44 protein-coding genes, 8 tRNA genes and 1 pseudogene (1 of these 53 only partly in view) are annotated in these 57,438 nt (G+C 60.1%); 37 read left to right on the top strand and 16 right to left on the bottom strand.

Annotated elements, in window-relative coordinates:
- The 4 genes from KGB07_RS04535 to antA form a co-directional block, all read right to left on the bottom strand.
- Nucleotides 1-1,156 carry the 5' portion of an ABC transporter substrate-binding protein gene (locus KGB07_RS04535; protein ID WP_046038156.1) on the bottom strand. 5 nt of this gene lie to the left of the window's left edge, so only the first 1,156 of its 1,161 coding nucleotides appear in the window; it begins with the start codon at nucleotides 1,154-1,156; its stop codon lies off the left edge, out of view.
- A 104-nt stretch (nucleotides 1,157-1,260) separates the two neighbouring features.
- Nucleotides 1,261-2,283 (bottom strand): anthranilate 1,2-dioxygenase electron transfer component AntC, encoded by a 1,023-nt coding sequence (gene antC, locus KGB07_RS04530; protein ID WP_046038157.1) that lies wholly within the window; start codon nucleotides 2,281-2,283, stop codon nucleotides 1,261-1,263.
- A gap of 19 nt (nucleotides 2,284-2,302) precedes the next feature.
- On the bottom strand, nucleotides 2,303-2,794 hold the full coding sequence (gene antB / locus KGB07_RS04525) for an anthranilate 1,2-dioxygenase small subunit (protein WP_046038158.1): 492 nt from the start codon (nucleotides 2,792-2,794) through the stop codon (nucleotides 2,303-2,305).
- A gap of 2 nt (nucleotides 2,795-2,796) precedes the next feature.
- Nucleotides 2,797-4,200, bottom strand: a complete 1,404-nt coding sequence (gene antA / locus KGB07_RS04520; RefSeq protein WP_223464723.1) for an anthranilate 1,2-dioxygenase large subunit — start codon at nucleotides 4,198-4,200, stop codon at nucleotides 2,797-2,799.
- A gap of 361 nt (nucleotides 4,201-4,561) precedes the next feature.
- Here antA and KGB07_RS04515 point away from each other — a divergent pair, with 361 nt between their 5' ends.
- The 3 genes from KGB07_RS04515 to KGB07_RS04505 all read left to right on the top strand — a co-directional run bounded on the left by KGB07_RS04515 (nucleotide 4,562) and on the right by KGB07_RS04505 (nucleotide 8,092).
- Nucleotides 4,562-5,812, top strand: a complete 1,251-nt coding sequence (locus KGB07_RS04515) for an OprD family porin (protein ID WP_046038159.1) — start codon at nucleotides 4,562-4,564, stop codon at nucleotides 5,810-5,812.
- 269 nt (nucleotides 5,813-6,081) lie between these two features.
- The gene (locus KGB07_RS04510; RefSeq protein WP_185754738.1) at nucleotides 6,082-7,095 is read left to right on the top strand and encodes an AraC family transcriptional regulator; all 1,014 of its coding nucleotides are present in this window, start codon (nucleotides 6,082-6,084) and stop codon (nucleotides 7,093-7,095) included.
- 1 nt (nucleotide 7,096) lies between these two features.
- Entirely contained in the window at nucleotides 7,097-8,092 is a 996-nt protein-coding gene (locus KGB07_RS04505; protein ID WP_046038160.1) for an AraC family transcriptional regulator, read from the top strand.
- A 388-nt stretch (nucleotides 8,093-8,480) separates the two neighbouring features.
- Here KGB07_RS04505 and KGB07_RS04500 read toward each other — a convergent pair whose 3' ends face one another.
- On the bottom strand, nucleotides 8,481-9,998 hold the full coding sequence (locus KGB07_RS04500) for an efflux transporter outer membrane subunit (RefSeq protein WP_223464721.1): 1,518 nt from the start codon (nucleotides 9,996-9,998) through the stop codon (nucleotides 8,481-8,483).
- Nucleotides 9,999-10,085: 87 nt separating this feature from the next.
- On the opposite strand from KGB07_RS04500, the gene KGB07_RS04495 reads away from it, so the two are divergent.
- The 3 genes from KGB07_RS04495 to KGB07_RS04485 all read left to right on the top strand — a co-directional run bounded on the left by KGB07_RS04495 (nucleotide 10,086) and on the right by KGB07_RS04485 (nucleotide 15,088).
- Nucleotides 10,086-10,706, top strand: coding sequence for a TetR/AcrR family transcriptional regulator (locus KGB07_RS04495; RefSeq protein ID WP_223464720.1), 621 nt, complete (start codon nucleotides 10,086-10,088; stop codon nucleotides 10,704-10,706).
- 177 nt (nucleotides 10,707-10,883) lie between these two features.
- A complete protein-coding gene (locus KGB07_RS04490; protein WP_223464718.1) occupies nucleotides 10,884-12,005 on the top strand; it encodes an efflux RND transporter periplasmic adaptor subunit in 1,122 nt (373 codons plus the stop codon).
- The gene (locus KGB07_RS04485) at nucleotides 12,002-15,088 is read left to right on the top strand and encodes an efflux RND transporter permease subunit (RefSeq protein ID WP_046038163.1); all 3,087 of its coding nucleotides are present in this window, start codon (nucleotides 12,002-12,004) and stop codon (nucleotides 15,086-15,088) included. Before KGB07_RS04490 ends, KGB07_RS04485 begins: the two co-directional genes overlap by 4 nt.
- A 270-nt stretch (nucleotides 15,089-15,358) precedes the next feature.
- Here the strand turns inward: KGB07_RS04485 and KGB07_RS04480 are convergent.
- The 3 genes and pseudogenes from KGB07_RS04480 to KGB07_RS04470 all read right to left on the bottom strand — a co-directional run.
- Nucleotides 15,359-15,505, bottom strand: a pseudogene (locus KGB07_RS04480) (integrase); the annotation flags it as partial.
- A gap of 911 nt (nucleotides 15,506-16,416) precedes the next feature.
- Nucleotides 16,417-17,700, bottom strand: coding sequence for a tyrosine-type recombinase/integrase (locus KGB07_RS04475; protein WP_046038164.1), 1,284 nt, complete (start codon nucleotides 17,698-17,700; stop codon nucleotides 16,417-16,419).
- Between the two features lie 173 nt (nucleotides 17,701-17,873).
- Nucleotides 17,874-17,949, bottom strand: a tRNA-Asn gene (locus tag KGB07_RS04470).
- Between the two features lie 227 nt (nucleotides 17,950-18,176).
- On the opposite strand from KGB07_RS04470, the gene KGB07_RS04465 reads away from it, so the two are divergent.
- Nucleotides 18,177-18,407, top strand: a complete 231-nt coding sequence (locus tag KGB07_RS04465; protein WP_008007186.1) for a hypothetical protein — start codon at nucleotides 18,177-18,179, stop codon at nucleotides 18,405-18,407.
- Here KGB07_RS04465 and KGB07_RS04460 read toward each other — a convergent pair.
- Together KGB07_RS04460 and KGB07_RS04455 are read right to left on the bottom strand one after the other, a co-directional pair.
- Complete coding sequence (locus tag KGB07_RS04460; RefSeq protein ID WP_046038165.1) at nucleotides 18,404-18,613, bottom strand: hypothetical protein; 210 nt, start codon at nucleotides 18,611-18,613, stop codon at nucleotides 18,404-18,406. The two genes, KGB07_RS04465 and KGB07_RS04460, sit on opposite strands and share 4 nt — an antisense overlap.
- A 136-nt stretch (nucleotides 18,614-18,749) precedes the next feature.
- Entirely contained in the window at nucleotides 18,750-19,946 is a 1,197-nt protein-coding gene (locus KGB07_RS04455) for an amino acid aminotransferase (protein ID WP_008050829.1), read from the bottom strand.
- A gap of 335 nt (nucleotides 19,947-20,281) precedes the next feature.
- Here KGB07_RS04455 and uvrB point away from each other — a divergent pair, with 335 nt between their 5' ends.
- Nucleotides 20,282-22,297 (top strand): excinuclease ABC subunit UvrB, encoded by a 2,016-nt coding sequence (gene uvrB / locus KGB07_RS04450; protein ID WP_223464716.1) that lies wholly within the window; start codon nucleotides 20,282-20,284, stop codon nucleotides 22,295-22,297.
- 133 nt (nucleotides 22,298-22,430) lie between these two features.
- Here the strand turns inward: uvrB and KGB07_RS04445 are convergent, their stop codons facing one another.
- A complete protein-coding gene (locus KGB07_RS04445) occupies nucleotides 22,431-23,921 on the bottom strand; it encodes an MDR family MFS transporter (RefSeq protein WP_223464778.1) in 1,491 nt (496 codons plus the stop codon).
- A gap of 49 nt (nucleotides 23,922-23,970) precedes the next feature.
- A complete protein-coding gene (locus tag KGB07_RS04440) occupies nucleotides 23,971-25,059 on the bottom strand; it encodes an HlyD family secretion protein (protein ID WP_046038168.1) in 1,089 nt (362 codons plus the stop codon).
- Between the two features lie 229 nt (nucleotides 25,060-25,288).
- Between KGB07_RS04440 and gltX the strand changes: the two genes are divergently transcribed.
- The 10 genes from gltX (at nucleotide 25,289) to KGB07_RS04390 (ending at nucleotide 31,276) form a co-directional block, all read left to right on the top strand.
- Nucleotides 25,289-26,770, top strand: a complete 1,482-nt coding sequence (gltX, locus tag KGB07_RS04435; protein ID WP_046038169.1) for a glutamate--tRNA ligase — start codon at nucleotides 25,289-25,291, stop codon at nucleotides 26,768-26,770.
- Between the two features lie 202 nt (nucleotides 26,771-26,972).
- Nucleotides 26,973-27,048: transfer RNA gene (locus KGB07_RS04430), tRNA-Ala, on the top strand.
- A gap of 79 nt (nucleotides 27,049-27,127) precedes the next feature.
- Nucleotides 27,128-27,203 (top strand) — tRNA-Glu (locus KGB07_RS04425).
- A gap of 53 nt (nucleotides 27,204-27,256) precedes the next feature.
- Nucleotides 27,257-27,332, top strand: a tRNA-Ala gene (locus KGB07_RS04420).
- A gap of 80 nt (nucleotides 27,333-27,412) precedes the next feature.
- Nucleotides 27,413-27,488: transfer RNA gene (locus KGB07_RS04415), tRNA-Glu, on the top strand.
- A gap of 185 nt (nucleotides 27,489-27,673) precedes the next feature.
- On the top strand, nucleotides 27,674-28,213 hold the full coding sequence (locus KGB07_RS04410) for a TetR/AcrR family transcriptional regulator (protein ID WP_008050839.1): 540 nt from the start codon (nucleotides 27,674-27,676) through the stop codon (nucleotides 28,211-28,213).
- 29 nt (nucleotides 28,214-28,242) lie between these two features.
- Entirely contained in the window at nucleotides 28,243-29,076 is an 834-nt protein-coding gene (locus KGB07_RS04405) for an alpha/beta fold hydrolase (protein ID WP_046038170.1), read from the top strand.
- A gap of 49 nt (nucleotides 29,077-29,125) precedes the next feature.
- A complete protein-coding gene (locus KGB07_RS04400; RefSeq protein ID WP_046038171.1) occupies nucleotides 29,126-29,563 on the top strand; it encodes an acyl-CoA thioesterase in 438 nt (145 codons plus the stop codon).
- Between the two features lie 174 nt (nucleotides 29,564-29,737).
- Nucleotides 29,738-30,697, top strand: a complete 960-nt coding sequence (locus tag KGB07_RS04395; RefSeq protein ID WP_223464714.1) for a tRNA dihydrouridine synthase — start codon at nucleotides 29,738-29,740, stop codon at nucleotides 30,695-30,697.
- Between the two features lie 132 nt (nucleotides 30,698-30,829).
- Nucleotides 30,830-31,276, top strand: a complete 447-nt coding sequence (locus KGB07_RS04390) for an Hsp20 family protein (protein WP_063429319.1) — start codon at nucleotides 30,830-30,832, stop codon at nucleotides 31,274-31,276.
- Nucleotides 31,277-31,390: 114 nt separating this feature from the next.
- On the opposite strand, the gene KGB07_RS04385 is transcribed toward KGB07_RS04390, so the two are convergent.
- From KGB07_RS04385 to KGB07_RS04370, 4 genes are all read right to left on the bottom strand, one after another.
- A complete protein-coding gene (locus KGB07_RS04385; RefSeq protein WP_223464712.1) occupies nucleotides 31,391-32,005 on the bottom strand; it encodes a hypothetical protein in 615 nt (204 codons plus the stop codon).
- Nucleotides 32,002-33,465, bottom strand: coding sequence for a PAAR domain-containing protein (locus KGB07_RS04380; protein ID WP_223464710.1), 1,464 nt, complete (start codon nucleotides 33,463-33,465; stop codon nucleotides 32,002-32,004). The genes KGB07_RS04385 and KGB07_RS04380 overlap by 4 nt, the downstream gene beginning before the upstream one ends.
- Nucleotides 33,466-33,760: 295 nt before the next feature.
- Nucleotides 33,761-37,039: a PAS domain S-box protein gene (locus tag KGB07_RS04375; protein ID WP_046038173.1), complete on the bottom strand. Its 3,279-nt coding sequence runs from the start codon at nucleotides 37,037-37,039 to the stop codon at nucleotides 33,761-33,763.
- Between the two features lie 65 nt (nucleotides 37,040-37,104).
- Entirely contained in the window at nucleotides 37,105-37,995 is an 891-nt protein-coding gene (locus tag KGB07_RS04370; protein WP_046038174.1) for a LysR family transcriptional regulator, read from the bottom strand.
- Between the two features lie 147 nt (nucleotides 37,996-38,142).
- Between KGB07_RS04370 and leuC the strand changes: the two genes are divergently transcribed.
- The 19 genes from leuC (at nucleotide 38,143) to KGB07_RS04275 (ending at nucleotide 57,162) form a co-directional block, all read left to right on the top strand.
- Complete coding sequence (gene leuC / locus KGB07_RS04365; RefSeq protein WP_046038175.1) at nucleotides 38,143-39,561, top strand: 3-isopropylmalate dehydratase large subunit; 1,419 nt, start codon at nucleotides 38,143-38,145, stop codon at nucleotides 39,559-39,561.
- Nucleotides 39,562-39,572: 11 nt separating this feature from the next.
- Nucleotides 39,573-40,217 carry a 3-isopropylmalate dehydratase small subunit gene (gene leuD, locus KGB07_RS04360; protein WP_103395076.1) on the top strand — a complete coding sequence of 215 codons (645 nt, stop codon included), beginning with the start codon at nucleotides 39,573-39,575 and terminating at the stop codon, nucleotides 40,215-40,217.
- 144 nt (nucleotides 40,218-40,361) lie between these two features.
- A complete protein-coding gene (locus tag KGB07_RS04355) occupies nucleotides 40,362-41,129 on the top strand; it encodes a class I SAM-dependent methyltransferase (protein WP_046038177.1) in 768 nt (255 codons plus the stop codon).
- A gap of 51 nt (nucleotides 41,130-41,180) precedes the next feature.
- Nucleotides 41,181-42,263 carry a 3-isopropylmalate dehydrogenase gene (leuB, locus tag KGB07_RS04350; RefSeq protein ID WP_223464708.1) on the top strand — a complete coding sequence of 361 codons (1,083 nt, stop codon included), beginning with the start codon at nucleotides 41,181-41,183 and terminating at the stop codon, nucleotides 42,261-42,263.
- A 66-nt stretch (nucleotides 42,264-42,329) separates the two neighbouring features.
- A complete protein-coding gene (asd, locus tag KGB07_RS04345; protein WP_223464706.1) occupies nucleotides 42,330-43,442 on the top strand; it encodes an aspartate-semialdehyde dehydrogenase in 1,113 nt (370 codons plus the stop codon).
- A gap of 185 nt (nucleotides 43,443-43,627) precedes the next feature.
- Nucleotides 43,628-44,638, top strand: coding sequence for an aspartate-semialdehyde dehydrogenase (locus tag KGB07_RS04340; protein ID WP_223464704.1), 1,011 nt, complete (start codon nucleotides 43,628-43,630; stop codon nucleotides 44,636-44,638).
- Between the two features lie 205 nt (nucleotides 44,639-44,843).
- The gene (locus KGB07_RS04335; protein WP_046038181.1) at nucleotides 44,844-47,453 is read left to right on the top strand and encodes a FimV/HubP family polar landmark protein; all 2,610 of its coding nucleotides are present in this window, start codon (nucleotides 44,844-44,846) and stop codon (nucleotides 47,451-47,453) included.
- Nucleotides 47,454-47,715: 262 nt separating this feature from the next.
- Nucleotides 47,716-48,540 carry a tRNA pseudouridine(38-40) synthase TruA gene (gene truA, locus KGB07_RS04330; protein WP_046038182.1) on the top strand — a complete coding sequence of 275 codons (825 nt, stop codon included), beginning with the start codon at nucleotides 47,716-47,718 and terminating at the stop codon, nucleotides 48,538-48,540.
- Nucleotides 48,541-48,603: 63 nt separating this feature from the next.
- On the top strand, nucleotides 48,604-49,230 hold the full coding sequence (locus tag KGB07_RS04325; protein WP_046038183.1) for a phosphoribosylanthranilate isomerase: 627 nt from the start codon (nucleotides 48,604-48,606) through the stop codon (nucleotides 49,228-49,230).
- A 217-nt stretch (nucleotides 49,231-49,447) separates the two neighbouring features.
- Entirely contained in the window at nucleotides 49,448-50,368 is a 921-nt protein-coding gene (accD, locus tag KGB07_RS04320; protein ID WP_046038184.1) for an acetyl-CoA carboxylase, carboxyltransferase subunit beta, read from the top strand.
- Complete coding sequence (gene folC / locus KGB07_RS04315; RefSeq protein ID WP_223464702.1) at nucleotides 50,365-51,672, top strand: bifunctional tetrahydrofolate synthase/dihydrofolate synthase; 1,308 nt, start codon at nucleotides 50,365-50,367, stop codon at nucleotides 51,670-51,672. The genes accD and folC overlap by 4 nt, the downstream gene beginning before the upstream one ends.
- Nucleotides 51,656-52,327, top strand: coding sequence for an SPOR domain-containing protein (locus KGB07_RS04310; RefSeq protein WP_223464700.1), 672 nt, complete (start codon nucleotides 51,656-51,658; stop codon nucleotides 52,325-52,327). Before folC ends, KGB07_RS04310 begins: the two co-directional genes overlap by 17 nt.
- A gap of 98 nt (nucleotides 52,328-52,425) precedes the next feature.
- The gene (locus KGB07_RS04305; RefSeq protein ID WP_007975669.1) at nucleotides 52,426-52,986 is read left to right on the top strand and encodes a CvpA family protein; all 561 of its coding nucleotides are present in this window, start codon (nucleotides 52,426-52,428) and stop codon (nucleotides 52,984-52,986) included.
- 41 nt (nucleotides 52,987-53,027) lie between these two features.
- Entirely contained in the window at nucleotides 53,028-54,533 is a 1,506-nt protein-coding gene (gene purF, locus KGB07_RS04300; protein WP_046038187.1) for an amidophosphoribosyltransferase, read from the top strand.
- A gap of 73 nt (nucleotides 54,534-54,606) precedes the next feature.
- Entirely contained in the window at nucleotides 54,607-55,818 is a 1,212-nt protein-coding gene (locus KGB07_RS04295) for an O-succinylhomoserine sulfhydrylase (RefSeq protein ID WP_046038188.1), read from the top strand.
- On the top strand, nucleotides 55,815-56,591 hold the full coding sequence (locus tag KGB07_RS04290; protein WP_046038189.1) for an SDR family oxidoreductase: 777 nt from the start codon (nucleotides 55,815-55,817) through the stop codon (nucleotides 56,589-56,591). The genes KGB07_RS04295 and KGB07_RS04290 overlap by 4 nt, the downstream gene beginning before the upstream one ends.
- A gap of 183 nt (nucleotides 56,592-56,774) precedes the next feature.
- Nucleotides 56,775-56,850 (top strand) — tRNA-Val (locus KGB07_RS04285).
- A 53-nt stretch (nucleotides 56,851-56,903) separates the two neighbouring features.
- Nucleotides 56,904-56,980: transfer RNA gene (locus KGB07_RS04280), tRNA-Asp, on the top strand.
- Between the two features lie 105 nt (nucleotides 56,981-57,085).
- Nucleotides 57,086-57,162 (top strand) — tRNA-Asp (locus KGB07_RS04275).
- Nucleotides 57,163-57,438: the final 276 nt, after the last annotated feature.

Genomic DNA, 57,438 nt, shown 5'->3' with positions numbered 1-57,438 from the left:
TCGAGCATTGAGCTGCGTAGCTGTCGACGTGGTGGGTCGCCAGGGTCTTGATCGGCACTTCGATCAGCTTGCCGTCGGCACCGGCCTGCACTTGCAGCAGGTACCAGTCGATCACCGGGTGCTGGTTTTGGGCGAAGCTGAAATCACCGCGAATGGAATCGAACTTGACGTTCTTCATGGCCGTGCGGAAGGCCGCCTGGTCTTTGAGATTGCCCTGGGAGGTTTTCAGGGCGGCGCCAATCAGCCGTGCCGTGTCGTAAGTCTGGGCGGCATACACCGTCGGGACGCGCTTGTATTTCTCGGTGAAGGCCCTGACGAAGGCCTGGTTGGCCGGGTTGTCCGATTGCGGGTTCCACAGGGTGACGATGTTGGTGCCCTTGGCCACTTCGCCGGTGGCGGCGAGCATGCGTTCATCCATGGAGAACACCGGTACCACCATCGGGATTTGCGCCGACAGGCCCGAGCCGCCGTATTGCTTGGCGAAGTTGATGCCGCCGCCGCCCGGGTGAAACTGGAAGATCGCATCCGGCGCCAGCGCACGTACGCGCGCCAGCTCCACCGAGAAATCCAGCTGGTTGAGCTTGGTGTAGATCTCGGTCACTTCGCCCTTGAAGGTGCGCTTGAAGCCGGCCAGTGCGTCACGGCCGCCCTGATAGTTGGGTGCCAGGATCACCATTTTCTTGTAGCCCAGCTCATTGGCGGCGATACCGGCCATTTCGTGCGGGGTGTCGTTCTGGTAGGAGCCGACAAAGTAGTTGGCCATGCACTTTTCACCGGCCAGGGTCGAGGGCGCGGTGTTGTTGCTGACGTAGAAACCGTCCTTGGTGGCGGTGTTGATCACGGCTGCCAGCACGTTGGAGAAAATCACCCCGGTGTACAGCGAGATACCGTCCAGGCTCATGCGGTCTGCGATCTGCTTGGCTTTGGCCGGTTGCAGGCCATCATCTTCCACGATGAGTTGCACCGGCACGCCGCCGAGCTTGCCGCCTTCCTGATCGATCGCCAGCTGAAAGCCATCTCGCGAGTCTTCGCCCAGGTAGCCGGCGGGGGTGGAGAGGGTGGTGATGAAGCCGATTCGGACAGGCTCCACGGCCTGGGCAGCCGTCGCTGCGTAGAGGGAGGTTGCCAGACATGCACGCAATACCAGGTTTTTCATGAGGCGGCCTATGAAGTAGGTCGTGCCAACGCACGGTAGATATCGATGAGGGCAGTGATTCAGTGTTCGGTCGGGCCGATTGATTGTTGTTATGGGTCGCTGTGTCAGCTGTTGCTCTCGGTGAACTTCTCCAGGTAAAGGCGGCTTTGATCCAGGCCGTGCTGCTGGCGCCAGTCCTTGATCGACTCGACCATCGGCGGCGGGCCGCACAGGTACAGGTCGAACGGCTGGTCACGCAGCTCGGCCAACTCCAGGTGATCGGCGATATAGCCGGTCTTGCCCGGCCAGTCGGGGTTGGGGGTGCTGACCACGGGCGTGAAACGGAACCCCGGGATCCTTGCGGCATAGGCCTCGATGCGCGAGACCTCGCACAGGTCCGCGGCCTCGCGCACGCCGTAGTAGAGGTGTACCGGGTGAGCGCAGCCATGCTGGTCGGCGATCTGCTCGAGCATGCCCAGGAATGCCGACAGCCCGGTGCCGCCAGCCACCATCACCAGCGGGCGGTCGATATGGCGCAAGTAGAAGGCTCCTAGCGGCGCTTCCATGTGAATCACATCACCGACCTGGCAGCGATCGCGCACGTAGTCGGTCATCACGCCGCTGGGCAGCAGGCGAATGAGGAACTGCAGGTTGCTGCTGCCCGGCGCGCAGGCAAAGGAATACGAGCGCCGATGCTCGGTGCCCGGGACTTGCAGGCGCGCGTACTGGCCCGGCAGATAGTCCAGCGCCGCGCCCGCTGCGCCCACTTCCACGTGCACGATGGCGGTGGTTGGGGAGACCTGTCGCACCTCGCTCACGGTGCCTTGCAGGCTGCTCGGGCCGCTACTGCCGCAGAGGCTCGAGTCGAAGTCGAAGTAGAAAGTGGCGTCCGACTGTACGCGCGTCTGGCAGGTCAGCACCTTGCGCTCAGCCAGGTCGCTGGCCGACAGCGCTTCATCGTCCACGTAGTCCTGGGTGTACTGCCCGGATTCACAGCGGCCCTGGCAGGTCGCGCAAACCCCTTCGCGGCAGTCCAACGGAATCTTGATCCCGCTGCGCAGGGCCGCGTCGAGCAGGATTTCATTGTTCTGCACGTTGCAGAAGAGAGTTTTACCGTCGGCGAAACTGAAGGCGACCTTGTACGTCATGAGCGTTAATCCGCAGGGTTCAGAGATGGTAGAAATCGAGCACGGAGTTGATCGTGTCGTTGAGCAGCACCACGTGTTTGCGGGCGATTTTCCAGCTCTCGCCGTCGGGGCGCAGACGGTACGTGGCGCGGCCGAAGAACTGCTCGGCGGTCTGCATGCGGTAGTACAGGGTGCTCCAGTTGACACGCACCTCCAGCTCATCGTCCTGCAGCGGCGCGATGCGCACGTTGCTGATCAGGTGGAGGGTGCGCGGCATCGGGATGGTCGACGCCGCCTTGCCGGTGCGAATGCGGAACACCCGGTCTTCCAGGCCGCCCCGGTTGGGGTAATAGATCAGCGACATGCCTTTTTTCGGGTCGGTGGTGTAGACGTGCTCCGAATCCCATTGCGGCAGGTGGAATTCGCTGTCGTCGCTGAACATGGCCAGATAGGTGTCCCAGTCCTGGGCATCACAGGCCTCGGCTTTGCGGTAAAGAAATTGCTCGACGCGATATTGCAGTTGGGAATTCATGTTCACACCTCACGCAGTTTCAACGGTTGTTGTTCGGCCGCCTTGCGCGCCAGGCCTTCGAGCAAAAAGCGCTGCCAGTTGGCGTGCTGGTTGACGTACAGGCCTTCATGGGTGAACTCGGTGCCGGTGAGTGCCGGAGTGATGCCAATGGTTTCGCTGTTGCGGGTGGCGCCTGCGACCCACTTGCCTTCGCCACGGGAAATGTCGCTCCAGCGTTCCAGGCGGGCCTGAAAGCCGCGCTGGGCTTCACGAAACTCCACCAGGTCATCGGGGGTGCCCATGCCGGACACGTTGAAGAAGTCTTCGAACTGGCGAATGCGGTTTTCCCGATCCGCATCCGACTCGCCGACCACGCCCAGGCAGTAGCTGTTGATTTCGGTCTTGTTCCAGGCCAGCGGGCGGATGATCCGCAACTGCGAGCTGATCTGGTCGAGGAAGAACATGCTCGGGTAGACGTTCAGGTTGCGCAGGCGGTGCATCATCCACTCGGCCTTGCCCTGGCCGTGTTCCTTGACCAGGCGCGGCATGATGGTGGCGTAGCCCGGGCGCACGGCAGGGTTGGGCATGTCGCTGAACAGCACGCTGTGGCCGTTGTGGAAGGCGAACCAGCCGTCGTCGGTTTCCTTGTCGCCGGCACCCAGCTTGCTGTAGTCCAGGGTGTCGCCCGCGCTTAAGCCTTTTTCGGCGTTGACCTGCTGGCGGTGCTGCACGGTGGCCACGTAGTTGTAGTGGACAGTGCTGACGTGATAACCGTCCAGGCCGTTCTCGTTCTGCAGTTTCCAGTTGCCTTCGTAGGTGTAGGCCGACTTGCCCGGTAGCACTTCGAGCTGACCGGTCGGCGACTGCGCCACCATCATGTCGAAGAACACCTTGGCGTCACCGAGGAAGTCTTCCAGGGTGTCGGTGCCCTCCACGTCGAGGCTGACGAACACAAAGCCGTTGTAGCTTTCGATACGGGCTTTTTTCAGACCGCGGGTGGCCTTGTCGAAACCTTCGGGGTATTCGCCCGGCGCCTTGACCTTCACCAGGCGGCCGTCGCTTTTGTAGCACCAGGCGTGGAAAGGGCAGGTGAAGGTCGACTGGTTGCCCTTGCCGACGCGGGTGAGTGTGGTGCCGCGGTGCTGGCAGGCGTTGATCAGGGCGTTGAGACGACCTTCCCCGTCGCGGGTGATGATCAGTGGCTGGCGCCCGGCCCGCATCGTCATGAAGTCGTGATTATTGGCTATCTCGCTTTCGTGGCAGGCGTAGATCCAGTTCTTCTCGAAAATCAGTTCCATTTCCAGGTCGAATAGTTCCGGGTCGGTAAACATATCGCGGGCAATGCGATAAACCCCGTCTTGCGGGCGGAAGTCCAGGCAACTTTCTATATAACTTTTCCACTGTTCGATGCTTCGTGCAGTTGTCATTTCCCAGTCCTCGGCCAATGGGCTAATTCATGGCTTCATTTAATGACGTGGTGGCTGGCAGGGTCTATCCGCTTATTAGTGGAAACCCATCCGGAAAATAAGCCCTGTTCCTCGGTTGTCGGTGAGTTATCCCCGTAAACACTGGCTTCTGTCGCGCTCGTCGGCTGAGCAAATGGCTATTTGTCGTTCAGTAACGGGATAGCCGCTGACGAACTTGTTGCGGCTTAATTTCAATCGAAGCACCACCAGAGTGTCTCGCCGCAGGTCGCTGGAAACTGCCATTTCTCATGGCCTTGGGTTCCGTACCAGAAGTGCCTTCTATTCATGTGTTGCTATATAAGCGGCAGGGGGAAGAAATAACATGTTGCATAAAGCGTGGTTAGTTCGGGGGGTTCAAGCAGTTGGCTTGTTGACGCCATTGTTGGTACAGGCAGATGTGGTCAATGACAGCAAGCTGACGCTGGGTACCCGCAACTTTTACATTGATCGGGATTACAAGGAGAACAACCCGCCCCATTCGCGAGTGGGCAGTTGGACCCAGGGTTTCGACCTGCGTTTCGCCTCCGGCTATACCGAAGGCCCGGTGCAGTTCGGCCTCGATGCGGAGGCGCAGTATGCCTATCGTCTGGACGGCGGTGGCGGGCGCGGCGATGACACCATCATCCCTTACAGCCAGAGCCGTCAGGAGCAGGCCGATGAATACGGCCGTGGCGGTGTGACGCTGAAAATGCGCTATTCGAAAACCGAGCTGAAAGTCGGTGAGTTGCGGCCGTTACTGCCAGTGGTGATCATTGACGATTCGCGCCAACTGGTCACGACCTATCGCGGTGCCTTGCTCGAGTCCAAGGAAGTCGACCGTCTGACCTTGACCGCCGGACGGCTGACGGAGATCGGGGCGCGTAATTCCTCCAACTACGAAAAGCTGTACCTGCAGACCGGCTCCGGCGTGCGCCACGGCAGCGACGGCCTTAACCTCGCTGGCGCCAGTTATGCCTTCACCCCTTCGTTGACCGGCACCTACTTCTACGCGCAACTGGAAGACATCTATCAGCAGCACTACCTGGGTATCACCCATCTGGCTGATCTGGGCGGCGGTTATGGGCTAAAGACCGACCTGCGTTACTTCAACAACAGCGAAGACGGCGATGCCCTCTACGGCGACATCGACAACCGTTCCTACGGTGCAATGACCTCGCTGAAAAAGGGCGGGCACCGCTTCGGCGTGGGGTACCAGCGCATGCTCGGTGACAGCAACTTTCCGACCCTGGGCGGTTATGTCCCGCAGCCGTTTCTGGTGAACTGGTCGCGGGTCGGGTTCATCAAGCCCAACGAAAAATCCTGGCAGGCCCGTTATGACTACGATTTCGCCGCCCTCGGCGTACCCGGCCTGAATTTCATGACCCGCTACTTCAAGGGTACGTCGGTGGACCGTGGCGACAACCTCAGCCAGGCGGCGGAGCAGGAGCGTGACCTGGTGCTGTCTTATGTGGTGCAAAGTGGCCCGCTCAAAGGCGTGGGGGTGGAGGCCGGCAACGTCGTTGCCAAATTCAGCCACGGCAATGACTGGGTGGAGAACCGCCTGATCACCACTTACACCTGGAAATTTTGGTAACGTCCTGCCCTCAAATCGAACGCGGTTGTGCGCTGAAGTGACGCCTTGGGTAGCGCATTGCCCATGGCGTTGACCATGGCCGGCACCGTTGCTGTGCGCGTCAACGCCGCTCAACGCCGCTCAACGCGTTCGATATCCAGATAGTTTCCGATTACTAGCCAAAAAATGCGGATATCGCCTGTTCGCACCGGCTGGGCATAGCCCTTGCAAACCCAATGTAAATACGCGCCGAAGAGCGTGTCGATGTCTATTGCCGTGGGTGTACTGAGATGACCGAACCAAATGTTGCCCAGTTTCGAGATATCCGCATAGATCGCTACGACCTGGCCGGTGCCCGTGCGTGGATGGCCGGTATTTGCGGGCCGCACGAACTGCAGACTAGCCAGCCAAACCGGATTCAGTTTCACCACAAGGCCAATGTGTTCAAATCGATGTCCACGACCTTGGGCAGGATGGAATACGGCACCGACGTGACCATCGGCGTCGAGGATGCCGAACACCTCAATTGCTACAGTCTCAGCCTGCCGATTCGCGGCGAGCAGGAGTTGGTCAAGGACGGTCGCCGGTTGTACTCCAGCCAGGACCAGGGCCTGATCGTGACCCCCCACGAAACCCAGGCGCTGACCATGGCCGGTGACTGCCACAAGATCTCCGTGGTGATCACCCGCATGGCCATGCGCCAGACCCTGGAAGGCATGCTGCAGCGCCCGCTGGAAATGCCGCTGAAATTCGAGCCGGTGATGGACGCGGTCAACGGTGCCTCTGCTTCCTGGTGGCGGCTGGCCCGTTACTACATCGATGAGCTGGAGCGCGGCCAGGGTCTGTTCAATCAAGTGTTCTTCACCCGCGATATCGAAAGCGCGCTGATCAAGGGTCTGATCCTTTCCCAGCCCAACAACTACAGTGCCGAACTGCGTGACCAACTGGGCGTCAAGTTGCCGTACTACCTGGTGCGCGCCAAGGACTTCATCGAAAGCAACGCCCGCGAAGACATGCACCTGGAAGACATCGAGGCGGCAGCAGGTGTGTCCCGCTTCAAACTGTTCGAAGGCTTTCGCAAGCACTTCGGCGTCTCGCCCATGGCTTACCTGAAAAAGTATCGCCTCGGCGCGGTGCGCCAGGAAATCCTAGAAGACGCCTCGGTGCGCAACATCTCGGTGATCGCGATGTGTTGGGGGTTCTCGCATCTGGGTCGGTTCGCCAGCGAGTACCGCAAGCTGTTCAACGAAACGCCCAGCGCCACTCTGCAACGCAGCGAAGCTCGTCGCAATCGGTCGCTTTGAGATGACGACCTTACAAGCCGCCACCGCCAACAGCGTGGGCCTGAACTTGTCGCTGATGTGCCGCGAGCCGGTCTTCACCAGCCGCTCGGCGCAGGAAACCCAGCGTTTGATGGGGCAAGCGCTGGTGGAACATGAGTTGGATTGGCCACGGGGCGGCGTCGATACGGCGCTCTATCGTGGCCAGGTTGCCAGCTGCGAACTCTATGCGCTGCGCTACGGTGGCCAGGTAGAAATCCGGCCGCAGCCTTTCGAAGATTTCGTGCTGGTACAGATGCCGCTGCGCGGCAGGGCCACCCTGGATTCCGACGGCATGGGCTATAGCGTCAGCCCTGGAGAAGTGGCGATTCTGTCCCCGCGTGAGCAGGCTCGAGTGGTGTGGGAGGAGGGCTGCGAGCAACTGATCCTCAAACTGCCTCGGGCATTGCTCGACGCCAGCCAGAGGGCGCTGGCCGACGACTTGCCATCGGGCTTCACGCTGGCACCGGTCAGCCGCCTGCAACGGCCACTGGCGATGCGCTGGTTTCGACTGGTCAGCGAGTTGCTGGAGCATTTGCCCGAGGGCGAAGCAAGCGCAACGCCTTCGCGCTGGTTGCAGCATCTGGAGCAAAGCCTGCCGCTGTTTCTGCTCAGCCATTGTGGCATTGCGCAACAAGAGTCGCTGTCGCCGCGGCAGCCCACCCGCCAACTGCAAAAAATCGACGCTTGTATGCGCGAACACCTTGTCCAGGGCATCACTCTGGCTGAACTGGCGGTTGCCGTTGGGGTGAGCATCCGCAGCTTGAACACCTTGTGCCAGCGCGAATACGGTCAAAGCCCGATGGACCGCTTGCGCGGATTACGGCTTGAAGCCGCCCGGGAGTTCATGCTGGCGAGGCCGAATTCCAGCGTGACTGAAGTGGCGCTGGAGTTCGGGTTCGGGCATGTGGGGCGGTTTGCCAATTACTATCGGCAGCGGTTTGGAGAGTTGCCGAAGCAGACGATGAAGTCTCAGGCATGAGCGGGTTCAGCTGAATCCCGGCCGGCAGCGCCAAAACGAAAAAACCCGCCGGAAGGCGTAATGCTGTTCACTTAAGGACGAACACTGTATCTGTGGCGAGGGAGCTGGCTCCCGCTGGGGCGCGAAGCGGCCCTAAAATGGGACTGCTGCGCAGTCCAGCGGGAGCAAGCTCCCTCGCCACAGGTTACTTATTGCTCGCTCTATCTCTTAAATGAACGGTATTGCGCCGGAAGGCGGGTTTTTGGTGGTCAGAGATTTTGAAACCCTTCTCTGAACATAATCTGGCACGACCTGGACTCGAACAGAAAAATAAGCATTTGTTCTACAATGAAATTACTCTGTTTTTTAGTATATATATCCCTACGATTATCCTAATCCAGCCCGTATTTTATTGGAGTTCTTTCGATATCCCTGGATCAGGAAAAACCATTCGAGTTTCCGCTCTTTTTGAGACAACGCGAGCATCTGAGTCATCTCGCTGCCAACCGCCGCCCAATGCTTTGAACGTGGCCACTGCAGCGCGAGCCGATTCAGTTTGTGCCTGGGCTCTGCCATCAGATGCCGCTAGGAGATGTTCATCGGCATCCAGCACTTCGATCAAGCTGACCACGCCTTTTTCATAGGCGGCAAACGATGTCGCTCTGGCTTTCGCATACGCCGACTCGCCCTGGGCGAGCTGGGTCGATTGTTGCTCGCGGTTGATCCGTGCCGAAACAGCGCTTTCCACATCTTCGCAGGCCCGCAGAACGGACTGGCGGTAAGCGGCCAAGGCTTCGGCTTCCTGGCCCTTTGCCAAATCAATCTGGGCGTTGATGCGGCCAAAATCGAACAGCCGCCAGCGTAATCCCAGTGCCGCCGAAGCCTGACTGGCGCCGTTGCTGAACAGGTTTGCGCTGGATACCGATGTAGCACTGCCGAGCAGCGCAGCCACAGACAGTTTGGGGTAGTACTCGGACATGGCTTCGCCGATGCGCGCGCTGGATGCCGCAAGACGGCGCTCCGCGACGATCAAGTCTGGACGCCGACGCAGCAGGTCGGCTGGAGCGCCCATGTCCGAGAGGCCTGGCACCTCAGGGATGGGCGCCAGCTTAGTCAACTGCGCGCTGTAAGTGCCGGGCGCCTTGCCCAACATGACATCCAGCGCATTCATTGCCGTGTCAATGCCTGCTTGCAGTACCGGCACGGTGGCCTGCGCTTGGTTCAGCGCGCCTTGGGTCTGGTTCAACTGCAGTTCAGCCGCCAGGCCTTTTGCGTAGAGATGTTCGATGGTGGTGAGCAGTTGTTGTCGTGTGTCTACTTGCTGCCGGGCAATTTCCAGACGTGCTTGCAGGCCACGGATGCTGATGTAAAGGTCGGCTGTTTGCGCGACCACTGCCAGGCGTGTGGCAATCGCTCCGGCTTGCGAGGCCTGATAATCGGCGAAGGCCGCTTCTTTACCTCGGCGCAGCCCGCCAAACACATCCAGCTCCCAACTGGCATTCAAATTCGCCTCATAGGCACTGCCGTAGCGATTATAGGAAGGGTCTGAATTCAGCACTTGGCCTAACGGAGTCTCCAATGACTGTCGGGCTCGGGCCGCTTGACCGTTGACGGTGGCCGACGGCAGGAGTGCTGCGTTAGCGGCCCCCAAACCGGCGCGAGCCTGATCGATCCTTGCGCTTGCCTGGGCTAAATCGAGGTTCTGTTCAAGTGCTCGATTTATCAGCTGACTGAGTATCGGGTCATTAAATGCGTTCCACCAAGCGGCGAGATCGGCATTTGCGGCGGCCACTTGTCGTGCCTTGGACGTTTGCGCCGAGAAATGCTCGGGCAATTCCACACGGGGTTTTGAGTAGTCGGGGCCCACTGCGCAACCTGCAACCATACCCAAACACAGTAAGACGGCGAAACGAGGAGGAGGGTACATGCGATACCTGCGAAAGGGTCGGTTTGTGACGATATTACAATTTGGTCACAAGTTGTCAACCACCTTTGGGATGAGTAAGCTGCTCGCATGAATCAGCCATCAGTTTCTTCGCCCAGCGCCCGTGGCCCAGCCGATCACGACATTCGAGACCAGATTGTCGCGGCGGCCAACGAACATTTCAGTCAATACGGTTATGGCAAAACAACGGTTTCTGACCTAGCCAAGGCCATCGGCTTTTCCAAGGCTTACATCTACAAATTCTTTGAATCCAAGCAGGCGATTGGTAACGCTATCTGTACCAATTGCCTGACTGAAATCGTTGCGGCAGTGGAGCAAGCCATCAATGTAGACGGCATCTCGCCGACTGAACGTTTTCGGCGCCTGGTCAAAACCTTAATCGCTACAGGTGTGAGCCTGTTCTTTAACGACCGTAAACTCTACGACATCGCAGCGTTCGCCGCGTCGGAGCGATGGCCCAGCTCACAAGTCTATGACGCTCAGATCAAGAGCTTCGTGTTGCAAATCGTGCGTGAGGGGCGAGAGCTCGGTGAGTTTGAACGCAAGACTCCGCTGGACGAGACGGTAGAGGCGATTCATCTCGCTCTGCGGCCCTTCATCAATCCTCTGCTATTGCAGTACAACCTCGATTTTGTTGAAGAAGCCCCTTCTCTCATCTCCAATCTTGTTCTGCGCAGCCTGATGCCTTAAACCTCTGCTGACGGATGCGCTGCGCATCCGTATCAGCGTGTGCGCCTGAAAAAACTAGATATCGAGCCTCTTTGCTTTGCTCTGATCAAGTGGGCGATGTTCATTCGTCTCGGTAGTGACTATTGACATAAATGGTCACTTGAATAAGCATGGTGCATCCGCTACCGAGAGGTCTTTATGATCCAGCGCCACCGCATGTCAGCCATTTTCATTGTCTTGTTGCCGTTTGCCCTAGCGGCCTGCAACGAGGCCACGCCTGCCGATCCTCGCCTTCAAGTGCCCTTGGTGCGCATCGGCGTGGTTCAACCCTCCGCGCCTGCGGCACGGGTATTCACCGGTATCGTCGCGGCCCGAGTTCAGAGCGATCTCGGTTTTCGGGTACCTGGGAAGGTCTTGGAGCGTTTGGTGGATGCTGGACAGAGTGTCAAGCGCGGGCAGCCACTTATGCGAATCGATGCCAACGACCTGACGCTGACCGCGCGGGCACAGCAGGAAGCGGTACTGGCCGCCATGGCCCGAGCTCGGCAGGCCTCCGATGACGAGCTTCGCTACCGTGATCTGGTGTCCGTCGGAGCGGTATCTGCTTCAGCTTACGCAGGGTTCAAAGCAGCTGCCGACTCGGCGAAAGCCCAACTCAACGCTGCCCAGGCCCAGGCTGATGTGGCGAAAAACGCGACCGGTTATTCGACGTTGCTGGCGGATGCTGACGGGGTGGTAGTGGATACCTTGGCGGAGCCGGGGCAGGTAGTTGGCGCAGGGCAGGTGGTGGTACGCGTTGCCCATTCAGGGCAGCGCGAGGCCGTGATCCAGTTACCCGAGACGCTACGTCCTGCGCTGGACTCGGCGGCGACGGTTGAGCTATACGGCCAGCACCAGACTGCAGGTAAAGCGCGTTTACGCCAGTTGTCCGACTCTGCCGACCGACAGACCCGAACGTTTGAAGCGCGTTATGTGCTGGAGGGGGCACTCTCCAACGCCACCCTGGGTTCGACAATCTCAGTGGTTATCGCTGACACGGATGTTGCTGATGCCAAGGAATTACAGGTGCCCATGGGGGCCCTCTACGACGCCGGTAAAGGCCCGGGGGTCTGGGTGGTGGGCGGGGAACCTGAGCAGGTGGCATGGCGCCCGATCAAGGTTCGCGGCCTGAATAATGAGGCCAGCGTGCGCGTGACGGGGGATCTGCAGGTGGGTGATCGTGTTGTCGCATTGGGTGCTCACTTGCTGAGCGAGGGAGAGAAGGTCAGGACTGAACTCGCCGATGCTCCGCAAAATTCAGTGGTTGAGGTAAGTCGATGAGCGGCTTCAATCTTTCGGCGCTGGCCGTACGCGAGCGCTCAATCACCCTGTTTTTGATCCTGCTGATTTCTGTGGGTGGGTTGTACGCCTTCTTCAAACTGGGGCGTGCGGAAGATCCCGCATTCACCATTAAACAAATGACGGTGGTCACCGCCTGGCCTGGGGCGACGGCCCAGGAGATGCAAGACCAGGTGGTAGAAAAGCTGGAAAAACGCATGCAGGAACTGCGTTGGTACGATCGGACCGAGACCTTTACCCGGCCCGGCTTGGCATTCACTACGGTGTACCTGCTCGACAGCACGCCCCCCTCAGCCGTCCAGGAGGAGTTTTACCAGGCGCGCAAGAAAATCCTGGATGAGCAGAAGGGGTTGCCGTCTGGGGTGATCGGCCCGATGGTCAATGATGAGTATTCCGATGTCACCTTCGCGCTCTATGCGCTCAAGGCCAAGGGCGAGCCCCAACGTCTGTTGGTGCGCGAAGCCGAGAGCTTGCGCCAGCGTCTGCTGCATGTGGCGGGTGTGAAGAAGGTCAACATCATCGGTGAACAGGCCGAGCGCGTTTTTGTCGAGCTGTCCTACGAGCGTCTGGCGACACTGGGCATTTCTGCACGAGACATCTTCAGTGCGTTGAACACGCAAAACATGATAACGCCGGCCGGTTCGGTAGAAGCGAAGGGGCCCCAGGTTTTCATCCGCCTGGATGGCGCGTTTGATGACCTGCAGAAGATTCGCAATACCCCGCTGACAGTGCAGGGCAGAACCCTCAAGTTGTCCGATGTGGCTGAGGTCAAGCGCGGTTATGAGGACCCCGCGACATTCCTGGTACGCAACAACGGCGAGCCGGCACTGTTGCTCGGCGTGGTCATGCGCGATGGCTGGAACGGCCTGGATTTGGGGAAGTCGCTGGACGCTGAGGCCACAGCGATCAACGAGCAGATGCCTTTGGGCATGAGCCTGACCAAGGTCACGGATCAGGCGGTGAATATTGGCGCCTCCGTCAACGAGTTCATGGTGAAGTTTTTTGCTGCCTTGGGCGTGGTGCTGCTGGTGTGTTTTCTCAGCATGGGCTGGCGTGTCGGCGTTGTGGTTGCCGCAGCGGTGCCGCTGACTCTGGCGGCCGTGTTCATTGTCATGGCGGCCACGGGCAAAGACTTCGATCGAATTACCCTGGGCTCGTTGATTCTGGCGCTGGGGCTGCTGGTGGACGATGCAATCATTGCCATTGAAATGATGGTGGTGAAGATGGAGGAGGGCTACGACCGAATCAAGGCCTCCGCTTATGCCTGGAGCCACACGGCCGCGCCGATGTTGTCGGGGACGTTGGTGACGGCGATCGGCTTTATGCCCAACGGTTTTGCCAAGTCGACCGCTGGTGAGTACACCGCGAACATGTTCTGGATCGTTGGCATTGCGCTGATCACTTCCTGGGTGGTGGCTGTGGTGTTTACCCCTTACCTGGGCGTCAAACTGCTGCCGCAGATCAAGGTGCCTGAAGGCGGGCATACGGCGATTTACGGTACACCGAACTACCAGCGTTTCAGGCGCCTGCTGGGCAGTGTGATCCGCCGCAAAGGCCTGGTGGCGACATCCGTCGTGGGCTTGTTTGTTGTTGCGATTCTGGGCATGGGCGTGGTCAACAAGCAGTTCTTCCCCACGTCCGACCGACCTGAGGTGCTGGTTGAGGTGCAGATGCCTTACGGCACCTCTATCGAACAGACTGATGTGGCGGCGGCCAAGGTCGAGGCGTGGTTGGCTCAGCAGCCGGAGGCCAAGATCGTCACTGCTTACATTGGCCAGGGCGCGCCGCGGTTCTACTTGGCGATGGCCCCTGAACTACCCGATCCATCCTTCGCAAAAATCGTCGTCCTGACCGCGAATCAGCAAGAGCGTGAGGCGCTCAAGCTCCGCCTCAGACAAGCGGCGGCCGATGGCTTGGCGCCTGAAGCCCGCGTGCGGGTGACGCAGTTGGTATTTGGTCCTTACTCACCGTATCCGGTGGCCTTTCGGGTGATGGGCGCCAACCCCGCAGTGTTGCGGGATATCGCCGCGCAGGTGCGTGAGGTCATGACCGCCAGCCCCATGATGAGGACCGTCAACACCGACTTGGGCGAGCGCGTGCCGGCACTTCATCTCACGCTGGATCAGGATCGCCTGCAAGCATTCGGCTTGACCTCGACCGATGTCGCGCAACAGCTGCAATTTCTGCTCACGGGGGTGCCTGTCACCGAGGTGCGTGAGGACATTCGTTCGGTTCAGGTGGTCGCTCGCTCCGCTGGTGAGACGCGTCTGGATCCATCGAAAATTGCCGCCTTCACGCTGACCGGCGTCCAAGGCCAGCGCGTTTCGCTGTCCCAGGTAGGGGCGGTGGATGTGCGCATGGAAGAGCCCATCCTGCGACGTCGTGATCGGACGCCGACCATCACCGTGCGCGGTGACGTGGCTGAAGGTCTTCAGCCTCCCGATGTCTCCAACGCCTTGATAACGCAGTTGCAACCCATCATCGAAAAGCTGCCGGCGGGCTACCGCATTGAGTTTGCCGGCGCGATCGAGGAGTCGGGTAAAGCAAACAAGGCATTGCTGCCGTTGTTCCCGATCATGATCGCGCTGATGTTGCTGACCATCGTCATTCAGGTGCGCTCGATGTCGGCAATGATGATGGTGTTCGCCACCGCGCCTTTGGGCCTGATTGGTGTGGTGCCAATTCTGCTGCTGTTCCAGCAGCCGTTCGGGATCAACGCCTTGGTGGGATTGATTGCCTTGTCAGGGATTCTGATGCGCAACACGCTGATCCTCATTGGCCAGATTCACTCTAATAAGCAAGCCGGTCTGTCGCCTTATGACGCAGTGGTCGAAGCCACTGTGCAGCGTGCACGGCCAGTGATTCTCACGGCGTTGGCGGCGATGCTGGCGTTCATTCCGCTGACCCATTCGGTGTTCTGGGGAGCGCTGGCGTACACCCTGATTGGCGGTACGTTTGCCGGCACAGTGCTGACCTTGGTGTTCCTGCCAGCGATGTACGCCCTCTGGTTCAAGATCAAGCCTGAGCCCGCGCATGAGCTTGCAGCGAACACTCATGTTGCTTGATACCTGCGTGCCTGGATCGTCTCAAAAAGGAAAATCGATATGAGCTCGTTGGCCCAGTTTACTCAACAGTTTGATCCCGCTGCGCCCTTCGTGGCTCCGGCCAACTGGCTCCAGGGAAGAACTGTGTTTGACGGGCTATCTGCAGCCCTGTCATTGCAGGCGGTGTTGTTTGAGGCATGGCCGGATTGTGGGCACGCCAGACCGTAGCGATTTTTACCTAGCGTGCAGTGAACTCAGCGCAACAGTTGTTTCTGCTATCCCACCTTCAGTGATTACCGCTTGCCACCGATCACTGTGCGCTTTGACCGTGCCGTAATGCCAGCCGCCAAACAGGTCTTTCAACGCCTATGGCCCGGCATAGCTCAATTGCCGGCCGTAGCCAAAATTCCGCCCATTCCTTCTACCGACCAATGCCATGATCAAATTACTCTCGAAGCCAAACCGTTGAAACTTTCCCTCACGTCATCCCGCCAAGAATGTTGAGTGTTATCAGGGATCAAGGCCCCTGCGACCTGTGAGGGTTGTCCACTAACGCGGGACTGGCGGCTCTTTACGACCGGGAGCATGGGCATCTCATGATCTGGCCTCCTGAACACCTCCGAAGAAGTGGGCGGGTGGAGGCTGTACTGGCTGACGAGACCAACGCCGCGAGATCCTGAGTCAGGTGAAGGCAGTGAGGCGATGACCAGGGCGCGCCTGACTGTCAGTCAGGTGCAGTCCATTCCCTGGGCTGCGGCACCATCATCTGCATCGCTGTTGCTGGTGACTTCGGTATTTGTCACGCCGATTGTCACGAGGGGGAATGCCGCAAAGCCTTGTACTAGGTGGGCTGCAGCAGCGGTAGGAGCGCCCGTCTCTTTCCGGGAGAAAGAGACGGGCGCAGGTTGGCGCAGTGAAATGGCCAAGCGAATAGGTTGCTGCAGAGCAGCTATGAAAGGGGATGAGTTGCCGCAGTGGGCACACTGGTAAAAGTAGGCATCCATCACATCGCTGTGACCGTGCGAGCCGCCGGACGCTAATCGCACTTTGGGAGAACCACCACGGTGTGGCGTAACCTTAAAGGTTCTGGCTACCTGGGTTGCTGTCAACGACAGCGCTTTGCCCGACCTTTTCTACGCCTGTGGAGAATTCGGGTCAAGGCTCGAATTGTTGGGAGTTCTGCGGCTGCGGATGAAATTATCCACCGATGGAAATCAGTGGTTTTCCGCAGACAATTGTGTGGGCTTTAGATTTTTTAAGTGAGGTCCATCCAAACAGGGCGGCTTTGCAGCCCCACTTGGATGGATCCGCGTGGACAAGCGGATCACTGAGATATGAAGACCGAGCGCTTACTCAGTTGCGCCACGTTTTGCTTTTAGGCGAGTGACGTTCGCACCCGTCTGATTGGCGAATTCGCGTGGGCTGACATGCTTCTGCTGATTAGCCTCAAGGTAGCGACTCCACCAGTTCATGATCAGCCTGCGCTCCTCGATGAACTCTGCCTTGTGGATGTAAGCGGCGCGGACGTTGTTGCGTTCCTTGTGGCTCATCTGCCGCTCGATGGCTGAGTCCGTCCACAAACCTGACTCGATCAGTGCGCTGCAGGCCATCGAACGAAACCCATGGCCACAGATCTCGGATTTGGTGTCGTACCCCATCTTCCGAAGCGCGCTGTTCACCGTGTTTTCGGACATTGGTTTCCAAGACTTGGTATCGCCTGCGAACACCAAGTCAAATTTGCCTGTGATTGCGTGGATCTGCTCGAGCAGGGCGATCGCTTGCGGCGATAAGGGTACAAGATGGATATCGCCTGCCATCTTCGTACCCCTTGTGGAAAAGGGTACGCCTTCCAACGCTGGTCGCGTGTCGGGTATTTCCCAGGCGCCACGTTTGAGGTCGAACTCGCTCCAGCGGGCGAAGCGCAGCTCGCTGGAGCGTACAAACACGTGCAGCGACAGCAAGACCGTCAGCCGGGTAAGTGCCCGGCCTTTATAGGTGTCGATCCGTTCCTGCAATTCAGGCAGGCGCGATAAGGATAAAGCGGGGCGGTGGACGACCCGCGAGGCTTTGATCGAGCCTTCGAGGTCGTAAGCAGGGTTTACGGTGATGAGCCGGAGGCGCTTTGCTTCGCGCATGATGCTCTGCAGGTAGTTTTGTACCCTTAAAGCAACGTCTATCGTTCCGCGCCTCTTGATCACTTCCAGGGGGCGCATAAGGTCGTGGGTGTCGAGGTCGACAATGGCGCGGGCGCCGATCAGCGGGAAGAGGTGAGTTTTGAGGCGACTCATCACTGTCTTGGAATAGTCCGGTGCCCACTTGGCTGACATTTCCGTGTGCCAGCCGAGGGCAACGCTTTCAAAGGTGCGGCCTTTGATCAGAGCGTCCGTCTTGGCTTGGTTCTTGGCTCCTATAGGGTCAATGCCATCCGCCAGCATTCGCTTGGACTCCAAGCGCTTGCGGCGCGCAGCCGCGAGGCCAACGATGGGGTAGTTGCCGAATGAGGTCAGTCCTTCCCGGCCATTGGGTTGGACTAGAAGGTAAAGGCCGTCGCCGTCGAAAAGCTTGTAGGCGCGGTCTGTGGGCTTGGCCGAACGGCAAGTGGAGTCGGAGAGTGGAGCAGTAGTGCGCGACATAAGGGCACTCCCTTTTATCGAGCTGACCTTCTACCCCAAACTCTATCCTTAAAACGGTTGGTATCCACCAGGATTCACGAGAATCCGACAGAACGCCAAAACGAAAAAACCCGCCAGAAGGCGGGTTTTTCGGGGGGGTCAGAGATTTTGAAAGCCTTCTCTGGAACCTTGTCTGGCTCCACGACCTGGACTCGAACCAGGGACCCAGTGATTAACAGTCACTTGCTCTACCAACTGAGCTATCGCGGAATGGCGCGTATCTTACTGATTCAAAAAGAGAAGTCAAGCATCGAATAACAATTTGAGCGAGTCATCGGGACGGGCGGTGGTTTAGCGGCGATTGGCGGTTACCAGAATCACCCCAGAGGTCTACCATGGCCGCCCGGAAGTGGTTACACGCGCTACCGTCCATTCGCCAAAAAGGTACGCGTCATGAATCATCCAGCCATCACCCATCAAAACCATGGGGTGCGTGCATGAGCATCGCCCAGATCAGCCTGCCCAAAGGTGTCGGCCCGCACGCCGAAAAACTGTTCGACGCCATTACTCAGGCCAGTACGGCTGACGAATTAAACCGCGCGGGCGGTAAGGCCGAAGGTTTTGTCCTGGGCCTGGAAAGCACTAAAGCGATCAAGAGCCAGGTCGCGGAATCGCTGTATGTCGCCTACGACGACGCTGCCAGCCAGCGTGCGACCGAACTGGCTTAACCGCCGAAGGTAATCGTGCCAAGCATCAGTTTGGCGTAGAGCGCCGTGGCCCCCAATTGCACCAGCCACAGGGCCAGGCCGCCGAGGAATACACCAGCAGCGACTTGCATTACCAGGTTGTTGCCACGTTTTGTCGGGGCGCGGGGGATGAAGTGATCCAGATCATCCAGGTCATCGCGGTCGGCGCGCAGGTCATCGTTTTTCATGTGGGTTCTCGCAGGAATTCCAGGGTGTATACAAGTCTGTGGAGTTTAGAGGGCAGAGCCACTGCTTTGAGATTAATCTGCAACAAATAAAAAACGGGAAGCCATATGGCTTCCCGTTTTTCATTTCAAGGCGTAATCAGATGACCTGGACGATAGCGTCCGTCACAACCTTGATGTTGCTCTGGTTCAGTGCGGCTACGCAGATGCGGCCGGTGTCCAGCGCGTAGATGCCGAACTCGTTGCGCAGACGGTGAACTTGCTCAACCGTCAGGCCGGAGTACGAGAACATGCCGCACTGACGACCGACGAAGCTGAAATCGCGCTGAGGCGCTTTTTGTGCCAGCAGGTCGACCATCTGGGTGCGCATGCCACGAATGCGCAGGCGCATTTCGGCCAGTTCGGCTTCCCACTGGGCGCGCAGTTCCGGGCTGTTCAGCACCGCAGCGACAACGCTGGCACCGTGGGTCGGCGGGTTGGAGTAGTTGGTGCGGATCACGCGTTTGACTTGCGACAACACACGCGCGCTTTCTTCTTTCGATTCGCTGACGATCGACAGGGCACCAACGCGCTCGCCGTACAGCGAGAACGACTTGGAGAACGAGCTGGAGGCGAAGAAAGTCAGGCCCGACTCAGCGAACAGACGCACGGCGGCGGCGTCTTCGTCGATGCCATCGCCAAAGCCCTGGTAGGCCATGTCGAGGAATGGCACGTGGCCTTTGGCTTTGACGACTTCCAGGACGTTTTTCCAGTCCGCCGGGCTCAGGTCCACGCCGGTCGGGTTGTGGCAGCAGGCGTGCAGCACAATGATCGAGCCGTTTGGCAGCGCGTTCAGGTCTTCCAGCATGCCGGTACGGTTCACGTCGTGGGTCGCGGCGTCGTAGTAACGGTAGTTCTGTACAGGGAAGCCGGCGGTTTCGAACAGGGCGCGGTGGTTTTCCCAGCTTGGGTCGCTGATCGCCACGACGGCGTTCGGCAGCAGTTGCTTGAGGAAGTCGGCACCGATCTTCAGTGCGCCAGTACCGCCAACGGCCTGGGTGGTGATGACGCGGCCAGCAGCAATCAGCGGCGAATCATTGCCGAACAGCAATTTCTGCACAGCCTGGTCGTAGGCGGCGATGCCGTCGATTGGCAGGTAGCCACGGGAAACGTGTTGAGCGGCGCGAATGGTTTCGGCTTCGACAACGGCGCGCAGGAGTGGAATTCGCCCCTCCTCGTTGCAGTAAACACCGACTCCCAGGTTGACTTTGTTGGTCCGGGTATCGGCGTTGAATGCTTCGTTGAGGCCCAGGATTGGATCGCGTGGTGCCATTTCGACAGCGGAGAACAGGCTCATTATTGCGGCGGCTCTGAATGGAGTGTGGAGGGACGTGTCGCGCTCCAGCCGAATGCACTAGAGCGGTGCACAAACGGGGAGCTAGTATAGAGGCCATCGGCGATGGCTGGCGACAGGCGAATCAGCATTTCGGGTAAGTTTTTCCGATTATTTCTCGACCGGTAGTCGATTGGCGTCGGCAAAGGTTTTGCGCGATGTAGGACGTTTGCCTTGAAAGCGCTGGCAATCGGCTCCACATTGAGCACAATCCAGTTTTTTCTTCGGGCGACATCGGTCGTTTGCGGTCTTTCTCGTTCGTGCCGTTTATACCGGCAAGAGTGAACCAGAGGTATTTCATGTCTGAATTCCAGCTAGTCACCCGTTTCGAGCCCGCCGGCGATCAGCCGGAAGCCATCCGCCTGATGGTCGAGGGCATCGAAGCCGGGCTGGCGCACCAGACGCTGCTCGGTGTGACCGGCTCGGGCAAGACCTTCAGCATCGCCAACGTGATCGCCCAGGTACAGCGCCCGACCCTGGTGCTGGCGCCGAACAAGACCCTGGCGGCGCAGTTGTACGGGGAGTTCAAGGCGTTCTTCCCGAACAACGCGGTGGAATACTTCGTTTCCTATTACGACTACTACCAGCCGGAAGCCTACGTGCCGTCCTCGGACACCTTCATTGAGAAGGATGCGTCGATCAACGACCACATCGAACAGATGCGTTTGTCGGCGACCAAGGCCTTGCTCGAGCGCAAGGACGCGATCATCGTCACCACAGTGTCCTGCATCTACGGTCTGGGCAGCCCGGAAACCTATTTGAAGATGGTGTTGCACGTGGATCGAGGCGACCGGCTCGATCAGCGTGAATTGCTGCGACGCCTGGCTGACCTGCAATACACCCGCAACGACATGGATTTTGCCCGTGCGACCTTCCGCGTGCGTGGCGATGTGATCGACATCCACCCGGCGGAATCCGATTTCGAGGCGATCCGCATCGAGCTGTTCGACGATGAAGTGGAAAGCCTGTCGGCGTTCGATCCGCTGACCGGCGAAGTCATTCGCAAACTGCCGCGCTTCACCTTCTACCCGAAGAGCCACTACGTGACGCCACGGGAAACCCTGATGGGTGCGGTCGAAGGCATCAAGGTCGAGTTGAAGGAGCGCCTGGAATATCTGCGCTCCAACAACAAACTGGTGGAAGCCCAGCGCCTGGAGCAGCGCACCCGTTTCGACCTGGAGATGATCCTCGAGCTGGGTTACTGCAACGGCATCGAAAACTACTCGCGCTATCTGTCCGGCCGCGAAGCCGGCGCGGCGCCACCAACCCTTTACGACTACCTGCCGGCCGATGCCTTGCTGGTGATCGACGAGTCCCACGTCAGCGTTCCGCAGGTTGGCGCCATGTACAAGGGCGACCGCTCGCGCAAGGAAACCCTGGTCGAATACGGTTTCCGCCTGCCTTCGGCCCTGGACAACCGGCCGATGCGTTTCGATGAGTGGGAAAGCATCAGCCCGCAGACGATTTTCGTCTCGGCGACCCCGGGCAACTATGAAGCCGAGCACGCCGGGCGCGTCATTGACATGGTGGTGCGCCCGACCGGGCTGGTGGACCCACAAATCGAGATCCGCCCGGCACTGACCCAGGTCGACGACTTGCTGTCGGAAATCAGCAAGCGCGTCGCTCTGGAAGAGCGGGTACTCGTCACCACGCTGACCAAGCGCATGGCCGAGGATTTGACCGATTACCTGGCCGACCACGGCGTGCGCGTGCGTTACCTGCACTCGGACATCGACACCGTGGAGCGGGTCGAGATCATCCGCGACCTGCGCCTCGGCACCTTCGATGTGCTGGTGGGCATCAACCTGTTGCGTGAAGGCCTGGACATGCCGGAAGTCTCGCTGGTGGCGATCCTCGATGCCGACAAGGAAGGCTTCCTGCGTTCCGAGCGCTCGCTGATCCAGACCATCGGCCGGGCGGCGCGTAACCTCAATGGTCGGGCGATTCTCTACGCCGACCGGATTACCGGTTCCATGGAGCGGGCCATTGGTGAAACCGAGCGCCGTCGCGACAAGCAGATCGCCTTCAACCTGGCCAATGGCATCACCCCCAAAGGCGTGTTCAAGGACGTTGCCGACATCATGGAAGGCGCCACTGTGCCCGGTTCGCGCAGCAAGAAGCGCAAGGGCATGGCCAAGGCTGCCGAGGAAAACGCCCGGTACGAAGCCGAACTGCGCTCACCGGGCGAGATCGCCAAGCGTATCAAAGCCCTGGAAGAGAAGATGTATCAGCTTGCTCGGGATCTTGAGTTCGAAGCGGCGGCGCAGATGCGCGACGAGATTACCAAGTTGCGCGAGCGGTTGATCACTGTTTGATTTGCGGTGACTGGAGCGGCCTCATCGCGAGCAGGCTCGCTCCTACAGTTGATCGAGTTGTCATGACCGGCGCGGTCCAATGTGGGAGCGATCCTGCTCGCGAAGGGGCCAGTCTTGGCACCACAATACTTGACTAGTGCGCCTCACCCGCCTTCAACCCCTGCGGCAATTTCTTGGTCAGCAACACCGCCACCATGCTGATCCCCAGCGCAATCCCGACAAAGTGAAACGCATCGTTATAGGCCATGATCGACGCCTGTTGGTGGGCGATCTCGCTGAGTTTGCCCAGTGCTGCCGTTTCATTGCCCAGCCGGTCGGCCAGCGAGGCGATCCGTTCAGCCACCTGCGGATTGCTCGGCACGATGGATTCACGCAGGTAGTCAAAGTAAACCTTGGTCCGCGCATCCAGCAGCGTGGCGAGCAGGGCGATGCCGATGGCGCCGCCGAGGTTGCGCAGGATGTTGAACAGGCTCGAGGCCGATCCCGCATCCTGGGGCAGGATGTAGGCGGTGGCGATCAGCGAGATGGTGACCATGATCAGCGGCTGCCCCAGGGCGCGGATGATCTGGATCTGATTGAACTGCGGCCCGGCAAAGTCCGGGTTCAGCACGCCCGAAGAGAAACTCGCCAACCCGAACAGCCCGAAGCCCAAGGTGCACAGCCATTTCGGCGAGACGAACTTCATCAACTTGGGCACCAGCGGGATCAGGAACAGCTGCGGCACGCCCATCCACATGATCACTTCACCGATCTGCAGGGCGTTGTAGTTCTGGATCTGCGCCAGGTACAGCGGCAACAGGTAGATCGAACCGTACAGCCCGACCCCCATCCCGACGCTGGAAATACTGGATAACCCGAAGTTGCGGTTGCCGAGGATGCCGAGATTGATCAGCGGATTGGGTTTGGAAAACTGCACGATCACAAAGGTGATCAGGCTGACCAGCGCGATGCTGCCCAGGGTCACGATCAGGTTCGACTCCAGCCAGTCCTTGCGATGGCCTTCCTCCAGAAACACCTGCAAGCAACCGAGCCCGACGCCGAGGGTGAGAATGCCGGCGTAGTCGGTGCTTTTCAGCAATTCCCAGTGTGCTTCTTTTTTCTCCAGGCCGTACATCAGGCCGGCGATCATGATCAGGCCGGGCGGGATGTTGATGTAGAAAATGTATTCCCAGCCCCAGTTCTCCGTCAGCCAGCCGCCGAGGGTAGGGCCGATGGACGGGGCGAAGGTGGCGGTCATGGCGAACATGGCCATGCCTTTGGCGCGGTGGTGTTCCGGGAGCTTGATCAAGGTCAGGGTGAACGCCAGCGGAATCAGCGCGCCACCGGTAAAGCCTTGCAGGGCGCGGAATACGATCATGCTTTCCAGGCTCCACGCCATGGAGCAGAGCAGGGACGCGGCCAGGAACCCGAGTGACACCCAAACCGCCAGGCGCCGGGCCGACAGCAACTGCACGAGCCAGGCGGTGAGGGGGATCATGATGATTTCCGCCACCAGGTATGAGGTGGAAATCCACGAGCCTTCTTCCAGCGTTGCAGATAGCGCGCCCTGGATATCCTTGAGCGAGGAGTTGGTGATCTGGATGTCCAGCACCGCCATGAACGCACCGAGCATCACGCTCATCACCGCAATCCAGTCCCGCCGGGTCGGTTCGCCGACCGGGCGGATCAGTTGATCACCGGCCATCGTCAGGGGCGTCTTTGTGGCTCACTTTGGGGATGACATCTTCAGGGGCGTCCTTGATGTTCACCTTGGCGGTGACCGACATGCCCGGGCGGATCTTGCCGCGTAGCGGATTGTCCGCGGCGAAGGTCAGTTTGACCGGAATCCGTTGGACGACTTTGGTGAAGTTGCCCGTGGCATTGTCCGGCGGCAACAGGCTGAACTGCGCCCCCGAGGCGGCGAACAGGCTGTCGACCCGGGCCTTGATCGGCGTGTCGCTGTAGGCGTCGAAGGTCAGCTCGGCTTCCTGGCCGGGCTGCATGTGGCCAATCTGGGTTTCCTTGAAGTTGGCCTGAATCCAGATGTCTTCGTCCGGCACGATCGACAACAGGTAGGCGCCGGCCTGCACGTATTGGCCTTCGCGGGCTGCACGCTGGCCGATCAGGCCGCTGATGGGCGCGTGGATTTCGCTGCGGGTCAGGTTCAGTTCGGCCTGGGCCAGGTCGGTTTTTGCGTTGGCGATCTGCGCGTCGAGGCGTTTGATCTCCGCAGTCAGCGCATTGACCTGCTGGCGCTGACCTTGCGCGTCGGCCTGGGCCTTGGCCACTTGCGAGCGGGCGATGTGGTTGTCGGCGGAGAGCGAGGTCACCCGTTCTTCCGAAATAAAGCCTGGTTTGCGCAAGGTTTCGGCGCGGGTCAGGTCGATCTGCGAGCGACCCAGGCTGGCCTGGCTGGACGCGACTTGCGCTTCGCTGGCGGCAATCAGGCTGGCCTGCTGGGTCAGTTTGCTCTGGGCTTGCAGGCGCTCGGCCTCGCGAGTGGCCAGGGCGGCATTGGCGCGGTCGACAGCGAGGCGGAAGTCGTCGCCTTCGAGTTTGACCAGCAACTGGCCTTTCTCGACATGCTGGTTGTCCTGCACTAGCACCTGGTCGATGCGCGCGCCCAATTGGCTCGACACGCGGGTGATCTCGCCCTGGACATAAGCATTGTCGGTGCTTTCATAAAAGCGCCCTTTGAACAGCCAATGGGCAAACAGGCCCCCGGCAATCAACAGGACAATCAGCAGGAACGAGAAGAGGCGACGCTTGAGTTGGGCAGGCATGGGCAAACTGTAGTCGAGAAATTGTAAGGGAAGTTATCAGCAGGCAAATCTGGCATACAGCCGATAAGCGGTAAATGCCGTCGGCTGATATTTGGCCTTTCACCTCCCGATACGGGCGTTACAGACGCAACCTTGGCTTAAATGCCCTGTTCGCTGGAGCCGGGCGGGTGTCGCCTGTTACCATTCGCGCCTTGTTTGAACTTCGCTTTTATTCTTTTCGAGACATGCCATGACCACCGTCCGCACTCGCATCGCGCCATCGCCTACCGGGGATCCCCACGTAGGTACCGCCTACATCGCCTTGTTCAACTATTGCTTTGCCAAGCAGCACGGCGGTGAGTTCATCCTGCGGATCGAAGACACCGACCAACTGCGTTCGACCCGCGAGTCCGAACAGCAGATTTTCGACGCCTTGCGCTGGCTGGGGATCGACTGGAGCGAAGGCCCGGATGTCGGCGGCCCGCACGGTCCTTACCGTCAGAGCGAGCGCGGCGATATTTATCAGAAGTATTGCCAGCAACTGGTCGAGATGGGCCATGCCTTCCCGTGCTTCTGCACCGCCGAAGAGCTGGACCAGATGCGCGCCGAGCAGATGGCCCGCGGTGAAACCCCGCGTTACGACGGCCGTGCGCTGCTGCTGTCCAAGGAAGAAGTCGACCGTCGCCTGGCGGCTGGTGAGCCCCATGTCATCCGGATGAAAGTACCGAGCGAAGGCGTCTGCGTGGTGCCGGACATGCTGCGCGGCGACGTTGAAATCCCGTGGGACCGCATGGATATGCAAGTCCTGATGAAGACCGACGGCCTGCCGACCTACTTCCTGGCCAACGTGGTCGACGACCACCTGATGGGCATCACCCACGTATTGCGTGGCGAAGAATGGCTGCCATCGGCACCGAAGCTGATCCTGCTGTACGAATACTTCGGCTGGGAACAACCGGAGCTGTGCTACATGCCGCTGCTGCGTAACCCGGACAAGAGCAAGCTGTCCAAGCGCAAGAACCCGACCTCGGTGACCTTCTACGAGCGCATGGGCTTCATGCCCGAAGCGATGCTCAACTACCTGGGCCGCATGGGCTGGTCGATGCCGGACGAGCGCGAGAAGTTCTCGCTGCAGGAAATGGTCGACAACTTCGATCTCAAGCGCGTGTCCCTGGGCGGGCCGATCTTCGACATCGAGAAGCTGTCGTGGCTCAACGGCCAGTGGCTGCGCGACCTGCCGGTGGAAGAGTTCGCCACGCGGGTGCAGAAGTGGGCGTTCAATTCCGAATACATGATGAAGATCGCGCCGCACGTGCAGGGCCGGGTCGAAACCTTCAGCCAGGTGGCACCCCTGGCCGGGTTCTTCTTTGCCGGTGGCGTGAACCCCGATGCCAAGCTGTTCGAATCCAAGAAACTCTCGGGCGATCAGGTTCGTCAGTTGATGCAGTTGATCCTGTGGAAGCTCGAAAGCCTGCGTCAGTGGGAGAAGGACAGCATCACCGCGACCATTCAGGCGGTGGTCGAATCCCTGGAGCTGAAGCTGCGTGATGCCATGCCGCTGATGTTCGCTGCGATCACCGGCCAGGCCAGCTCGGTGTCGGTGCTCGATGCGATGGAAATCCTCGGGCCGGACCTGACCCGTTTCCGTCTGCGCCAGGCCATTGACCTGCTGGGCGGCGTGTCGAAGAAAGAAAACAAGGAGTGGGAAAAGCTGTTGGGCGCTATCGCCTGAGCACGCCTGACTCTGCGGTAGCCGTCGGAGGCCGGGATCTTTTGTTCCTGTCCTCCGGCGTTTTCCCCCGAACTTATGGGGCGAGGGCGGTAAGTGGTTGTTATGTCGGCAAAAAATTTTAAATTTTTTGAAAAATAAGTTTGACAGGCTTTCGATACGCCCTTAAGATTCGCCCCGTCCTCAGCGATGACATCAACGATGAGGGGCTATAGCTCAGCTGGGAGAGCGCTTGCATGGCATGCAAGAGGTCGACGGTTCGATCCCGTCTAGCTCCACCAATTTACACTTCAAGGCTTGGCCACACCGGTCTTGAAGCGATCAGCACTCAGCGTTGATCAGTTGTATAGAAGGGTTTGCGTCCCCTTCGTCTAGTGGCCTAGGACACCGCCCTTTCACGGCGGTAACAGGGGTTCGAGTCCCCTAGGGGACGCCAGTTTTACAGAAGCGATGTTGCAAGATGTCGCTCCGCCGCGAGGCGAAAAATCCGGGGCTATAGCTCAGCTGGGAGAGCGCCTGCATGGCATGCAGGAGGTCAGCGGTTCGATCCCGCTTAGCTCCACCAATTTTACAGTTCAAGGTCTGGCCACACCGGCCTTGAATCGATCAGCACTCAGCACTGATCAGTTGTATAGAAGGGTTTGTGTCCCCTTCGTCTAGTGGCCTAGGACACCGCCCTTTCACGGCGGTAACAGGGGTTCGAGTCCCCTAGGGGACGCCACGATTACCCGCTCTGCGGGATTTTATAAGGGTCATTCAATTATTGAATGGCCCTTTTGTTTGTCTGGCGTTTGGCCAAATTCCCCCATTTCCAAAAAAACTGTTCTTCAGACCAGCGGTCACCCCCATGACTTGCTAAAATTTATTATGAGAATAATATTTCAATCGTAATATTCGGAGGCAACGATGAACGATAAAAAAGCTCAAACCCGCGAACGCATCCTCAAGGCTGCCAGCGCAGCGCTGATTCAGCGCGGCCCGGCCGAGCCAAGTGTGGGCGAAGTGATGGGGGCGGCAGGCCTGACGGTCGGCGGCTTCTACGCCCACTTCGAAAGCAAGGACGCGATGATGCTCGAGGCGTTCAGGCAATTGCTCGGTCACCGCCGTGACCTGATTGCCGACATGGATGCGCAGTTGACCGGCGAAGAGCGCCGCGCGCTGGTGGCAGCGTTTTATCTGTCGCGCAAGCACCGTGATTCCTCCGAATCAGCCTGTCCGATCCCGGCATCGGTCGGCGAACTTGGGCGGCTGCCGGAAGCGTTTCGTGTCGCGCTCAATGAGCATGTGGAATTGATGGTCGCGCAGTTGGCGGCCAGCCCTGAGGAAACCGAAAAAGCCCTGGCCGACATGGCCTTGATGGTGGGTGGGCTGGCTCTGGCGCGGGCGCTGGGGCCGGGAGAGTTGTCCGATCGATTGCTGCGCGCCGCCAAATCGGCAGTGCGTTGACCTGAAGGCTGCGGCCTGAGGAGAATGCGATGAGCGCGTTAAAGTGGGTTCGTGGCGTTAATGGCACCTTGGGCTGGTTTGCCCCGAAACTGGTCGCAAGCAAAATGCGACAGGCGTTCATGACGCCACGGGATCTGCCGCTGCGTGACTGGGAGCTGCCGCTGTTGGCGAAGTCCGAGCGGATCACCCTGCGATTCGGCCTCTCGGCCTTGCGCTGGGGCCAGGGCCCGGCAGTATTGCTGATGCATGGTTGGGAAGGACGGCCGACGCAGTTTGCCAGCCTCATCACCGCACTGGTCGATGCCGGTTACTCGGTCGTGGCCCTGGATGGTCCGGCCCACGGTCGCTCACCGGGCAGTGAGGCGAATGTGGTGCTGTTCGCCCGCGCCATGCTTGAAGCAGCCGCCGAACTGCCACCCCTGCAAGCGGTCATCGGTCACTCCATGGGCGGCGCCAGTGCGATGCTCGCGGTCCAGTTGGGCTTGCGCACCGAAACCCTGGTCTCCATTGCCGCTCCGGCGCGAATTCTCGGCGTGTTGCGTGGTTTTGCCCGCTATGTCGGGCTGCCACCGAAGGCCCGCTCGGCGTTCATTCGCCAGGTCGAGCAAGACGTCGGCATGCGAGCCGCGACGCTGGATGTCGCACACTATCAGCTCGACATGCCCGGTCTGATTGTCCACGCCGAAGACGACAACCTTGTCTCGGTGAAGGAATCCCAGCTGATTCACGAAGCCTGGTTCGACAGCCGCTTGTTGCGTTTGAAGGACGGAGGTCATCAGCGAGTGCTGGCCGACCCGCGGGTGATCGATGGCGTGTTATCACTGCTGGCCGGGCGCAGTCTGCAATCACGCCAATCCGCCTGAGCTTCCGTTACACTGCCCCGGTCGAAATTATCTGACCAGGGAGTCGGGCATGGGCTGGGATCGGGAAACGCCGTTCATCATTGATCTGCAAGTGAGCGCCGAGGACATTGACGGGTTGGGGCACGCGAACAACGCGGTCTACGTGACCTGGCTCGAACGCTGTGCCTGGCGCCACTCCCAGCGCCTTGGCCTGGACCTGGTCGAATATCGGCGGCTGGACCGGGCGATGGCGGTGGTGCGTCACGAGATCGATTACCTGGCGGCAGCCTATGAGGACGATGAGTTGCAATTGGCGACCTGGATCGTCGATTGGGATCAGCGCCTGAAAATGACCCGGCACTTCCAGTTGATCCGCCCCAGCGACAACACCACGCTATTGCGCGCGCAGACCACGTTCGTTTGCATCGAGCTGTCTACCGGCAAGCCCAAGCGCATGCCGACGGAGTTCATCGAGGGCTATGGTCCGGCGTTGCAAATCCCGGCCTGACACGGCCCTGTGGCGAGGGAGCTTGCTCCCGTTAGAGTGCGCAGCACTCTTCATTTGCAGGGGGACCGCTTCGCGCTCCAGCGGGAGCAAGCTCCCTCGCCACAAAGGTATGCGCAAGTCTTTCGCTCGATAATCCAGTAAACTGCCGCACGTTTTTCCTCGAGTGTGTTTTTCATGCAAATTGCTTTGGCGCCCATGGAGGGGTTGGTCGACGACATCCTGCGCGATGTGCTGACCCGCGTGGGTGGTATTGACTGGTGTGTGACCGAGTTCATTCGGGTCAACGACCAGTTGCTCACACCTGCCTATTTCCACAAGTTCGGCCCGGAGTTGCTCAACGGTGCCCGGACAGCCTCCGGTGTGCCGCTGCGTGTGCAATTGCTCGGTTCCGATCCTGTGTGCCTGGCGGAAAATGCCGCACTGGCCTGCGAGCTGGGTTCCGAAGTGATCGACCTGAACTTCGGCTGTCCGGCCAAGACCGTCAACAAATCCCGTGGTGGCGCGGTATTGCTCAAGGAACCCGAGCTGCTCAACCAGATTGTCGAAACTGTCCGTCGTGCCGTCCCCGCGCACATTCCGGTCACCGCCAAGATGCGCCTGGGTTTCGACAGCCCGGACGGTTCGCTGGTGTGTGCCACGGCCCTGGCCGAAGGCGGCGCCGAGCATATCGTGGTGCACGCGCGGACCAAGGTCGACGGCTACAAGCCGCCGGCGCACTGGGAGTGGATTCCGCGGGTGCAGGACGTGGTCAAGGTGCCGGTGTTCGCCAATGGCGACATCTGGAGCGTCGAAGACTGGCGGCGTTGCCGCGAGATCAGCGGCGTGGAAGACATCATGCTCGGTCGCGGCCTGGTTTCGCGTCCGGATCTCGCCCGGCAGATCGCCGCGGCGCGGGCTGGTGAAGAAGTGGTCGAGATGACCTGGACCGAGCTGCTGCCACTGATCCAGGACTTCTGGCTGCAAGCCAAGGCGCAGATGACACCACGCCAATCACCGGGCCGCCTGAAGCAATGGTTGGCGATGCTGACCCGCAATTATCCCGAGGCGGTGGAGTTGTTCACCGTGCTGCGTCGTGAGACCGAGCTGGATAACGTCTCGCGTTTGCTGGGTCTGTCCGTGGCGGAAGCGGCCTGAAACTTTTTATAAAAAAAGCTGAAAATAATCTCTTGAAATGCAATCAGCGGTCCCTATTTAAGGGTTACGCGATGCCGAATTCGGGTCGCGGAGACAAAAAACCTTGCTGATTGTTTTCAGGAGATTTGAAACATGAGTACTGCATTTTCCCTGGCCCCACTGTTCCGTTCCTCGGTAGGTTTCGACCGTTTCAACGACCTGTTCGAAACCGCCCTGCGCAATGAGCCAGGTAGCACCTACCCACCCTACAACGTGGAAAAACACGGTGACGATCAATACCGCATCGTCGTAGCGGCCGCCGGTTTCCAGGAAGAAGACCTGGAGCTGCAAGTCGAGAAGGGTGTGCTGACCATCAGTGGTGGCAAACGTGACGCCAACGAGGGCGTGACCTTCCTGCACCAGGGCATTGCCCAGCGTGCGTTCAAGCTGTCCTTCCGTCTGGCGGACCACATCGAGATCAAGGCTGCCGGCCTGAGCAACGGTCTGTTGAGCATCGACCTGCTGCGGGTGATTCCGGAAGAGGCGAAAGCCAAGCGCATCCCGATCAACGGGGCGCAAAAGCCGGCTCTGCAACACTGAGTCAGAGCCAGAAGTCGGACTGGGTGAACGTCACCCAGCCGACTGACACCAAAGGACCCCGACTTGTCGGGGTCTTTTTTTGACTCAAGTCCAGCCCCATGCACTGCCGCAGACTCATTGCACGCCCCGTGATCGGTGGATTCCCAATGTGATGAGGTAGCGTTCCTCGGTGGGACGCTTGTTGTCCCTGAAGCGACTGACCACCAGCATCAATTGGTACTTGTCACCTGCTCGCCAGTAGGCTGTACCGCCTTTGTTGACATTGCGCAGTTGGGCTCGCCATTGCGGCGTGTCGGCGAACGATGGGAAGTCCTTGGCCCGGATGGGTACCCAGCCAGCGTTGCGCCATTGCTCCTGCAAATTCAGCACGACCTTGAGGGTGTCGTCGAGCAATAGCGGCTCGACTTGTGGGGACATGCGGACATTGCTGACCCGCTCATCATCGAAACTCACGCTAAAGAAACGAGCCAATGGAGTTACAAATCCGTATTGAGGATCTGCGAAGCGCAGACGGGCATCAGACTTCGGCATCCGCCCCCAATAATGTCCTGGAATGGCGGGGTCAATGACCGCGCTGGAACGACGGCGCATATCCTCCCAAGGCTCGCCAATCACCAAGGCGAGTTCCGGTTCGTCCGATAGCACTTCAATTGCTGCCAGCGTCAGGAGGGATACGACTGCCAGTGCCAAAATGCCACGCCGCCAGCCCACGCGATGCATCAAATTCATCGTACGCCCCCACCCCAGGCGATTTCGCGAATCGACTGCTCAATCTGACCGCGCTGGTCGCTATGCAGCAGGTCATCAAACTGCTGCGCGGCTCTGAGCACAAAGGGCATGCGCTGGTTGATATCTGCCAGGTTGGCAATGAGGCTGTTGCCAAAACCAATGGTGCGTCCGTCATCGACAGGACGACATTGGCTGGCCAGGGTCAACTCGATGGCCTCAGCGGCGCCGGAAGGAATCCCGATGACATAGGAAAGATGGTTACCGTACAGCAACGAGTTGAATCCCCAGTCGCTGTACATCGTCGGTTGCAGGATGTTCTGCTGTTCGTGCCAAGCCAGATGTTCAACACTTTTAGCGATGTTGCCAGCCTCAATTGCCTCGAAAGCCAGGAGGATTTCATCATGGTCAATCCCGAACTTCAGCGTTTCCTGCCCCACCGGCCACAGCACCGGATGCTCACCAGTGCCATAGATGTTCTTCCGTGAGGGCAGACAAGCCTTCAACGCCGCCAACCCCCGCTCCGCATAAAACACATGCAACGGATACACATCCAGGAACAGCGTGGTATTGCCCATGGCCAGCATCTCGTGCACGAACCGGTACATCCGTTGCGCGAGGGGCAACGCACTGTCGACCCCCCAATGGGTGAAGCCCCACACCGGGTTGTCACGGTTGGCCTGTTCGTAGTCGCGTTGGTGCTGCTCATACTCCTTTATCGTCGCCCGCTTTTCCCGCTCACTGGGGCTGAGCAAACCCACCAGCCCTTGCCTGGCGCTGTCCCTCAACTGCTGCATCGCCTCTTCTTCAGCCTGCATTTTCTCGATCGACTCCGCCGCGTGCAGCAGACCACAGCCCACCTGCTTGGAAGCGAAGGCGGCCAGGCCCGCCCACTGGAAGCGCTGATCATGGCGCCACAGTTGGGCGTAGGCGGCATTGATCGCCTTGTTACGCGCTTTCGGGTCGGTGATCAGCTGGCCGCCCGGCGCCACGACGTTTTCGACCCGTTGCTGGTAGCCGCGCCAGAGGTTCTCGCAGGCCGTTCCCGGCCGTTCGCTGAAGGAAGGCGTGGCAGTCTTCGGTGCTGAAGTAAACCCGGATTGGCGAGGCGCGACCGGTTGGCTGGGGGCGGGTGGTGGTGCGGGTTGAGCGGCTGCCCTGGCAGTCCGAGGGGCAGGGGCATCCTTCCCGACATAACTGGCATCGAAAAGCGAGGGCTTCAGTGTGGCTTTGCAGGGGCAACTGCTGACACTGTCCAATGTGCCGGCCACCAGCCTCCCGTGACTGTCCATGAATGAGACGCCACCCATGATTTCGTAGGTTTTGTTGTCCTTGCCGCAGGACACCGGGTCCCCTGCACGAGCATGGGCGAAGCCAAACATCATGATGCGGGTATCGGCCTCCAACACCTCGCCGCCGCAGCTGGTCTTGTCACCCTTGCGAATGAAATATCCCTTTGCCAATGCACTAACTCCTGACTTTTTGCGACTTGAGCGAGCAGCTCCAGTGCGCCCGCCTACGAGCAATTTGCGCCTGCCCCGAGTGAAAATGGAGGCATGGCAAAGTGCGACGCACAGGGTTAACGCGGGGGAAATAAACGTAAATGGGATGTTTCCGAGATGGGTGTAGGAAATGGAGAATCAATGGCTTTCTGCTACGGTCTTCCGGCGATAAGTTTGAAGGAAACCGGATTTTTCCAGCCAGCACGCGTAATCGTTCGCGTGCATCGCGAGCAGGCTCGCTCCTACAGGAGTGGGGTTATTTCAATAGTTTTTGAAACTCCTCCACAGGCAACGGCTGGCTGTGCAAATACCCTTGGTAGAAGTGGCATTCCAGCCCCTGCAGGAACTCAAGCTGCTCCGCCGTTTCCACCCCTTCAGCAATCACTTTCAAATCCAGGCTGCGGGCCATGGCGACGATGGCGCGGATGATCTCGGCGTCGTTCGGGTCGCTGGTGGCGTCACGGATGAACGACTGGTCGATTTTCAGGGTGTCGACCGGCAAGCGCTTGAGGTAGGTCAGCGAGGAATAGCCGGTGCCGAAGTCGTCCATGGCGAAGCTCACACCGAGTTTTTTCAGGCGGCGCATTTTGCTGATGGTGTCTTCCAGGTTCTGGATGACGATGCCTTCGGTGATTTCCAGCTTCAACAGGGAGCAGGGCAGGCCATAGCTGGTCAGGCTGTTTTCAATTCGTTCGACGAAGTCGTTCTGGCGGAACTGGCGCGGGCTGATGTTCACGCACAGGCTGAATTTGTACGGATTCACCAGGCCGTCGTCGATCAACTGTTTGAAGGCCTGACAGGCTTCGTCGAGGATCCAGGTGCCGACCTCCAGAATCAGTCCGCTGTCTTCCAGCACCTTGATGAACTCGGTGGGTGACTGCGCGCCGAGCTCCGGATGATTCCAGCGTACCAGGGCCTCGGCGCCGACGATGCGGTCGCCCCGGGCGTCGACCTGAGGTTGGTAGTGCACGCGAAACTCGCCCCGGGAAAGCGCCAGGCGCAGGTCAGTCTCCATGCGCAGGCGTTCGCTCGCGGCCTTTTGCATGGTGTTGTGGTACATCTGCGCGGTATTGCGCCCCGAGTCCTTGGCGCGATAAAGCGCGATGTCGGCGCGCTTGAGCAGGTCGGTCGGGGTCGAGCCGTGATCGGGGATCAGGGCAATGCCGATGCTGGGTGTCACTTGCAGGCGCTGGCCGTCGAGGAACATCGGTTCGGACAGCAGCTCGCGGATGGTGTCGGCCACTTCGCGAACCTGGTCGCTGACCTCGCTGCGCGAGCCTTCGAGGCCGCTGAGCAACACCACGAATTCGTCTCCGCCCAGGCGCGCGACGGTGTCTTCCATGCGCACGCTGGCCTCCAGGCGCGCGGTGATGATTTTCAGCACGGTATCGCCCACCGGGTGCCCGAGGGAGTCGTTGATGTGCTTGAAGTGGTCGAGGTCGAGGAACATCAGCGCGCCGCGCAGGTTATGCCGTTTGAGCAGGGCAATCTGCTGGCTCAGGCGGTCCATCAGCAAGGCGCGGTTGGGCAGGTTGGTCAGTGGGTCGTGGTAGGCCAGGTGGCGGATCTGCGCTTCGGCGTTTTTCAGCAGGCTGACGTCGCGCGCGGTCAGCAGCAGGCAGGCGGTTTCATTGAGGGTGATTGGTTCCACTGAGACTTCGACGGTGAGCAGTTCGCCGCGCTTGTTGCGCCCGAGCATTTCCTGGTGATGAACCCGGCCCTTGATCTGCAATTCGGCCAGTAGCGCCGAGCGTTGTTTTTCTTCCGCCCAGATCCCGACCTGGTACACCGTGCGGCCCACCACTTCCTCGGCGCGGTAGCCGGTCAGGCGGCAGAAGCCGTCGTTAACCTCCAGATAGCGCCCGGTGTCGCGCTCGGTGATAGTGATGGCGTCGGGGCTGGAGTGGAAGGCCTTGGCGAATTTCTCTTCACTGGCCTTGAGCGCCGCTTCCGAGCGCTGTTGCTGGGTGATATCGCGCAGCGTGGTGACGATGCAGGCCTGGTCGCCGACGCTGATCTGGCGGCTGGAAATCACGCAAGTCAGGACCTGTCCGTCCTTGTGCTGGACGAGAATGGCCACGTTGTTCAGGCCTTGTTCGCGGATCACTTGTTCGATCCGTCGCAGGCTTTTCGCCGAAGCGTCCCACAGGCCAATTTCGTCGGCGCTGCGGCCGATCACATCGGCGGTGCTCCAGCCGAAGGTCTGGGTGAAGCTGGAGTTGATTTCAATGAACTGGCCGGTGTCCTGGTGGGTGACGCAGATCGGATCGGGGCTGACCTGGAACAGCGTGGCGAATTTTTCTTCGGAGGCCACCAGCCGTTGTTCGCGCTCGACCTGGTCGGTGATGTCGAGCAATGTACCGGCCATGCGCACCGGCACGCCGTTTTCATCGCGGTAGAGGCGGGCACGGCTTTCGAGGTAGCGCGAGCTGCCGTCGGGCAATTGCACGCGGTAGGTCAATTGATAGTTGCCGGCCGGGCCTTCACGCAGGCTGCGGTACGCGTCGCGCATGGTGTCGCGCTCTTCGCCGGGCACACCTTCGAAGAACTCGTCGAAGGACTCGTGAAAGGGTTTGGCGTCCAGGCCGTGGAGTTGGGCGGCCCGTGCCGATCCGTAGAGCATGCCGCTGGGAATGTGCCAGTCCCAGGTGCCGAGTTGCGCCGAATCCAGGGCGAGGTCGAGGCGTTCCTGGCTGTCCTTGAGGGCCTGTTCGGCGACTTTGCGTTCGGTGGTGTCAAGGAAGGTGCTCAGTAGATAGGGCTGGCCTTCGAGCTCGACCTTTTGCGCGCTGAGGATGCCGTCGTGGATCTGGCCATTGCTGGCGCGAAACTGCACTTCCATGCTGACCAGGTCGCCTTTGGCTTTGGTGGCCTTGACCAGGTCGTCCCGTTGCTCGGGATGCACCCACAGGCCCAGCTCCAGGGTGGTGCGGCCGATCGCGTCTTGCACCGGCCAGCCGAACAGGCTTTCGAAATACTGGTTGGCTTCGGAGATCAGGCCGTCGTCCTGGCGGGTCAGCAGGACCATGTTCGGGCACAGGTGGAACAGGGTGGCGAAGCGTTTTTCCGAGCTGCTCAACGCCTGTTCGCGCTGGCGCTGGTGGGTAATTTCGCGGATCACACCGATCATCCGTGGCCGGCCGTGCTTGTCCGGCAACAGGCTGCCGCTGATCTCCAGCCAGTGCAGGCTGCCATCGGGCCAGCGGATGCGGTGATGCATCATTTGCTCCAGCGGCGCACCAGCGATGACCGCGTGGAACGCACGAACGGTTTTCGCGCGGTCTTCCGGGGGCAGCAGGTCGAGGTATTCCAGATCCGATGGCAATGGTTTACGGGGATCGAACCCAAACAACGCCTGCGTACCCCGGGACCAGCTGATCTGCCCGCGCTCGATGTCCCAATACCAGGCACCCAGGCGCGCGCCGTTGAGCGCGGCCAACAGTTGCGAGGCACTTTCCCAGCTCTGTTCGGAGTTTTTCGGGTCAAGTGCCTGTATACGCGGCATAGGCGGAATACGATCAACAGATTTGGGCATTGGCAAGCCTTAGGCTGAATGGGCGTTTGGCACGGGAATTCGCGGCTCTATAGGAGTAGCACAACTTAGCCTTGAGTCCCTGGCGGATCGAGTTGAGCATCCAGCAGGGCCATGAAAGCCCGCGCGGCGTTCGACAGTGTCCTTTCCGTGTGCAGGATATAGCCTAGCTGGCGAGTGAGCTGTATGCCCGGCAAAGGTATGCGCGCCACCTGGTCATCGAGCATGGTGCGCGGCAAAACGCTCCAGGCCAGGCCGATCGATACCATCATCTTGATGGTTTCCAGGTAGTTGGTGCTCATGGCGATGTTGGGCGTCAGGCCCTGGGCTTCAAACAGCCGCTGCACGATGTGGTGGGTAAAGGTGTTGCCGCCGGGGAAAACCGCCGGGTGTCGGGCGATGTCCGCCAGGCTGACCTTGCCGTTATTGAGCAATGAATGCTCCGGGGCAACCACGAAATCCAGCGGGTCGTCCCACACCGGGGTGGCCTTGACCAGCGCGTGGGGTTCCGGCGCCAGGGTGATGACCGCCAGTTCGGCGCGGCCATGGAGAATTTCCTCGTAGGCCACTTCCGAATCGAGGAACTGAATATCCAGCGCTACCTGTGGGTATCGTCGGGTGAACTCCCTCAATAATGGTGGCAAACGGTGCAGGCCGATGTGGTGACTGGTGGCCAGGGTCAGACGGCCGGTCACTTCGCCGGTGAGGTTGGTCAAGGCACGGCGCGTATCATCAAGGACATTGAGTATCTGGTAGGCCCGCGGCAGCAGGGCGCGTCCGGCCTCGGTCAGGCTCACTTCACGCCCCAAGCGGTCGAACAACCGCACCTTCAATTGCTGCTCCAGCCCGGCGATACGTTTGCTGATCGCGGGCTGGGTCAGGTGCAGCCGTTCACCGGCGCCGGAGAAGCTTCCGGTCTCGGCGATGGCAATAAAAGCATTGAGGTTGGCCAGGTCCATGGTTGTATTCCAGTTGGTTATCCAAAGCATAAAAAATATGAATTTGAGTTATTTAATGTAACCCCATAGGATCAGCCTCACAAGCCAAAGGGTTATTGAGCACTTCAAGACCCGGGGCATAGAAACAAGCTGATGAGGAACCGTCTGATGGCCGGCAAAACGCTCTACGACAAGCTCTGGGATTCGCATTTGGTCAAGCAGCGCGACGATGGCTCTGCGCTGATCTACATCGATCGTCACATCATCCACGAAGTGACCTCGCCGCAAGCCTTCGAAGGCCTGCGTCTGGCCGGGCGCAAGCCATGGCGCATCGATGCCAACATCGCGACCCCGGACCACAACGTACCGACCACGCCGGAGCGCAAGGGCGGCATCGACGCCATCGTTGACCAGGTCTCGCGCCTGCAAGTCCAGACCCTCGACGACAACTGCGATGAATACGGCATCGTCGAGTTCAAGATGAACGACGTTCGCCAGGGCATCGTCCACGTCATCGGCCCGGAGCAGGGCGCAACCTTGCCGGGCATGACCGTGGTCTGCGGCGACTCCCACACCTCGACCCACGGCGCATTCGGCGCATTGGCTCACGGTATCGGCACCTCCGAGGTCGAGCATGTGCTCGCCACCCAGTGCCTGGTCGCCAAAAAAATGAAAAACATGCTGGTGCGCGTCGAAGGCCAATTGCCGTTCGGCGTGACCGCCAAAGACATCGTGCTCGCCGTGATCGGCAAGATCGGCACCGCCGGCGGTAACGGCCACGCCATCGAATTCGCCGGCAGCGCGATTCGCGATCTGTCCGTCGAAGGCCGCATGACCATCTGCAACATGTCCATCGAGGCCGGCGCTCGCGTAGGCCTGGTGGCCGCGGACGAAAAGACCGTTGCTTACGTCAAGGGCCGTCCATTTGCTCCGAAAGGCGCGGAATGGGACCTGGCCGTCGAAGCCTGGAAAGACCTGGTGTCTGATGCCGACGCCAAGTTCGATACTGTTGTCGAACTCGACGCCACCCAGATCAAGCCGCAAGTCAGCTGGGGCACTTCGCCTGAGATGGTGTTGGCGGTGGACCAGAACGTGCCGGATCCTGCGAAGGAAATGGACCTGGTCAAGCGCGGCTCCATCGAGCGCGCCTTGAAATACATGGGGTTGACCGCCAACCAGGCGATCACCGACATTCAGCTCGACCGCGTGTTCATCGGTTCCTGCACCAACTCGCGGATCGAAGACTTGCGCGCTGCGGCGGTAATCGCCAAGGGCCGCAAAGTGGCCTCGACCATCAAGCAGGCCATCGTGGTGCCGGGCTCGGGTCTGGTCAAAGCCCAGGCTGAATCGGAAGGCCTGGACAAGATTTTCCTCGAAGCCGGTTTCGAATGGCGCGAGCCGGGTTGCTCGATGTGCCTGGCGATGAACCCGGACCGCTTGGAGTCCGGCGAGCATTGCGCCTCGACCTCCAACCGTAACTTCGAAGGCCGTCAGGGCGCCGGTGGTCGTACCCACCTCGTCAGCCCGGCCATGGCCGCCGCCGCCGCTGTGAACGGTCGTTTCATCGACGTCCGTGAATTGATCTAAAGGAGCGCAGCATGAAAGCTTTTACCCAGCACACTGGACTTGTCGCGCCTTTGGATCGTGCCAACGTCGACACCGATCAGATCATTCCGAAACAATTCCTGAAGTCGATCAAACGCACGGGCTTTGGCCCGAACCTGTTCGATGAATGGCGCTACCTGGATGTGGGCCAGCCTTACCAGGACAACTCAAAGCGTCCGCTGAACAAGGACTTCGTCCTCAACGCTGAACGTTACCAGGGCGCCAGCGTGTTGCTGGCCCGTGAGAACTTCGGTTGCGGCTCCAGCCGTGAACACGCGCCGTGGGCCCTGGAAGAATACGGTTTCCGCAGCATCATCGCGCCGAGCTATGCCGACATCTTCTTCAACAACAGCTTCAAGAACGGCTTGCTGCCGATCATCTTGAGTGATGCCGAAGTCGACGAACTGTTCCAGCAGGTCGAGGCCAATCCGGGCTACCAGTTGCAGGTCGATCTGCAAGCCCAGACCGTGACCCGCCCTGACGGCAAGGTGTTGAGCTTCGAAATCGATGCCTTCCGCAAACACTGCCTGCTCAACGGCCTGGACGATATCGGCCTGACCTTGCAGGACGGCGATGCGATTGCGACGTTTGAAGCCAAGCATCGTGCGAGCCAGCCTTGGTTGTTTCGCGACGCTTGATTTTGCGTAAGGCGTAATGACGCCATCGCGAGCAGGCTCGCTCCCACATTGGATTTGCGGCGTAAACAAAACCTGTGGGAGCGAGCTTGCTCGCGATGAGGCCAGAACAGACACCCCAAGACTCACCCCCAAAAGGAAGTCCCCATGACCAGCACCGCCCGACACAGCCAGGTAGTCCAGAAACAATTCGGTGAACAGGCCTCGGCCTACCTGAGCAGCGCCGTACACGCTCAAGGCACTGAATTCGCGCTGCTACAGGCCGAGCTGGCAGGGCGGGGTGATGCCCGGGTCCTGGACCTGGGTTGCGGTGCCGGTCACGTGAGTTTTCACGTAGCCTCTTTGGTGAAAGAAGTGGTGGCCTACGACCTGTCGCAGCAAATGCTCGACGTGGTGACCGCTGCCGCTGCCGATCGTGGCTTGAGCAACGTGACCACGGTCAACGGTGCCGCTGAGCGCCTGCCGTTCGCTGATGGCGAATTCGATTTCGTCTTCAGCCGCTATTCGGCGCACCATTGGAGTGATCTGGGCGTGGCCCTGCGTGAGGTGCGTCGAGTCCTTAAGCCGGGCGGTGTGGCGGCGTTCGTCGACGTGTTGTCACCGGGTAGCCCGCTGTTCGACACTTACCTGCAAAGCGTCGAAGTGCTGCGCGACACCAGCCATGTGCGCGATTATTCCGCCGGCGAGTGGTTGCGCCAGGTCAGCGAGGCGGGGCTGCACACCCGCAGTACCACTCGTCAGCGCCTGCGCCTGGAGTACAACAGCTGGGTCGAGCGCATGCGCACGCCTGAAGTGATGCGCGCGGCGATCCGCGAGTTGCAGCAGTCGATGGGCAATGAAGTACGCGAATATTTTGAGATTGAGGCCGATGGTTCGTTCAGCACCGATGTACTGGTGCTGATGGCTGAGCGATAGAATTTTTCCGGGTGCGTCCAAGGGCGCACCGACTGATGACATGAGGAAAGCATGAGCAAGCAGATTCTGATTCTCCCAGGTGACGGTATTGGCCCGGAAATCATGGCCGAAGCGGTCAAGGTGCTGGAATTGGCCAGCGACAAGTTCTCCCTGGGTTTCGAGCTGAGCCACGACGTGATCGGTGGTGCAGCCATCGACAAGCACGGCGTGCCGTTGGCCGACGAGACCCTGGAACGTGCCCGCGCGGCCGACGCCGTGTTGCTGGGCGCCGTTGGCGGTCCGAAATGGGATGCCATCGAACGTGACATCCGCCCTGAGCGTGGCCTGCTGAAGATCCGTGCGCAACTGGGCCTGTTCGGTAACCTGCGTCCGGCGATCCTGTACCCGCAGTTGGCCGAGGCTTCCAGCCTGAAGCCGGAAATCGTTTCCGGGCTGGACATCCTGATCGTTCGCGAACTGACCGGCGGCATCTACTTCGGCGCGCCACGCGGCACCCGCACTCTGGAAAACGGCGAGCGTCAGTCCTACGACACCCTGCCGTACAGCGAAAGCGAAATCCGCCGCATCGCCCGTGTCGGTTTCGACATGGCCATGGTCCGTGGCAAGAAGCTGTGCTCAGTGGACAAGGCCAACGTACTGGCCTCCAGCCAACTGTGGCGTGAAGTGGTCGAACAAGTGGCCAAGGATTATCCTGAAGTCGAACTGAGCCACATGTACGTCGACAACGCCGCGATGCAACTGGTGCGCGCACCGAAGCAGTTCGACGTGATCGTCACCGACAACATGTTCGGCGACATCCTGTCCGACCAGGCCTCGATGCTCACCGGTTCCATCGGCATGCTGCCGTCGGCGTCCCTGGACACCAACAACAAAGGCATGTACGAACCGTGCCACGGTTCGGCGCCGGACATCGCGGGCAAGGGCATTGCCAACCCGTTGGCGACCATTTTGTCGGTGTCGATGATGCTGCGCTACAGCTTCAGCCAGCAGGCCGCGGCCGATGCCATCGAGAAAGCCGTCAGCCTGGTGCTGGATCAGGGCTTGCGCACCGGTGACATCTGGTCGGCCGGTTGCACTAAAGTCGGTACGCAGGAAATGGGTGACGCAGTAGTCGCCGCGCTGCGGAATCTGTAATCTCTCGGGCCCGCTGCCAAATTCAAGACAAGGTAGCGGCCCACATTTCAAGAAGGTGTAGTTGCGATGAAACGTGTAGGTCTGATCGGTTGGCGCGGTATGGTCGGTTCCGTGCTCATGCAGCGGATGCTGGAAGAGCAGGATTTCGATCTTATCGAGCCGGTGTTTTTCACCACTTCCAATGTCGGTGGCCAAGGCCCGTCCGTGGGCAAGGACATTGCTCCGCTCAAGGACGCTTACAGCATTGAAGAGCTGAAAACCCTCGACGTGATTCTGACCTGCCAGGGTGGCGACTACACCAGCGAAGTCTTCCCCAAGCTGCGTGAAGCCGGCTGGCAGGGTTACTGGATTGACGCCGCTTCCAGCCTGCGCATGCAGGATGACGCGGTGATCGTTCTGGATCCGGTCAACCGCAAGGTGATCGACCAGCAGCTGGATGCGGGCACCAAGAACTATATCGGCGGCAACTGCACCGTCAGCCTGATGCTGATGGGCCTTGGTGGCCTGTTCGAGGCTGGCCTGGTGGAGTGGATGAGCGCCATGACCTATCAGGCGGCCTCCGGTGCCGGCGCGCAGAACATGCGTGAACTGATCAAGCAAATGGGCGCGACCCACGCCGCTGTTGCAGATCAACTGGCCGATCCGGCCAGCGCGATCCTCGACATCGACCGTCGTGTGGCCGAAGCCATGCGCAGCGACGCGTACCCGACCGAAAACTTCGGCGTACCGCTGGCCGGCAGCCTGATCCCGTGGATCGACAAGGAACTGCCGAACGGTCAGAGCCGTGAAGAGTGGAAAGCTCAGGCCGAGACCAACAAGATCCTCGGTCGCTTCAAGAGCCCGATTCCGGTCGATGGCATCTGCGTGCGCATCGGCGCCATGCGCTGCCACAGCCAGGCACTGACCATCAAGCTGAACAAAGACGTACCGATCGCTGATATCGAAGGGCTGATCAGCCAGCACAACCCTTGGGTCAAGCTGGTACCGAACAGCCGCGAAACCAGCATCCAGGAGCTGAGCCCGAACAAGGTCACCGGCACCCTGAACATTCCGGTTGGCCGTCTGCGTAAACTGAACATGGGTTCGCAATTTATCGGCGCGTTTACCGTCGGCGACCAGTTGCTGTGGGGCGCGGCCGAACCGCTGCGTCGCATGCTGCGGATCCTGCTCGAGCGTTGATCGGTTGATGCAATGAAAGAACCCGCGCCTTGAAAGAGGCACGGGTTTTTTTATCCCTGACAGTCTGAAGTTTATTGGTTGCCCATACCGGCCTCTTCGCGGTCACCGCAAGACCCGGCAGAATTGCCTGTATCTCACCCACCCGGTAAAGTGCCGCTCCCCCCGTTTCGCCAGAGGTAAAACCCATGAGCCAGACCATTGATATTGCCGTGATCGGCGCCACCGGTACTGTCGGCGAAACACTCGTGCAGATTCTCGAAGAACGCGATTTCCCGATCGGCACTCTTCACCTGTTGGCCAGCAGCGAATCGGCCGGCAGTTCGGTGCCGTTTCGCGGCAAGAACGTGCGGGTGCGGGAAGTCGATGAGTTCGACTTCAGCAAGGTGCAATTAGCATTCTTTGCCGCCGGCCCGGCGGTTTCGTTGAGTTTCGCTTCCCGCGCGACCGATGCCGGTTGCTCGGTGATCGATCTCTCCGGTGCCCTGGCAGCTGAAAAGGCGCCACAGGTCGTGCCTGAGGCCAACGCCCAGGTGTTGGCCGGCTTGAAAAAGCCCTTTCAGGTCAGCAGCCCAAGCCCGTCGGCCACCACCCTGGCAGTGGTGCTCGCGCCCCTGATGGGTTTGCTTGATTTGCAGCGCGTCAGCCTGACCGCGAGCCTTGCGGTATCGGCCCAGGGCCGCGAAGCCGTGACCGAGCTCGCCCGGCAGACCGCCGAGCTGCTGAATGTGCGTCCACTGGAGCCGAAATTCTTTGATCGGCAGATGGCCTTCAACCTTTTGGCCCAGGTCGGCAAGCCAGATGAGCAAGGTCATACGTTGCTGGAAAAACGCCTGGTGCGTGAGCTGCGTCAGGTCATGGCGCTGCCTTCATTGAAGATTTCCGTCACTTGCATTCAAGCCCCGGTGTTTTTTGGCGATAGCTATAGCGTGACCCTGCAGTCCGCGAGTGAAATCGACCTGGGGAAAGTCAATGCGGCCCTGGAAGACGCACCCGGCATCGAGCTGGTGGAAGCCGGCGATTACCCGACTCCGGTGGGCGATGCGGTAGGTCAGGATGTGGTCTACGTCGGTCGGGTTCGCCTGGGTATTGACGACCCGTCGGAACTTAATCTGTGGCTGACGTCAGATAACGTACGCAAAGGCGCGGCGCTCAACGCTGTGCAGCTGGCCGAGTTGTTGATAAAAGACCTGCTGTAAAAGATACTTTGCAACAATTTGTCGAATGATTCCCCGCGAGCCTATGCTTGCCGGGGTGCTGAAGGCGAGCCACTCTGCGGGGCTTTGCCGGGCATCAATGAAATGACCGCGCGCGACGACCCTCGCCGTTGCGCGCAATGCCTTACGGCAGCGGCTATCAATACCTTCTCGCTGGCCGAGGAATGTTCAAACTAAGGATGAGCTAATGGTTCAAGTTCGCAAACTGGTGTTAGCAATAGCGGCCGCCTCGGCGCTGTCCTCCGGTATGGCGCATGCCCTCGGGCTCGGGGAGTTGACCCTGAAATCGACGCTCAACCAGCCGTTGGTGGCGGAAATCGAGCTGCTCGATGTCAAGGATCTCACCGCCGCCGAAGTGGTGCCGAGCCTGGCCTCACCAGACGATTTCGCCAAGGCCGGTGTCGACCGCCAGGCGTTTCTCAACGACTTGACCTTCACCCCGGTGCTCAACGCCAGCGGCAAAAGCATCCTGCGCGTGACCTCCAGCAAGCCACTCTCCGAACCCATGGTGAAATTCCTGGTTCAGGTCATGTGGCCGAACGGCCGTTTGCTGCGCGACTACAGTGTGCTGCTCGATCCGTCCAAATTCTCGCCGCAAACCGCTGAAGCGGCTGCGCAACCGACCTCAACGGTTGCCGCGCCCGTCACTGGTGCGACCAAGCCGTCCCAATACACCACCACGCCGCGCGATACCCTGTGGGAAATCGCCGCGAAGGCACGTAATGGCGGTTCGATCCAGCAAACCATGCTGGCTATCCAGGCGCTGAACCCGGACGCCTTCATTGATGGCAACATCAACCGCCTGAAAACCGGCCAGGTGCTGCGCATGCCGGATCAGGCACAGAGCACCGGCCTGCCGCAAACCAAGGCCATTGCCGAAGTGGCCGCACAGAACAAGGCCTGGCGCCAGGGTCGCCGTTATGTGGCGAAACCCGGGGCAGGGCAGCAACAGCTTGACGCCACCAATCGCGCTCGCACCGATGTTGCTCCGGCGCAAGCGGCCACCGACAAACTGAGCTTGGTGTCTGCCGAATCCGGCAAGAACCCTGGCAAAGGGGCTGCCGGAGATGCCAAGGCCCTCAGCAACAAGCTGGCGGTGACCCAGGAAAGCCTCGACACCAGTCGTCGTGATAACGCCGAACTGAAAAGCCGCATGGCCGACCTGCAAAGTCAGGTGGACAAGCTGCAGCGCCTGATCGAGCTGAAGAACAATCAACTGGCCAAGTTGCAAACCGAGGGTTCTGCGGCTGCACCAGCGGCTGCGACAGCACCGGCAATGTCGGCCGAGCTGGCTGCCAACCCGGCCGCAGCGCCTGCACCGGTTGCCGCTGCGCCTGCCTCCGAGGCAACTCCGGCGGTGGCCGAGAAGCCCGTTGAAGCGACACCAGCGGCATCCGACGATCAGAAATTCAATGAATTGCTGACCAATCCGGTGCTGCTGGGTCTGGTGGGTGGCGGTGCGGTAATTCTGCTGCTCTTGCTGCTGTTGCTGGCCCGTCGCCGCAAAGCCCAGCAAGAAGCCGAGAAGCATCTGCGCATGGCCCGTGCCCTGGCCGAGGAGCAGCCGTTCTCGGCCGATCTCGACTTGCCGGAAAGCAGCTTCGATGGCCTGGAAGTTCCGCCGCCGAGCGTGAAGCTGGCGAATGCCCCGGCGCCTGCTCCCGCGCCAGCGCCGGTGGTTGCTCCGGTGGTGATGACCACGCCGATCGCCGCGCCATTGGTGGCGCCCGCTGCCGAGCGTTCCGACGACGTGCTGGGCCAGGCTCAAGCGCACATCAATGCCGGTCGCCTGAACCAGGCTGCCGCGTTGCTGGAGGACGGCGTCAAGCAAGAGCCCAAGCGCAGCGACTTGCGCTTGAAACTGATGGAAGTCTACGGCCAGCAAGGCGACCGCGATGCGTTCGTCGGCCAGGAGCGTCAGTTGGTGGCCAATGGCGACAACTTCGCCCAGGTTGAAAAGCTCAAAAGCCGCTTCCCGGCCATGGCACTGGTGGCTGCCGGTGGCATCGCCGCAGCCGCTGTTGCTGCCGAGCTGGACGCGCAATACGTCAAGGACCTGTTGCTCGATGAGCCGCAAGCGCCGGCGCCAGAGCCAGAGCCAATGCCGTTCGAGGATGACCTCGACAGCGCCTTCGACCTGAGCCTGGATGATCTGGACGCGATTACACCTGTGGCGCCTGCGCCTGTCCCTGCACCGGAACCTGAAGTGGCGGCGCTGGCAGACCTGGAAGAGTTCCCGCTGGACGACGATCTGAGTTTTGAGTCGGTGTTGCAGCAGCAGAATGAAATCAAGGAAAGCCTCGACGATCTGTCGGACTTCGACCTTGACCTGGATCTCGGTGCGCAACCGTCACCGGCAATGTTGGCTGAAGACGATTTCCTGCTGGATCTGGATGAGGGCGTGAAGGATTTCCCGGTTGCCGAAACCCCAGCTGTTCCTGAGGTCGCGCTGGATGACCTGGAATTGCCGGCCGATTTCGATCTGTCGCTGGCCGACGAAATGGGCGCACCGGATGCGTTCGCGGCCGAGCTGGATGATGTCAACGCCGAACTGGAGAGCCTGTCCAACAGCATCGGCGAGCCGACCTTTACCGAAGCTGATGCCGCGCTGGATAGCGATGATGACTTCGACTTCCTCTCGGGCACTGACGAAGCCGCTACCAAGCTCGATCTGGCTCAGGCCTATATCGACATGGGCGACAGCGACGGTGCTCGTGACATCCTCAATGAGGTGGTAAGCGAAGGCAGTGCCGAGCAGAAGAGTGAAGCCGAGGAAATGCTTTCGCGCCTGGCTTGAGTGATCGGTAGATTGTAAAAAAGCGGCAGCCTATTGATGCTGCCGTTTTTGTTTGGTCGATGAGTTGATGTCGTCTGCAGTGGCCCCTTCGCAGACTTTGCGAGCGCCACAGAACCCTGTGGGAGCGGGCTTGCCCGCGATGAGGCCGGAACAGTCAGTGGAGATCCCTCTGGCATCCCCGCCCGGCGGCCTTATAATGCCGGCCTTTGGTACATCATCAGGCTGTCCCTCCTTGGCAAATATAGATAACCCGGCCGCCGAAATGGCAGCCGACGGCTTTTTCCGGATCGCGCTGGGCGTCGAATACAAAGGCTCGCGCTACCGCGGCTGGCAGCGCCAGGCGTCCGGGGTGCTTACCGTGCAGGAAACCCTCGAAAACGCCTTGTCCAAAGTCGCCGACTCACCCGTTTCGCTGATGTGCGCCGGGCGTACCGACGCCGGGGTGCATGCCTGCGGACAGGTGGTGCATTTCGACACCCAGGTCGAGCGTTCGATGAAGGCCTGGACCATGGGCGCCAACATCAACTTGCCCCACGACGTCAGTGTCAGTTGGGCCAAGGTCATGCCGGCGCATTTTCATGCGCGGTTCAAGGCCATTGCCCGGCGTTATCGCTACGTGATCTACAACGATCAGATTCGCCCGGCGCACCTGAACGAAGAAGTGACCTGGAACCACCGTCCGCTGGACGTCGAGCGCATGGCCGAGGCCGCTCAATACCTGCTCGGTACCCATGATTTCAGTGCTTTTCGCGCCGGCCAGTGCCAGGCCAAGTCGCCGATCAAGGAGCTGCATCACCTGCGCGTCACCCGTCACGGCAAGATGATCGTGCTGGATATTCGCGCCAGCGCCTTCCTGCATCACATGGTGCGCAACATTGCTGGTGTGCTGATGACCATTGGTGCCGGAGAGCGTCCGGTGGAGTGGATGAAAGACGTGCTGGAGAGCCGGATTCGACGCACCGGTGGCGTGACCGCGCATCCCTTCGGTTTGTATCTGGTTCAGGTCGAGTACCGTGACGAGTTCCAATTGCCCGAGCGTTACATCGGTCCACACTTCCTGACCGGCTTCTCGGAACTTGGCGGCTGACGCCCTCGAATGCTTTTGTTACCATCCGGGACTTTCCCGGATTTGTCTTGGAGTTGTGTCGACATGTCAGCCGTTCGCAGCAAGATCTGTGGGATTACCCGCATAGAGGATGCGTTGGCAGCCATCGAGGCCGGGGCGGATGCCATCGGATTCGTGTTCTACGCCAAAAGCCCCCGTGCGGTGACGTTCCAGCAGGCGCGCTCGATCATCAAGGCGCTGCCGCCATTCGTGACCACCGTGGGACTGTTCGTCAATGCGAGCCGTTGCGAGTTAGGTGAGCTGCTCGACGCGGTACCCCTGGACTTGCTGCAATTTCACGGCGATGAAAGCGCGGCCGAGTGCGAAGGCTGGCACCGTCCGTACATCAAGGCGCTGCGGGTCAAGGCGGGAGATGACATCGCCGCGGCTTGCGATGCTTATGCCAGTGCCAGCGCAATCCTGCTCGATACCTATGTCGAAGGCGTTCCCGGAGGAACCGGGGAGGCATTTGACTGGTCATTGATACCGCAAGGCTTGAGCAAGCCGATCATTCTGGCGGGCGGTCTGACGCCGGAAAACGTCGCCGAAGCGATAGCCCGCGTTCGGCCTTATGCCGTGGATGTCAGCGGCGGGGTAGAGGCGAGCAAGGGCATCAAGGATCACGCCAAGGTTCAGGCATTTATCAAAGCGGTACGCGGTAGCACCTGTTGATGTGACGGCTGGCAGACTGCCGCCGTCCACTGCACTGTACAAAGCGGATGCACTGCACACAGCAGGCAGATCCGAGGGTTTGTGGTTGCACGCAGGTCATGTTTCGCGCTGACCGTGGCAGTCCATCAACCCTCTTCGCACACATGAATTTAGCGCTAGGGCATACACGGGGCCGCGAACCAGAGCGTTCGGGCCGCCGGTACTGGAGAAAGAAAGCATGAGCAACTGGTTAGTAGACAAACTGATCCCTTCGATCATGCGTTCCGAGGTCAAGAAGAGCTCGGTGCCTGAAGGTCTTTGGCACAAATGCCCGTCTTGCGAGGCTGTGCTGTATCGTCCAGAGCTGGAAAAGACCCTGGACGTTTGCCCCAAGTGCAACCATCACATGCGTATCGGCGCCCGTGCCCGTATCGACATCTTCCTCGATGTTGAAGGCCGTGCCGAGCTGGGTGCGGACCTGGAGCCGGTTGACCGTCTGAAGTTCCGCGACGGCAAGAAGTACAAGGACCGCCTGACCGCTGCACAAAAGCAGACCGGCGAAAAAGACGCGCTGGTTTCCATGAGCGGTACTTTGCTGGGCATGCCGGTGGTGGTTTCGGCGTTTGAGTTTTCCTTCATGGGCGGTTCGATGGGCGCCATCGTCGGTGAGCGTTTCGTTCGCGCCGCCAACTACGCCCTGGAAAAACGTTGCCCGATGATCTGCTTCGCCGCTTCCGGCGGTGCGCGGATGCAGGAAGCGCTGATTTCCCTGATGCAAATGGCCAAGACCTCCGCGGTGCTGGCTCGTCTGCGCGAAGAAGGCATCCCGTTCATTTCCGTGTTGACCGATCCGGTCTACGGCGGCGTTTCCGCCAGTCTGGCGATGCTGGGCGACGTGATTGTCGGCGAGCCGAAGGCGTTGATCGGTTTTGCCGGTCCGCGCGTGATCGAGCAGACCGTGCGTGAAAAACTGCCGGAAGGCTTCCAGCGCAGCGAGTTCCTGCTGGAGCACGGTGCCATCGACATGATCATCGACCGTCAGGAACTGCGTCCACGCCTGGGCAACCTGCTGGCGCAAATGATGGGCCAGCCGACGCCGAAGTTCGTGGCTGCACCTATCGAGCCGATCGTGGTTCCACCGGTACCTGCCAGCCTATGACCCAACGTACCCTTGGCGAATGGCTCGCCTACCTTGAGCAGTTGCACCCTTCGGCCATCGACATGGGCCTGGAGCGGTCGCAGCAGGTAGCGTCCCGCATGGGACTGGGCAAGCCGGCGCCTCGGGTGATCACGGTCACCGGGACCAACGGCAAGGGTTCCACCTGTGCGTTCGTGGCGTCCTTGCTGCGGGCCCAGGGCTTGAAAGTGGGGGTTTACAACTCCCCGCACCTGCTGCGTTACAACGAGCGGGTAACGGTCGATGGTGTCGAAGCCACTGATACCGAGCTGTGCGAGGCCTTTGTCGCGGTAGAGGCCGGGCGCGGCGACACTTCCCTGACGTACTTCGAAATGGGCACCCTGGCGGCATTCTGGCTGTTCCAGCGCTCCGGGCTCGATGCGGTGGTGCTGGAAGTCGGTCTGGGCGGTCGTCTGGATACGGTCAACGTGGTGGACGCCGACATGGCGCTGGTCACCAGCATCGGCGTCGATCATGCGGATTACCTGGGTGATACCCGAGAGTCCGTGGCCTTCGAGAAGGCCGGTATTTTCCGTAAGGGCGCGCCTGCGCTCTGTGGCGATCTGAATCCTCCACAACCTCTGCTGGACAAGGCGCGCGAGCTCAATTGCCCGTTTTTCCTGCGTGGGCGCGATTTTGACCTCGGTGTGACCGATCACAACTGGCAATGGCGCGGTGTCGATAGGCAAGGGCGCGCGATTGAACTGCGCGACCTCCCACTGCTCGATCTGCCGATGGAAAACGCTGCGCTGGCGTTGCAGGCGTACCTGCTGCTCGGCTTGCCTTGGGTGGATGCGCAGATTATCGAGGCGCTGCGGGCAACGAAGGTGGTCGGTCGTCTGGATCGCCGTGAGTTCGAGTGGCAAGGCAAGCGCTTGAATCTATTGCTGGATGTGGGGCACAACCCCCATGCGGCGGAGTATCTGGCTCGTCGCCTGGCCAGTCGCCCGCCGGTCGGCAAGCGTCTGGCGGTGTTCGGGCTGCTGTCGGACAAAGACCTGGGTGGTGTTGTCGGCGAATTGAATGCTAGTGTCCAGCACTGGGCCGTTGCACCACTGGATTCGCCTCGGGCGCGTCCGGTTGCGGATTTGCACGATGCGTTGCAAGGTCTTGGTGCGTCGGTTACATCATACGGCAGCGTAGCGGCCGCCCTGGAAGGGCAATGCGCGCAGGCCTCGAACGACGACGAAATCCTGTTGTTCGGATCATTTTATTGTGTCGCCGAGGCCCTTGAATGGCTGGCCCGGCGCTCCACGGAGGAAGCGGCAAATGGCATTGCTGGATAAGGCATACAAACAGCGCATGGTTGGCGCCCTGGTATTGGTCGCGCTGGCGGTGATTTTTCTGCCGATGCTGTTTTCCCGCCAGGACGAACAGCGCCAGGTGACGGTCGAAGCGCCTGCGGCTCCGCAGGCGCCAGCGATGCCCCAGGTACAGGTCGAGCCGGTGGTGGTGCCTGAACCACAAACGCTGCCTCAGGAACCTGTGCCGAGCGATGACGAAATCGCCCAGCAGGAATCGGCGGTGCCAACTGCACCAGTTGCACCAGTTGCACCCGTTGCTCCAGCGCCAGCAGCCAAGCCGGCTGCACCTGCGCCGGTCCCGGCTTTGGCGGCTAAACCTGCAACGGCGCCTGCCCAGCCGATCACCGCGGCACCGGGCAAGCCGGACACCACGCAAAGCCGTGTCGATGCCAATGGTTTGTCTGTCAGCTGGTCGGTGCAGCTGGCCAGCCTGTCGAGCCGTGAAAGCGCGGAAAAGCTTCAGAAAACCCTGCGCAGCCAGGGCTACAACGCCTACATCCGTACCGCCGACGGCAAAAACCGGGTGTTTGTCGGGCCGTTGATCGAGCGCGCTGAAGCCGACCGGCTGCGTGACTTGCTGAACCGCCAGCAGAACCTCAAGGGGTTTGTGGTGCGCTTTCAGCCGGAACGTGGCTAAAACTATCGCCTCGATATGAAATGCACTGACAATCGCAGCTTACCGATAAGCATGGGCTCTGCTAAAATGCGCCGCCTTATCCGTCTGTAGGCTGCACTGTGCCATTTACCTGGGTTGACTGGGCGATCGTAGCAATCGTCGCCATCTCCGCATTGATCAGTCTGAGCCGCGGCTTCGTCAAAGAAGCACTGTCGCTGCTGACCTGGATCATCGCAGGAGTCGTAGCCTGGATGTTCGGTGGCTCACTGTCCGAGTACCTCGGCGGGTACATTCAAACGCCATCGGCACGTATAATTACGGGCTGTGCCATCATGTTTGTCGCCACTTTAATCGTAGGCGCAATGATCAATTATCTTATCGGCGAACTGGTTCGCGTCACCGGGCTCTCCGGGACCGACCGATTCCTCGGGATGGCCTTCGGCGCCGCGCGTGGCGGGTTGCTGGTGGTCATCGCCGTCGGGCTGTTGAGCCTGGGGCCGGTACAGCAGGACGGGTGGTGGAAAGAGTCACAGCTCGTGCCAAAATTTCTATTGGTTGCAGACTGGTCCAAAAACCTGATCCTCGGGTGGAGCAGTCAGTGGCTTGCCAGCGGAATCAGCGTACCCGCTGATATTCCGTTCAAGGAGCAACTCTTGCCGATGGCCAAAACGCCTCAGTGAGTAGTGCTCAGTTCAGATCCATTAAGTAGGGGTTGCGTCGCATGTGTGGCATCGTCGGTATCGTCGGTAAGTCGAACGTCAATCAGGCGCTGTATGACGCGCTAACCGTCCTCCAGCACCGCGGCCAGGACGCTGCCGGTATCGTGACCAGCCATGATGGCCGGTTATTCCTGCGCAAGGACAACGGCCTGGTACGTGACGTGTTCCATCAGCGTCACATGCAGCGCCTGGTCGGTCACATGGGTATTGGCCATGTGCGTTATCCAACCGCGGGCAGCTCGACGTCGGCCGAAGCTCAACCGTTTTACGTCAACTCGCCTTACGGCATCACCTTGGCGCACAACGGTAACCTGACCAACGTTGAACAACTGGCCAAGGAGATTTACGAATCTGACCTGCGCCACGTCAACACCAACTCCGATTCGGAAGTGCTGCTCAACGTGTTCGCGCACGAACTGGCCCAGCGCGGCAAGTTGCAGCCGACCGAAGAAGACGTTTTCGCCGCCGTCACCGACGTGCACAACCGTTGCGTCGGTGGTTATGCCGTCGTGGCGATGATCACCGGCTACGGCATCGTCGGCTTCCGCGACCCGCACGGTATCCGTCCGATCGTCTTCGGCCAGCGTCACACCGACGAAGGCGTCGAGTACATGATCGCCTCGGAAAGTGTTTCCCTGGACGTGCTCGGCTTCACCCTGATTCGCGACCTGGCGCCGGGCGAAGCGGTCTACATCACTGAAGAGGGCAAGCTGTACACCCGTCAGTGCGCGACCAACCCGTCCCTGACGCCGTGCATCTTCGAACACGTCTACCTGGCGCGTCCGGATTCGATCATCGACGGCGTGTCGGTCTACAAGGCCCGCCTGCGCATGGGTGAGAAACTGGCCGAGAAGATTCTGCGCGAGCGTCCGGATCACGACATCGACGTGGTCATCCCGATTCCGGACACCAGTCGCACCGCCGCGCTGGAACTGGCGAACCACCTGGGCGTGAAGTTCCGCGAAGGCTTCGTGAAGAACCGCTACATCGGCCGGACCTTCATCATGCCGGGCCAGGCCGCGCGGAAAAAATCCGTACGCCAGAAGCTCAACGCCATCGAACTGGAATTCCGCGGCAAGAACGTGATGCTGGTGGACGACTCCATCGTTCGCGGCACCACGTGCAAGCAGATCATCCAGATGGCCCGCGAAGCCGGCGCCAAGAACGTCTACTTCTGCTCCGCGGCACCAGCGGTTCGCTACCCGAACGTCTACGGCATCGACATGCCGAGCGCTCACGAGCTGATCGCCCACAACCGTTCGACCCAGGACGTGGCTGACCTGATCGGCGCCGACTGGCTGATCTATCAGGACCTGCCTGACTTGATCGAAGCGGTCGGTGGCGGCAAGATCAAGATCGAAAAGTTCGATTGCGCGGTGTTCGACGGCCAGTACGTCACCGGCGACGTCGACGAGGCTTACCTGAACAAGATCGAGCAGGCGCGCAACGATGCCTCCAAGGTCAAGACGCAGGCAGTCAGTGCGATCATCGATCTGTACAACAACTGAGTAGTTACCGGCCCTGAGGGGCCGGTTTTGTATCTGGCTTTTAATTTACGAGAATAGGGAAAGGAGTGACAGCATGAGTCAGGATTGGGATGCCGGTCGGCTGGACAGCGACCTAGAAGGCGTAGCGTTCGATACCCTGGCCGTACGCGCCGGTCAGCACCGCACGCCGGAAGGCGAACACGGTGATCCGATGTTCTTCACTTCCAGCTACGTGTTCCGTACCGCCGCCGACGCCGCTGCGCGCTTCGCTGGCGAAGTGCCGGGCAACGTTTACTCGCGCTACACCAACCCGACCGTACGCGCCTTCGAAGAGCGCATTGCCGCCCTGGAAAGCGCTGAGCAAGCCGTGGCGACTGCCACCGGCATGGCCGCGATCATGGCCGTGGTGATGAGCCTGTGCAGCGCCGGTGATCATGTGCTGGTGTCGCGCAGCGTGTTCGGCTCGACCATCAGCCTGTTCGAGAAATACTTCAAGCGTTTTGGCATTGAAGTCGATTACGTGGCCCTGGCGGACTTGTCCGGCTGGGATGCGGCAATCAAGGCCAACACCAAATTGCTGTTTGTCGAGTCGCCGTCCAACCCGCTGGCCGAGTTGGTCGACATCGCCGAGCTGTCGAAAATCGCCCACGCCAAAGGCGCGATGCTGGTGGTCGACAACTGCTTCTGCACCCCGGCCTTGCAGCAGCCGCTGAAAATGGGCGCGGACATCGTCGTGCACTCGGCCACCAAGTTCATCGACGGCCAGGGTCGTTGCATGGGTGGCGTGGTCGCCGGTCGTAGCGAGCAGATGAAAGAAGTGGTTGGATTCCTGCGTACCGCCGGTCCGACCCTGAGCCCGTTCAATGCCTGGATCTTCCTCAAAGGCTTGGAAACCCTGAACCTGCGGATGAAGGCCCATTGCGCCAACGCCCAGCAACTGGCCGAGTGGCTGGAGCAGCAGGAAGGCATCGAGAAAGTCCACTACGCCGGCCTCAAGAGCCATCCGCAGCACGAGCTGGCGCTGCGTCAGCAGAAGGGCTTCGGTGCGGTCGTCAGTTTTGAGGTCAAGGGCGGCAAAGAGGGCGCCTGGCGCTTTATCGATGCCACGCGCCTGATATCGATCACCGCCAACCTGGGCGACAGCAAGACCACCATCACCCATCCGAGCACCACCTCCCATGGTCGCCTGGCGCCGCAGGAGCGGGAAGCGGCGGGCATTCGTGACAGCCTGATCCGCGTAGCGGTCGGCCTGGAAGACGTGGCGGACTTGCAAGCCGATCTGGCACGCGGTCTGGCTGCGTTGTGATCGAGTTGTCTACACCGACCACTGGCTCAAATGGCCGCGTAGCGCTGGTGACCGGAGCTGCGCGGGGCATCGGCCTGGGGATCTCGGCCTGGCTGATCAGCGAAGGCTGGCAAGTCGTGTTGACGGACCTGAATCGGGAGCGCGGTTCGAAAGTGGCGAAAGTGCTGGGCGACAACGCCTGGTTCATCGCCATGGATGTCTCCAACGAGGGGCAAGTCGCGCTGGGCGTGGCCGAGGTGCTCGGCCAGTTCGGGCGCCTGGATGCGCTGGTATGCAACGCAGCGGTTGCCGATCCGCACAACATCACCCTGGAAAGCCTCGACCTGGCTCACTGGAATCGGGTGTTGGCGGTGAACCTCAGTGGGCCGATGTTGCTGGCCAAGCACTGTGCGCCGTACCTGCGCGCTCACAGCGGTGCCATCGTCAATCTGGTCTCGACCCGCGCGGGGCAGTCGGAACCCGACACAGAGGCCTATGCGGCGAGCAAGGGCGGTTTGTTGGCCCTGACGCATGCGTTGGCCATCAGTCTAGGTCCGGAGATCCGGGTCAATGCCGTCAGCCCTGGCTGGATCGACGCGCGTGATCCTTCGGTGCGACGTGCCGAGCCATTGAGCGAGGCCGATCATGCCCAGCATCCGGCGGGCAGGGTAGGGACGGTCGAGGACGTCGCGGCGATGGTGGCCTGGCTGCTGTCGAGAAACGCCGGGTTTGTCACCGGCCAGGAATTCGTGGTCGATGGCGGCATGACCAAGAAGATGATCTATGAGCAGTGAACGGCAGCTTCAAGCTTCAAGCTGCAAGTTAAAGCGTGACGGTGGTATGCCTGCTGTATGCGTATTTGCTTTTACTCGAAGCTTGAAGCTTGCAGCTAAAAGCTGTTTTTGAAAAAAACTTCAATCCTGCTATTGACTTAGGTTCGCTACCTGCGTAAATTTCGCGGCCTCGGAGATGCAAACGGGTGATTAGCTCAGCTGGGAGAGCGTCTGCCTTACAAGCAGAATGTCGGCGGTTCGATCCCGTCATCACCCACCACTTCCGAGAGATTTGCGAAAGCAAGAGGTAGGCTGAAATGCCTCCACCGACGCGCAGCGGTAGTTCAGTCGGTTAGAATACCGGCCTGTCACGCCGGGGGTCGCGGGTTCGAGTCCCGTCCGCTGCGCCATATTTTCCGAGTCAGGTCCGCCCTGATTCGAGATTGAAAGAGAGATTGAAAAGTCTCAGAGCTTTTAATCAGACGAGTTAATTGGGCGTCAGCTCAAAGCGATACGCAGCGGTAGTTCAGTCGGTTAGAATACCGGCCTGTCACGCCGGGGGTCGCGGGTTCGAGTCCCGTCCGCTGCGCCATATCTGCCCCGAGGCCCACTGAACGCCTTGGAGCTACGAAGAAACCACTGGTTACTTCGAGTCGATAGCAAAGACCCTGGTCGAAAGACCGGGGTTTTTTGTTTGTGCGCCAGGCATGGCGCGTTGCGCGTAAGCGCAACCAGCTTGGCTGTGGTGGCCTCGCTGGTGACTTGGAGGTGAAAGTCCTCTACACACCCGGCAAGGGGAAGTGTTAGCCAGAGGCAAGGGTGTCGCGGGTGACTGCGAATCTGAAGGAAGCCCGAGGCAAACTGCTGG

Origin of the sequence: Pseudomonas sp. GL-RE-26, assembly GCF_019956275.1 — a bacterium.
In the GTDB taxonomy this organism is placed as follows: Bacteria; Pseudomonadota; Gammaproteobacteria; order Pseudomonadales; family Pseudomonadaceae; genus Aquipseudomonas; species Aquipseudomonas grandcourensis.
This window is presented reverse-complemented; position numbering and strand designations above follow the sequence as displayed.

Excerpts from the sequence above, each read along its gene's own strand:
- antC (WP_046038157.1), bottom strand. The coding sequence starts at position 2,283 with ATGACGTACAAGGTCGCCTTCAGTTTCGCCGACGGTAAAACTCTCTTC.
- antB (WP_046038158.1), bottom strand. The coding sequence starts at position 2,794 with ATGAATTCCCAACTGCAATATCGCGTCGAGCAATTTCTTTACCGCAAA.
- antA (WP_223464723.1), bottom strand. The coding sequence starts at position 4,200 with ATGACAACTGCACGAAGCATCGAACAGTGGAAAAGTTATATAGAAAGT.
- KGB07_RS04515 (WP_046038159.1), top strand. The coding sequence starts at position 4,562 with ATGTTGCATAAAGCGTGGTTAGTTCGGGGGGTTCAAGCAGTTGGCTTG.
- KGB07_RS04510 (WP_185754738.1), top strand. The coding sequence starts at position 6,082 with ATGACCGAACCAAATGTTGCCCAGTTTCGAGATATCCGCATAGATCGC.
- KGB07_RS04505 (WP_046038160.1), top strand. The coding sequence starts at position 7,097 with ATGACGACCTTACAAGCCGCCACCGCCAACAGCGTGGGCCTGAACTTG.
- KGB07_RS04500 (WP_223464721.1), bottom strand. The coding sequence starts at position 9,998 with ATGTACCCTCCTCCTCGTTTCGCCGTCTTACTGTGTTTGGGTATGGTT.
- KGB07_RS04495 (WP_223464720.1), top strand. The coding sequence starts at position 10,086 with ATGAATCAGCCATCAGTTTCTTCGCCCAGCGCCCGTGGCCCAGCCGAT.
- KGB07_RS04490 (WP_223464718.1), top strand. The coding sequence starts at position 10,884 with ATGATCCAGCGCCACCGCATGTCAGCCATTTTCATTGTCTTGTTGCCG.
- KGB07_RS04485 (WP_046038163.1), top strand. The coding sequence starts at position 12,002 with ATGAGCGGCTTCAATCTTTCGGCGCTGGCCGTACGCGAGCGCTCAATC.
- KGB07_RS04475 (WP_046038164.1), bottom strand. The coding sequence starts at position 17,700 with ATGTCGCGCACTACTGCTCCACTCTCCGACTCCACTTGCCGTTCGGCC.
- KGB07_RS04465 (WP_008007186.1), top strand. The coding sequence starts at position 18,177 with ATGAGCATCGCCCAGATCAGCCTGCCCAAAGGTGTCGGCCCGCACGCC.
- KGB07_RS04460 (WP_046038165.1), bottom strand. The coding sequence starts at position 18,613 with ATGAAAAACGATGACCTGCGCGCCGACCGCGATGACCTGGATGATCTG.
- KGB07_RS04455 (WP_008050829.1), bottom strand. The coding sequence starts at position 19,946 with ATGAGCCTGTTCTCCGCTGTCGAAATGGCACCACGCGATCCAATCCTG.
- uvrB (WP_223464716.1), top strand. The coding sequence starts at position 20,282 with ATGTCTGAATTCCAGCTAGTCACCCGTTTCGAGCCCGCCGGCGATCAG.
- KGB07_RS04440 (WP_046038168.1), bottom strand. The coding sequence starts at position 25,059 with ATGCCTGCCCAACTCAAGCGTCGCCTCTTCTCGTTCCTGCTGATTGTC.
- gltX (WP_046038169.1), top strand. The coding sequence starts at position 25,289 with ATGACCACCGTCCGCACTCGCATCGCGCCATCGCCTACCGGGGATCCC.
- KGB07_RS04410 (WP_008050839.1), top strand. The coding sequence starts at position 27,674 with ATGAACGATAAAAAAGCTCAAACCCGCGAACGCATCCTCAAGGCTGCC.
- KGB07_RS04405 (WP_046038170.1), top strand. The coding sequence starts at position 28,243 with ATGAGCGCGTTAAAGTGGGTTCGTGGCGTTAATGGCACCTTGGGCTGG.
- KGB07_RS04400 (WP_046038171.1), top strand. The coding sequence starts at position 29,126 with ATGGGCTGGGATCGGGAAACGCCGTTCATCATTGATCTGCAAGTGAGC.
- KGB07_RS04395 (WP_223464714.1), top strand. The coding sequence starts at position 29,738 with ATGCAAATTGCTTTGGCGCCCATGGAGGGGTTGGTCGACGACATCCTG.
- KGB07_RS04390 (WP_063429319.1), top strand. The coding sequence starts at position 30,830 with ATGAGTACTGCATTTTCCCTGGCCCCACTGTTCCGTTCCTCGGTAGGT.
- KGB07_RS04385 (WP_223464712.1), bottom strand. The coding sequence starts at position 32,005 with ATGAATTTGATGCATCGCGTGGGCTGGCGGCGTGGCATTTTGGCACTG.
- KGB07_RS04375 (WP_046038173.1), bottom strand. The coding sequence starts at position 37,039 with ATGCCCAAATCTGTTGATCGTATTCCGCCTATGCCGCGTATACAGGCA.
- KGB07_RS04370 (WP_046038174.1), bottom strand. The coding sequence starts at position 37,995 with ATGGACCTGGCCAACCTCAATGCTTTTATTGCCATCGCCGAGACCGGA.
- leuC (WP_046038175.1), top strand. The coding sequence starts at position 38,143 with ATGGCCGGCAAAACGCTCTACGACAAGCTCTGGGATTCGCATTTGGTC.
- leuD (WP_103395076.1), top strand. The coding sequence starts at position 39,573 with ATGAAAGCTTTTACCCAGCACACTGGACTTGTCGCGCCTTTGGATCGT.
- KGB07_RS04355 (WP_046038177.1), top strand. The coding sequence starts at position 40,362 with ATGACCAGCACCGCCCGACACAGCCAGGTAGTCCAGAAACAATTCGGT.
- leuB (WP_223464708.1), top strand. The coding sequence starts at position 41,181 with ATGAGCAAGCAGATTCTGATTCTCCCAGGTGACGGTATTGGCCCGGAA.
- asd (WP_223464706.1), top strand. The coding sequence starts at position 42,330 with ATGAAACGTGTAGGTCTGATCGGTTGGCGCGGTATGGTCGGTTCCGTG.
- KGB07_RS04340 (WP_223464704.1), top strand. The coding sequence starts at position 43,628 with ATGAGCCAGACCATTGATATTGCCGTGATCGGCGCCACCGGTACTGTC.
- KGB07_RS04335 (WP_046038181.1), top strand. The coding sequence starts at position 44,844 with ATGGTTCAAGTTCGCAAACTGGTGTTAGCAATAGCGGCCGCCTCGGCG.
- truA (WP_046038182.1), top strand. The coding sequence starts at position 47,716 with ATGGCAGCCGACGGCTTTTTCCGGATCGCGCTGGGCGTCGAATACAAA.
- KGB07_RS04325 (WP_046038183.1), top strand. The coding sequence starts at position 48,604 with ATGTCAGCCGTTCGCAGCAAGATCTGTGGGATTACCCGCATAGAGGAT.
- accD (WP_046038184.1), top strand. The coding sequence starts at position 49,448 with ATGAGCAACTGGTTAGTAGACAAACTGATCCCTTCGATCATGCGTTCC.
- folC (WP_223464702.1), top strand. The coding sequence starts at position 50,365 with ATGACCCAACGTACCCTTGGCGAATGGCTCGCCTACCTTGAGCAGTTG.
- KGB07_RS04310 (WP_223464700.1), top strand. The coding sequence starts at position 51,656 with ATGGCATTGCTGGATAAGGCATACAAACAGCGCATGGTTGGCGCCCTG.
- purF (WP_046038187.1), top strand. The coding sequence starts at position 53,028 with ATGTGTGGCATCGTCGGTATCGTCGGTAAGTCGAACGTCAATCAGGCG.
- KGB07_RS04295 (WP_046038188.1), top strand. The coding sequence starts at position 54,607 with ATGAGTCAGGATTGGGATGCCGGTCGGCTGGACAGCGACCTAGAAGGC.